The sequence below is a fragment of the Geobacillus sp. ZGt-1 genome, assembly GCF_001026865.1.
In the GTDB taxonomy this organism is placed as follows: Bacteria; Bacillota; Bacilli; order Bacillales; family Anoxybacillaceae; genus Geobacillus; species Geobacillus thermoleovorans.
On the sequence record NZ_LDPD01000004.1, the window covers coordinates 28,348 to 69,561 of the forward strand.

The following is a 41,214-nucleotide window of genomic DNA, read 5'->3' on the forward strand; positions in this document are numbered from 1 at the left end:
TACGGAAAAATACCGCGTCGGCAAGCGCGTCTATATTACAAACCGCTCGCCAATTATCGACGAGGGGAAGGTCGTTGGGGCGGTCGGGGTGTTTCAAGACATTTCCGAGATTGAATTTATCTCCAACGAACTTGAGACCGTCAAGCGCATCGTCAATGAATTGCAAACGGTGATGGAGGCATCCAGCGACGGCATCGCTATCACGGACCGCAGTGGAATGATCACGCGGCGAAACAAAAAATGGGATGCGCTGTTTCTAGGAACGGAGCAAGAGCGGGTGACCGCCCCGCTTGACCGGGTCGTTCGACAGGCGCTTGATGGACGTCAGCCCTGTTCGATGCTTCATCAGGGGATGGAAACAGGAAATATTTGGATCGTTTCCGCGGTGCCGATCATCGAGGAAGATGGGCGGGCAGAGCGGGTTGTTCTCTACGTCAAAGATATGACCGAGATGGAACAGCTGCGCTCGGAACTGGAGGAGACGAAACGGCTCCTTCATATGTTGGGCCGTCAGGAAGAAGATCATCTCATTTATCGCGCTCCAGCGATGGCGCATGTTGTCAATATCGCCCGCCAAGCGGCGGCTGTCGATGTGACGTTGTTGTTGACCGGAGAGTCGGGCACCGGGAAAGAGGAATTGGCGAACTACATTTGGAAACAAAGCGCCCGCCGCGCCCGACCGTTTGTGAAAGTGAATTGCGGGGCGATCCCCGAGACGTTGATGGAGTCTGAACTGTTCGGCTACGAGCCGGGGGCGTTCACCGGAGCGGCGAAGAAAGGGAAAAAAGGCTATTTCGAGCAGGCGGATGGCGGGACGATTTTTCTCGATGAAATCAGTGAAATTCCGCTTCACCTGCAAGTGAAGCTCCTTCGCGTGTTGCAGTCGATGGAAATCATGAGGTTGGGGGCGGAGGCGCCGAAGCGGATCGATGTGCGTGTCATCGCCGCGACGAACAAGCCGCTTGAGGAGCTTGTTGCCGCTGGGCAGTTTCGCGCTGATTTGTTTTACCGGCTGAACGTGATGCCGATTGCCATTCCGCCGCTGCGCGACCGGAAAGAAGATATTCCGCTCTTGGTTGACCATTACCGAAAGCGGTTTGCGGAAAAGTATCAAAAACCGCTTGTCTTTACCGACGGAGCGCTGGCGGCGATGATGGACTATCACTGGCCCGGCAACGTTCGAGAGCTCGTTAATGCTGTAGAACGTATGTTTGTGACCGCCGTTTCCCCAGTCATTGACGAACACCAAGTGGCGAAATGGCTCCACCTTGAACCGGAGCCAGCTGCGAGCCCGGTGGCGGTCGGAGAGATCATCCCGCTCAAACAGGCAACGGCTGAGGTCGAGCGCCAGCTGATCATCAAGGCGCTTCACAAGGCGAAGACGTATCGGCGGGCTGCGAAACTGCTTGGTGTCGATGCGTCGACACTCGTGCGCAAGGCGCAAAAATATGGAATTCAATCATGGGGAGGGGAAGAAGATGGATTTCACGCTGCCAGCCGAGATTGAATTTTTAAAAGAAAACGTCCGCAAGTTTGTGAGAGAAGTTGTCGAACCGGTGGCGATGGATATTGAGGAAAATGACCAGATTCCGCAAGATATCATTGAAAAGTCGAAAGAAATGGGGCTGTTTGGATTAAGCATTCCGGAAGAGTACGGAGGCCTCGGTTTGTCAATGGTCGGCAAATGCGCCATTTACGAAGAGCTCGGCAAAACGCATAACGGCTATACGACGTTAATCGGCGCCCATACCGGCATCGGCACCGTCGGCATCGTTGAGCTCGGCACGGAAGAACAAAAGCAGCGCTATTTGCCAAAGATGGCGACGGGCGAATGGATCGGCGCTTTTGCTCTCACTGAGCCCAGCGCCGGATCAAACGCCGCTGCGATCAAAACGACCGCCGTCCGCAAAGGCGACCGCTACATCATTAACGGCTCGAAACATTATATTACGAACGCTGTCGACGCCCATGTGTTTACCGTCATGGCAGTCACCGATCCGTCGAAAGGCCCGAAAGGCATCACGTCCTTTATCGTAGAAAAAGATTTTCCCGGCTTTATCGTCGGAAAAGTCGAGCGGAAAATGGGGCTGCGCGGATCGCATTCGGCTGAGCTGTTTTTTGACAACTTGGAAGTGCCGGCCGAAAACGTGCTCGGGAGAGAAGGCGAAGGGTATGTCAACGCCTTGAAGATTTTAGCGAACGGCCGTGCTGGTCTTGCCGCGCGCAACCTCGGCTCGTGCATCCGCCTCTTGGAATACTGCATGGAATACGCCGAACAGCGTGAACAGTTCGGCAAGCCGATTATCGAGCAGCAAGCGATCCAGCATATGCTGGCGGAAATGAGCATGTTGATCGAAGTGCTGCGTTCGACCGTCTACCGCGTCGCCTGGATGGTCGACCAAAAGATGCGCGTCGTCAAAGAAGCGGCCATCGCCAAGCTGTTCGGTTCGGAAGTGTACAACAAAATCGCTGACATGGCCGTGCAAATCCACGGCGGCCTCGGCTACATGAAAGACTACCCGATCGAACGTTACTTCCGCGATGCCCGCATTACGAAAATTTACGAAGGTACCTCGGAAATCCAGCGCAACATCATTGCGAGCGAACTGCGGAAAGAATACGGAAAAGTGCGGGCATGACCGGAGTAGGTGCTGTCCTAACGAGGTGCTGGCTTTCAAGAGGAGTGCGAGAGATTGAATAACAAATCAGCTCGATGCGGATATACGGCCGTGGCAGAGGAGGTCTCGATGCTGTTGTGACCCCCTCTGTTTTTTTAGCGTTATTGTCGGAAAATGTCATTCGCTTTTTGTTGACGAAAGAAAGGGAAGGTTGCTAGAATGAGGGAAAATGATTGACTATTCATAACATTTTGGTCATTTTTACAACCTGCCTTTTTGCCAGCAACCCGCCTATTGTCGCAACAGCCTATTTGTAAGCCTTTACATTGATTGGTTGTCCCCGCGTTCATCTATCCAGAAGTACAACACCAGCCGACATTTCAAGAAAAATGGAAAAGGAGTGGTGAGCGTGCGTCGTGCCGAGCCGTTGGTCACAACAGGCAGCCGCGGGCTGCAGGAGGATTCGTTCCCGTTTCGGCTTTACCAAAAGGCAAAGCGGTTGGAAGCAGCGGCCCACGATTCGATTTTCGGACCCGACCACCATGCCGATATCATGAATTTCACCGCTCGCCAACTGGCAGCGAGGATGGAAGTGTTGAAAAAAGCGCAGGAGAAACCGTTTGACGAGCTGTTCGGTCTTGAGGAAAGCGAAAACGTTGGCTAGAGGTTGAGAGTCGAAAACAAGGAAGGGAGAAATCGTCATGACCACTCATGTGCAAGTGCATCATTTTCCACTCTTCATTGACGGCCAATGGCAGCCGGCAACGAGCGGGGAAACGTTTCACGTATACAATCCGGCGACCGGAGAGGTGGTGGCGACTGTCGCGAAGGCGACAGCGGATGATGTTGACCGGGCGGTGAAGGCGGCGCGCAAGGCGTTTGACGAGACCGATTGGAAGGCGATGAAACCGAAAGAACGGGCGCGCGTGCTGAATGCGATCGCCCAAGCCATTGCCGCCAACGCTCAAGAGCTCGCCTATTTGGAAGCAATCTCAAGCGGAGGGACGATCCGGCGCATCAGCTCGATCGATATTTTGCAGACGGTCGATCTATTCCAAACGATGGCAAACATCGTCCAAGAGTACCCGTTTTCGGAAACACTGCCGATTCCGCCGTTTCCCGGACCGGCGCATAACTTTGTTTGGCGCGAGCCGATCGGGGTTTGCGCGGCGATCACACCATGGAACTTGCCGCTCATGATCGCGTCGTGGAAAATCGCCCCGGCGCTGGCAGCGGGCAATACGATCGTCGTGAAACCGGCGAGCTACACACCGCTGTCGACACTGAAGCTGGCGGAAATCATTTCGTCCTTCGTGCCGCCGGGGGTCATCAACGTGGTGGCTGGTCCCGGCGCCGATGTCGGGGAGGCGCTTGTCCGCCATCCGCAAGTTGACAAGGTGGCGTTCACCGGTTCGACGGAAGTCGGCCGCCGCATTATGGCGTTGGCGGCGGAAACGGTGAAAAACGTTACGCTTGAGCTTGGCGGCAAGTCGCCGAACATTTTGCTCGAAGATGCGGATTTGGACCTTGCCGTTCCCGGCAGTTTGTTTGGCGTCTTTTTGCACTCTGGTCAGTTGTGCGAATCGGGAACAAGGCTGTTTGTGCCTGAACGGCTCCATGATGAAGTGGTCGAGCGGCTTGTCGCCCTGACGAAGACGCTGCAAATCGGCCATCCGCTCGATCCGGCGACCGACGTCGGGCCGGTTATCTCCAAGCGGCAAAAAGAGACAGTGCTCTCCTATATTGAAGCCGGCAAGCAAGAAGGTGCGACCATTGTATGCGGAGGTCATGAAGTCGAAGTGCCCGGCTGTGAAGGCGGCCATTTTGTCGCGCCGACGATTTTTTCGAATGTCACGAATGACATGAAAATCGCTCAAGAAGAGATTTTCGGTCCAGTGTTGTCGATCATCCGCTATCATGACGTGGAAGAAGCGGTGGCGATGGCCAACGACACGATCTACGGGCTTGCGGCCGGCGTCTGGACGCGAGACGTCAACAAGGCGTACGCCATCGCCGGGCGCCTGCAGGCTGGCGTCGTCTGGATCAATGACTGGCATATGCTTCGCAATGACGCGCCGTTTGGCGGCTACAAACAAAGCGGCATCGGGCGCGAGATGGGCAAATATTCACTTGATGCTTACACGCAGCTGAAGCATGTGCACACATCAATGGTGCCGGAGCTTGGGAAACGGAAATGGTATCAAGTGCTGTTTTCTCGCCTGCACACCATGATGAAAAAGTAAAGGGGGATGAAGGAACATGACGACGTTAGCGAACTTTTGGCTGCGCACGGCAATTTACACCGGGTCGAACACCCGAGCGCTCGTGCCGGATTTGTTTCGCGGGCTGGGCGCTAAACGGGTGCTATTGCTTTCTGACCGTGGGCTCGAGCAAGCTGGGGTTGTCGAAAAAGTAGCGAGCCTCTTTGACTTGACGACGCATGGAGTCGGACCAGAGCTTGTCGGCATCTTTTTGGATATCCGCCAGGATGCGGAAAGTGAATGCGTCAATGAAGCGGTGCGCTATGCGCGCGCTGTCGGAGCTGACGCCTTGTTGGCGGTCGGCGGCGGCAGTGTGCTGGATACGGCCAAAGGGGTGAAATACGCCCTGTTTAAAGGGTTGCGTGATATTAAAGAGGCGATTCCAGGCGGGCTGCGGTACGAGTCGTTCCCGCAAGCGCAATTCATGCCGATCCCGCACATCGCCATCCCGACGACGGCCGGCACGGGGTCGGAAGTATCGCCGATCGCAGTCATTTATAATGAAGAGCTGCGCTTGAAAACGAACATCATCAATCCGTTTATCAACGCTGATGTGGCCGTTTTGGATCCGGATTTAACGGTAGGGCTTCCCCCGAAGGTGACGGCGTTTACCGGCATGGACGCGCTCACCCATGCCATTGAAGCGCTCGCCTCGCCGATGGCGACCGCGCTCACCGATGCATGCGCCTTGCAGGCGATCCGTTTGATTCGTGACTACTTGCCGGAGGCGGTTCGTGACGGCGGGGACATCCGCGCCCGCTTGGAGATGCTGCATGCGAGCTTGCTTGGCATCACCGCGTTCAGCTTTGCGTTAAACGCCATTCCGGTGCACAATTTCGCCCATGCGTACGGAGCGATGTTTCGCATTCCACATGGCTTGGCGAACGCCGTCTTTTTGCCAGTCGTGATGGAAGCGATTCCGGAATTGTATTTGCCGAAAGCGAAGCTGTTGGCTCAAGCGCTTGGCATTTATGATCACGGTCAAGGCAATGAAGCGCTGTTGGTAAAGTCCATTGAGCGAATTCGCCAATTGCGCGATGACATCGGGCTGCCGGCTGATTTTGCCGACTATCCGATGACGGAAGAACAATTCGCGGCGACGATTCCAGCGGTGGCATCTGACCCGGCTGCAGTCAGTTTCCCGATGCCGCCGGAGTTGATTCGGGCCATCGGCGAGCGCGTCGTCAAGCTGACAGTGGAAAAAGGATGAAGCAGCGTACCGACAAGCAAGGACAAGATTTGTCTAGTCTTATTCAGCCTTATTAAGCAAGAAAAAGGTGTCCCGCTGTGAGGGACACCCGTTTTTGTGCCTACTTAGCCCCGCGGCCGCCCGATAACCGTGTCTAACGACCAAAGCCGGCTGCCGTTCAGCCACAAATATACGGACATAGCGAGCAAGGCGAGATTGAATTCATAGCCCGTTTCCCGGCCGTTGCCGAGCAAGCCGGCGTCGACTTTCGCCGTGGCGATGGCCCCGACCATGATGACGGCAAATGCCGCGGCGATCGGGCGTGTGCCAAGGCCAAGCATCATCGCCCAGCCCCCAGCAAGCTCTATGATCGTCACGATGTAGGCGAGCCAGCCGGGAAGGCCCATAGCAACAAACGAATCCGCTGCCGCCTCAAGCCCCCGTTGCCATTTCACCCACCCATGGGCGAAAAAGATGAATCCGGTGACAATCCGCAATAGAAAGGCGCCTAGTTCGTGAGAATGCATCGGTTTTTGTCCTCCTTGTCCCAACAGCATGGTAGTACAATGTATGCGGGCGGGTCCGTCCCCATGCCTTTCGTTAGCCATTCGACCGGCAATGGGCTACAATGGAGGGGAAGCGCGTCAAAAGTAGAGGAGGATATGGCCGTGAAAATTGAAGTATGGTCCGATTTTGTCTGCCCGTTTTGCTATATCGGCAAACGTCGCTTGGAACAGGCGCTTGAACAGTTTCCGCACCGAGAAGATGTTGAGGTTGTATTTCGCAGCTTTGAATTGGATCCGAATGCGAAAAAAGAGACGCCATTGACGATTCACGAAATCATTGCTAACAAATACGGCATTTCAATCGAGGAAGCGAAGCGGGCCAATGCCGATATCGGCAGGCAGGCGGAAGCGGTCGGATTGACATTCCGCTTTGAGACGATGAAGCCGACGAATACGTTTGACGCCCACCGTTTGGCTCATTATGCCAAGGAAAAAGGGAAGCTGAATGAAATGGTGGAACGGCTGTTTTATGCGTATTTCACGGAGTCAAAGCGAATCAGCGACCGCGATGTGCTGCTTGCGATCGCCGAAGCAACCGGGCTTGACCGGGCGGAAGCCGAGGAGGTGTTGGCAAGTGGTCGTTATACGGAAGAGGTGCGCCGCGATGAGGAAGAAGCAGCGGCGTTGGGCGTCCGCGGCGTACCGTTTTTCGTGCTGAATGGGAAGTATGCGATTTCGGGGGCCCAGCCGGTTGACGTGTTCCGGCGGGCGCTAGAGAAAGTATGGGAGGAAGAACAACAAGCTTCCCCGTTGCGGTCGTTGGCGGGTGAAGGCGGAATGTGCGCAGACGGAAGCTGCTCGATTGACTAGATCGCCTCAACCAAAAAGGAAAAGCCGGCTAGGGGTTTCTTAGCCGGCTTTTTTTGTTATTTTCACGGAGAAGCTTCTCGTTTAGTTAGATGAAACAAAAATGGGGAAGATTAACCGCGTTTCACAAACAGCGGCAAGTCCGTATGCCCCATGCCGCGGACGTAGACGAACAGCTGGCCTTTATGGTGGATTTCATGGTCCATTGCCAATTGCAGGAACTGAACTGTGGACATTTGCGTGCCAAAGATGGCAGTTAAATCAAGCGTCCGGTCGAAGTCGTCATCGCTCATCGATTCGATGAGCTGCCTCGTCTTTTCCGTATACGTTTCCGCCAGCTTGGCCAAATTCGTCTCCGGTTCCTCGATTTTTTGCCGGAACAGCGATAGATCGCCGTGTTTTGCCGTGTTAGCGAAATTGTAGAAGCTGAACAGCATATGCGTCGCCAGCTGCTTCGCTGTCATCGAGGTCGGCGTCGGTTTGTAATCATAATGCGCTTCGTCGATTTTGTGGATCAGTTCCATCGTGACATGGCGGTGGGAAAGGAAATATTGCACCCATTTTTTTGCGCGGGACATGGCTCTTCCTCCTTCTAGTTATGGAATTCTGTTTTCCATTTTACCATAAACATCTTCTCTATCGTCAGCGGGGAAGCTTGACCCGAAAGGTGGTCCCTTGGCCAGGGGTGCTATGGACATCGATTGTTCCGCCGTGAGCCGATACGAATTCTTTGGCAATGGCAAGACCCAATCCGGTTCCCCCGCGATTTCGCGTTCTGGCTTCATCTGTGCGGTAAAATCGATCGAACAAAAAAGGCAAATGCTCCGGCGCGATGCCGATGCCTGTATCTGAAACCTCTTGCTTTGGCTCATTTCCCTTAATGGCAATGGAAGAAATCCCCCTTATTCATTACAATGAAAGTAAATCATGAAAATCATGCACGCGAGGTAGTGGACAGGCGTCATGATGAAAAGGGGTGGGTAAAGATGGAACATCACTCTTCGTCCCATGTTCCGCGCATAAAAGTGCTCATCGCCGATGACAATCCCTTTGTCCGCGAAGGGCTGCGGATCATCTTAAGCACGTATGACGAGTTTGATGTCGCCGCGACTGTAGGCGATGGGAAAGAGGCAGTGGACTATTGTCGACATCATGAAGTTGATGTCGCGTTATTGGATGTGCGCATGCCGAACATGAATGGAGTGGAAGCGACAAAGCTTCTATGCGAGCAGACGAAGACAAAGCCGCTCATCTTGACGACGTTTGATGATGATGAATACATTCTAGACGCCATTCAATACGGTGCAAAAGGATATTTTTTGAAAAATACCGATCCGGAACGAATCCGCGAAGCGATCAAAGCGGTTTATCACGGCCAAGTGGTGATGCAGGAGATTGTGATGGACAAAATTAAGTCCAACTTAAAAGAAGAAACAGAAGCAGCCCCGAAAATCGATAAAAGCCTGTTTACGGAACGAGAGTTGGACATTATGGCGCTCATTGCGAAGGGGCTTTCGAATAAAGAGATTGCCAAACAGCTATTTCTCTCCGAGGGAACGGTGGCCAATTACATCACATCGATTTTGGACAAAACCGGACTGCAACATCGAACGCAAATTGCCGTTTATTATCTGACGGGAAAAGTCGGCTGAGGGGATGTTATGGAATCGCTGCTGATCATTTACAAGCTGATTGTATGGGGCTATGCGGCATTCGATTACATTTCATCGAAACAGAGAACGGGAGCGGGCTTTGTTCTAGTCTCTCTGATCTATTTTTGTCTTCAGCTGTTTGCCCTGATCGTTCGCCATATGAGTTGGAAAAGGGGAGCGGCGTTTGGTTCCGTTGTTCTTCTCGTTCTAGCCGCCGCCTTTGTGGAGCCGCTGTGGGCGTTGTTGCTGCCTCTCAATGGGTATGAGCTGGCCTCCGTGTATATCCACCGAGTTTGGGGGATCGGGGCGGTGTTGTTGACGCCGATGATTTGGCTTGATCCATCGGCGGGGAAATTATACGGCTTTGTGGCATTGTTCAGTTTTGTCAGCGTGACGGCAGTCAAGCGGCACATCGAGCGGATGGAACAACAAGAAGATCGTTTGGATCAAATGCGCAACGATTTGCATCGGCTGACAACGATTTGCATCGGCTGACAAGAAGGATCAGCGAATATCATCAATACATCAAGCAGTCGGAATATACGTTGCAGTTGGAAGAACGGAACCGTCTGTCGCAGCGCATCCATGACCAAATCGGCCACTCGCTCGCTGGAGCGCTCATTCAGATGGAGGCGGCCAAACGGTTGATGGATGGGGACCGCGACAAGGCGAAACAACTGTTGGAAAACGCCATCCATATTTCCAAAGAAGGCATGGAACATCGGTGAAAAAGCTCAATGAGATGGGATGCACGATCATTTATACAAGCCACTATATGGAGGAAGTGGAGGAGATTTGCACACGGATCGCCATCATTGATCATGGAAAGATCATCGCAGAGGGGACAAAGGAGCAGCTGGAAGCGATTATCACCGATACAAAAGATATTTGGCTGGAAATCAGGGGAATGGATCGGCTCAACAAGCAGCATCTTCAAGACATTCCCGGGGTCAAGGCGGTGCAATGTGAAGAAAATATGATCAAAATCAGTTCGGATATCAGTGTCAATAATTTAAACGAAATTGTGCAATGCCTGATCAATGACGGTGTCGAAATCCGTTCGCTTGAAGACAAATCACCGAACTTGGAAACGGTCTTTCTGGCGCTGACGGGGAGAAATTTGCGGGATTAGCTGTTTGGAGTGCCATCATGCGAGGGAGGTGCTTCTTTTGAATATTTTTCGCATTGCAGCCAAGGAAATCAAAAGCGATTTTCGTGATGTCCGGACGCTATTTTTTATGCTGCTGTTTCCGATCGTACTGATGTTCATCTTAGGAACAGCCCTTTCCAACACGTTTCACTGGACGATTTCCGTCGGAAAATCAATTTTTTGTTATATTTTGGAACTCCGTTGGCGGCGATCCTTTTGTCTTTGTTTGCGGCCGGGGGCAACCCTGTCAAGGAAGTTCGCATTGGAATCGTCAATGAGGATCAAGGACGGATTACCGATGATACGATCCGTTTTCTGAAAAGCCTTGATCATCTCTCCGTGAAAAGCGTGAAGTTATCAGCGGTCGATGAGCAAATCACCTCGCAAAAGATGGATGGCGTGCTGATTTTTCGCCAAGGGTTTTCCGAAAGCGTCCAGCACGGCCAGCCCCGGCCGATCGAACTTGTCTCGCTCAAGGGAGCGGAAATCACGATGTTCATCAAGTCGTACTTGCATGAATACATCGATCATTTGGCGACATTGGGGCGATTGGCCAATGGGGATCGCGATCTCTTTTGGAAGATGTATGAACGGTATCAACAAGCGCCGTTCCGCCTGTCCGTTCACTCGCTGTCCGACACAGCCAAACAAAAAGGGGTCACGTATCAAACGATCGGTTATTTGGTCATGATTATGTTGATGTCAGCGGGAAATTTGACGGAGATCATCATCAAAGAAAAAGAAGAGCGCACCTATTCCCGCTTATTGACGACGCCGATTCAGGCGAGAACGTATGTGTTATCGAATATCGTGGTGAATTTGTTGATGATGGCGGCACAAATCATCGTGACAATCGCGGCCATGAAGAACATCTTTCATATTGATCCTAATATTCCGATGTGGCAAATGGCCCTGGTGCTCCTGCTTTTCTCTTTATCCGCGATCGGCTTGTCTTTGATTACCGTGATGTTTGCGAACAGCTCTGCTTCCGCCGGGGCGCTGCAGCCATTGATTACCGTGCCGACATGTATGCTGGCCGGCTGTTTTTGGCCGGTCGAGCTGATGCCGAAATTTTTGCAAAAAGCGGCGTATTTTATACCGCAGCGGTGGGCGCTCGATTGTTTGGTAAAGCTGCAGGAGGGGCGCTCTTTCGGAAGTTTGTATTGGCATCTGTTGATTCTTCTCGCCTTTGCGCTGACCTTTTTCCTTCTGGCTGTTTACAAGTTCAGTCGAAGCCAACAGAGTGGACAGTTTGTATAATGCCTAGCGGTCTATGTTTTCTTGTATGGCTGTGTGGGGGGCTTTCATCATATCGAACAAGTCGATCAGCGGGAATGTCAGGTGCAGTCGTTTTTTTGACTGCGCCTTATTTGTTGGCCTTGGGGAAGTATCTATGGCATTTTGGAGTGCCACGCTTATGCTAACAGTGCCATATTCCGAAACGACGAAGGATGTGAAAGGAGAAGAAAGATGGTTAAAATTTTTCTCGATCCAGGTCACGGTGGGAACGATGCCGGCGCGGTCGGCAACGGGTTGTTGGAAAAAGACATTACGTTGTTTATCGCTCTCGAAATCAATCGTCTGTTGCAAAATGAGTATGAAGGAGTTTCCGTGCAGCTAAGCCGAACAAAAGATGAAACGGTGTCACTTGATGAGCGGACGGACCGTGCCAATCAATGGGGGGCGGATGTATACGTCGCGATTCACGTGAATGCTGGCGGCGGCACGGGGTATGAAGATTATATTTATAATCGGCTCGATGACGATTCGGCAACAGCCCGCATTCGTGATGCCATTCATGAAGAAGTCGTCAAAGCTACGGGATTTCGCGATCGTGGGAAAAAGAAAGCGAATTTTCATGTGCTGCGGGAGACCGCGATGCCAGCCGTGCTCACGGAGAACGGGTTTATTGACCGGGAAGAGGATGCAGGAAAACTGAATGATACCCGTTTTTTGCGCATGGTCGCCCGCGGGCATGTGAACGGGTTGGAGCGGGCGCTTGGGCTGCGGAAGAAACCGAATGCTCCGAACGATCCTCCGCCAAGCAGGCCGGACGAAGGAGGGGGACAGGCGCCAAGTGGGAGTGATTTGACGCGCGTCATCGTGGATGGGACGCAAGTCGGGGCATTTGCGGAGAAGGAAAATGTGCTGCGCCAAGTGGAGCGTTATTTAGGAAAAGCAAAATACATTGTGTTGGAGCGGATTGGAATGTAAATAAGAAAGGCTTGCCTAGTTTTCGCTGGGCGAGCTTTTTGTTTGTTTGTCTTGGTGAGCTCGCCGCTTCTTTCGCGATCTTTCCCTCATATGAGTATAGCGAAACACGCAAGGAGGGGAAGAATGTGTTCACCTATTCGATCGTGCAGCTCGCTCGCCGCCATGCAGCGCGGCTTGACCGTCCGCTTCGTCATGCGCTTGTCAATATGTATAAGCCCATGATGCGCATGCCGTGCATTTTCCATCGTTGGGTGGAGCGATGGCTGAGGAAATGGCGGACGCTTTCCGTCTTGATTGAAGTCGAAAATGCTGAAGGGATGGAGGCAGTGGCCAAGGCGGAACGCGATCATTTCCGTATGAAAGTACGCCACCATTTTCGCCATGTTCCCTTCTACAGCGCACGGGTGACGCCGGCAGCGATTGAGCAGCTGCTCGAGCATCCGAAAGTGAAAAAAGTGTACCTCAATCGGCAGGTCAAGGCGCTGTTAAACAATGCAGTCCCATCGGCCAATGCCAAACATGTGGCTGTCAACGGAACGGAGTTAAGCGGAAAAGGAGTGACGATCGCCATTGTCGACACAGGCATTTACCCGCACCCGGATTTGGAGGGGAGGATTGCTGCCTTTGTCGATTTTGTCAATGGGCGCACAACCCCGTATGATGACAACGGCCACGGTACGCATTGCGCCGGCGATGCGGCCGGAAACGGGCGCATGTCGGACGGGCTGTATGCCGGACCGGCGTATGAGGCAAGCCTCATTGGTATCAAGGTGCTCGACCGTTCGGGAAGCGGGACGCTCGAGACGATCATACGCGGCATTGAGTGGTGCATTGATTACAATAAGAAAAACTCGGCCAAGCGAATCCATATTATTTCCTTATCGCTTGGAGGGGAGCCGCAGCCGTTTCCGATAGAAAATGATGATCCGCTCGTGCAAGTCGCGGAGCGGGCGTGGGAGCAGGGCATTGTCGTCTGTGCGGCGGCAGGGAATGAAGGGCCGAATTATGGGACGATTTCAAGCCCGGGCATTAGCGACCGCATCATTACCGTCGGTGCTCTTGACGATCATGATACGGCGGCAACGCGCGCCGACGATGAGGTGGCGTCGTTTTCGAGCCGAGGGCCGACCGAGTATGGGGTGACAAAACCGGATCTCGTCGTTCCCGGGGTCAACATTATATCGCTTCGCGCCCCGCGTTCATTTCTTGACAAGATGAATAAGCAAAGCCGGGTCGGTGACCATTATATATCGATGTCCGGTACATCGATGGCGACGCCGATTTGCGCCGGCATTGTCGCGTTGATGCTTCAGGCCAAACCAAATGCAACGCCGGATGAAATCAAGCAGGCGTTAAAAGACGGCGCCGATTTGTGGAAAGGGCGCGACCCGAACGTATATGGGGCGGGTTACGTGAATGCGAAGCGGGCCATTGAGCAACTGCTGCAGCGCTAGAAAAAAGAGGGAGGCGATCATTGATCGCTTCCCTCTTCACGGTTATTGTAATCATATTTTGACGGATCGACCGGCTTGAAGCCTTTCGGTGTATAGAACCGGAGCAAATCGCCGTAAACAACCTTATCCGACAGGTCGAGCTTCGTGCGGATGATTTGTTCGAGACGTTGAATCTCCGGCGTTTCTTCAAGCGGCTCGCCCGTTTTCGTATCATAGTACTTGCCGTTGACCGCTGTCACGGTTGGCGTTACGAAGTCACCGTTGCGGAACGGGATGATTTCTTGATGGTCCGGCGACAACAAGTCCGTTCCGAAGTGGACGTAATTTTTCGTGTCGATGCCAAGCAAATGCAGCAAAGTCGGCAACAAATCGATTTGGCCGCCAAACTCGTGAATGACGCCGCCTTTTATGCCCGGCACGTGGATGAACAGCGGCACCCGCTGCAATTGCGCATGTTCATACGGCGTAATTTCTTTTCCTAAAATTTGCGCCATGGCTTTGTTATGATTTTCCGAAATGCCGTAATGGTCGCCGTACAAAATGATGACCGAGCGGTCGTACAGACCGGATTTTTTCAAGTAATCAAAGAACTCTTTGACGGCCTCATCCAAGTAGCGGGCCGTTTGGAAGTAACGGTCGACCGAGTCGTCTCCCGTCGTTGCCGGCGGGATTGTGGCATCTTCCTCGCTGATCGGGTACGGGAAGTGGTTCGACAGTGTAATAAATTTCACATAGAACGGCTCTTTCAACGTTTCCAACAGCGGGATCGACTCCCGGAAGAACGGTTTGTCTTTCAACCCGTAGTTCAAGACGTCCTCGTCGTTCATATCATAGTAGCTGGCGTCAAAGAAATGATCGAACCCGAACGATTTGTAAATTTCATCGCGGTTCCAGAACGATTTGTAGTTGCCGTGGAAAACCGCGCTTGTGTAACCGTATTGGCGCAAAATGGCAGGAGCCGCATGGTACGTATTTTGCCCTTTCGTCGTGAAGACAGCCCCTTGCGGCAGGCCATAGAGCGAGTTTTCGAGCATAAACTCTGCGTCCGATGTTTTCCCTTGACCCGTTTGATGGAAGAAGTTATCGAAATAGAATGTGTTCGGATCGCGGGTGAGCGAGTTTAAGAACGGGGTGACTTCTTCACCGTTCAACTTATAGTTAATCACAAAGTTTTGCAGCGACTCTAAATGAATGTAAATGACGTTTTTCCCTTTCGCCACGCCGAAATATTTCGGGTTCGGTTTGGCATACGTCGCCTGCACATAGTTCAGCACGGTCGTGATGTCGCTTTTGTTTGCGAACGCCCGCTGCGTCGATGATTTCATGCTTTGGAACGCATCGTAAATCAAATAGTTGTACACGCCTAAATATTTGACGATATAGTTGCGGTCGAACGTTCTTGTCAAGAGCTGCGGGCGGTCGGTCTCAGCGAGCGCCAAGTTGATGCTGAACATAAGAATGGCCGAAGCGAAAATGGCGCCTTTTTTGAATCGGCCGGCCTGCACTTCCGGGAGCGAGAATCGCTTCGAGAAAACGATCACCGCCAAAATGATCGTATCCAAGAAATAGAACACGTCATACCAGCGGAGCAACTCCCAAATGCTTCTGCCGAGATCGCCGAAGTTTTTCGTTTGCGTCAACGTCGGGAATGTAATAAAATCGCTGAAAAAACGATAATAAACGATATTGGCGTATAGAATGAACGATAAGATGAAATTAATAATAATGATCCATTTGTACACACGCGTTTCCTTGGCCAACAGCGCCAACCCAAGGAAGAATACCGCCGAGCTGATCGGGTTGATGAACAATAAAAACTCCTGCATGGAGTTGCTGATGCCAAGGTTAAATTCCGCTAAATAGGCGGCGTACGTCTTCAACCAAAATAAGAGCACGGCAAAAATAAAAAAGCCAATGTATTGGTTAGGGAGAGAACGACATTTTTTCAACCATTTTTCCCAAATTGCCTTCACGTCCTCTTCTCCTCCTTTGCCTCGTATTCTTAACGATGCTTCTATGTTTATATCAACAGCCGTTGCCCACAGCAACAAACATTTTATTCTTACATGATTTTACATCGGAACGTCTCCATGTCAAGTAGCATAATACGTCTGTTGCCAAAAGTCAATGGAATGTTTTTATGGGACTGGTGCAAGCCCCCTTCCGCGCTTCAATGCCTGTGTGGTCCCAGTCGGACTGCCATTTGCCATTCATATAGACGAACGGAGACGGAAAAGGTTTCAATGCATCCACATTCTTGAAGTCGGTGGCCATGCCCTTTATCCATTTTATTATGCAGAAAGAATGTTATGATGAAAATGGTTTAGAGTACCCGAACAAGCTTGTTTTTGGTATATTTTTTCTATGCATCATCCACAACTATAAAGAGGCGATTATGTGAGCGAGGGGGAAGGGATGGGGCTTTGAATGCGAACCGTAAATTTTTCGATCCGCCGAAAGTATTAGTGTCCGGCTTTGCCTTGATTATTTTGGTTGGAGCTTTCTTGTTGATGCTGCCGACGGCGACCGTTGACGGAAAAGGACTTCCGTTTTTAGACGCCTTGTTTACGGCGACGTCTGCTACGTGCGTGACCGGACTTGTTGTGGTTGATACGGGGACGACGTTCACGTTGTTCGGCCAGCTGGTCATTTTAGCGCTGATCCAAGTGGGCGGGCTTGGATTTATGACATTTGCTACGTTGTTTGCCTTTTTGCTCGGCAAGCGGATTTCCTTGAAAGAGCGGTTGTTGCTGCAAGAGGCGCTCAATCAGCTGAGCATCGAAGGGATTGTTCGGCTCGTGAAACGCATTCTCGTTTTTACCGTCGTCATTGAGGGCATCGGCGGATTGCTGTTGGCGATTCGTTTCTCGTTCGATATGCCGTTTTGGAAAGCCGTGTACTTTGGGTTCTTTCATGCGATTTCCAACTTTAACAACGCCGGCTTTGACTTGATGGGCGAGTTTCGCAGTTTGACCGGCTATGTGGAAGATCCGGTCGTGAGCCTTGTCGTGCCGATTTTAATTATACTGGGCGGCATCGGATTTATTGTCATGAATGAAGTGTATGAGTACCGGCAAACACGGCGGCTGTCTCTTCATACGAAGGTGGTGGTCATCACGACCGCATGGCTGGTGTTTGCCAGCATGGCGCTGATATTGCTGCTGGAGTGGAACAATCCGAAGACGATGGGGCCGCTGTCGCTCTCAGGCAAGTTTTTGTCCGCGTTTTACCAAGCGGTCACTCCGAGAACGGCGGGCTCGAATACGCTTAACATCCCGGATTTGACGCAACCGACGCTGTTTTTGATCGTTTTTCTCATGTTTGTCGGCGCTTCCCCGGGTTCGACGGGCGGAGGAATCAAAACAACGACATTTACGACCTTGCTCGGCGCGGTTTGGTCGCAAATCCGCGGGAAGGAAGACGTCATTTTGTTCCGAAAACGAATCGTCTACGATACGGTATACAAGTCGCTGACCGTGACGATGAGCGGATTGTTTGTCGTCATGCTTGTGACGATGGTGTTGACGATTACCGAAAAGGGAAAAGACTTTTTCATGATTTTATTCGAAGCGACATCGGCGTTTGGGACTGTTGGACTATCGATGGGATTAACCCCTGAATTGTCTCCGCTTGGAAAAGCGATCATTATTTTCACGATGTTTGCCGGCCGCGTAGGCCCGTTGACGATCGCTTATGCGGTCACGCTGCGCCGTCAGCCCGATCCGTTCCGCTATCCGAAAGGGAAAATGATGATTGGATGAGTGAAAAACAGAAAAATGTCGGGAGCGTGAGCGAAGGGAAAATAATAAAGAAAAAATAAGCCCAAAAGCCCAGAAACTCGCTGTTTTCCTCCTTTTTCAAGGTTGGCGGAGGGACAAGCAAAGGGGTAAGATATGGAAGCAAGAATAACTTGATACGATGCGCTGAATCCGGCATGGAGCGGGGGACCCGATTTGGCAGCGTCTGCTGTCTTGGGGTGAATCCGATCAGGAAGGGCATCTCTCCAAGCCCGAACCCGACAGCTAACCTCGCAAGCGCTTTGGGGAGGGACGAGTATGGCCTTAGAACATTTGTAGCCGTTGAGTGCGTCCTCAGCGGTTTTTTCTTTTGAATCGATGAGTCAACTCTATATGCTGCTTTAGGGAGGAATGGAAGCATGGCTTCCTTAAAACGTTTGTTGATTGGGAAACCGATGGAAACGAAACAGTTGAAACATGAAAAATTGCCTAAGTGGAAGGCATTGGCCGTTTTTTCTTCCGATGCCCTGTCATCGGTGGCTTACGCGACGGAAGAAATTTTGCTTGTGCTTGCTTTATTAGGGACAAGCGTCTTTTTCTATTCGCTGCCGATCGCGGTGGCGATTTTAGTATTGCTCTTGTTAGTGACGTTGTCGTATCGGCAAATTATTTACGCGTTTCCGTCTGGAGGCGGGGCGTATGTTGTCGCCCGCGACCATTTGGGGACGAAAATCAGTTTGGTGGCTGGGGCGGCGCTTATGATCGATTATATCTTGACCGTCGCTGTCAGCATCAGCTCCGGCGTCGCCGCGTTGACATCGGCGTTTCCGGGGTTGCTGTCATGGAAAGTGGAGCTCTCTGTCGCTCTTGTCTTGCTTTTGATGGTGCTCAATTTGCGGGGCATTACCGAATCCGCGACGGTTTTCGCCTATCCGACGCATGTGTTCATTGGCTTCGTTCTTGTGATGATCGTGGTTGGAGGGTGGCAGTTGTGGCATGAAGGATGGCATGGGTTTACGATGCATGAGCATGCGTCAACCGCTCACATGTTTGCGTCCGGTTACAGCTTGTTTATTTTGCTGCGCGCCTTTTCGTCGGGATGTTCGGCGATGACCGGGGTCGAAGCGATCAGCAACGGCGTGCCGGCGTTCCGGCCGGACAGCTCGAAAAATGCCGCGATTACAATGGGGTGGATGTCCGTGCTGCTTGGCACGATGTTTTTAGGCATCACCGTGTTGGCGGCAGGGTTTGGTGTTACCCCGACTGAGCATCAGACGGTCATTTCGCAAATTGGGCGCCATGTGTTTGGGAATGGTCTTTTGTTTTACTTGTTTTAGCTGGCGACGATGCTCATTTTAGTGCTCGCAGCCAATACGAGTTTTGCCGGGTTTCCACAGCTGACATCGATTATGGCAAAGGACGGTTTTTTGCCGAGAAGCTTGGCGGCCCGAGGCGATCGCCTCGTGTTTTCCAATGGCATCATTTTATTGAGCGTGTTGGCGATCTTGTTGATCATTGTTTTTCATGCGGAGACTCATTCACTTATCCCGCTTTACGCGGTCGGCGTATTTCTTTCCTTTACCATCGGTCAGAGCGGGTTGATTAAAAAATTATGGAAACGGGAAGAAGGACGGAAGATCGGCGTGCTGCTTACCGTTGGAACGGGAGCGGCTGTCACCGGGATGGTCACGCTCGTCACGATGGTCGCCAAATTTACGCAAGGAGCCTGGATCGTTATCGTGGCGATTCCGTTGTTTGTCTGGATGTTCAGCCGAATTCATGAACATTACAAAAAACTTGGCGAGCAGCTGCGGCTTGACGAACGGGAGTGGCAACAGCGCGAGAAAATGTTGAAACCAAAAGTCATTATTCCCATTTCCGGCGTCAGCAAAGTTGTCGCCCAATCCGTTCAGTACGCTCGCAGCATTTCCGACGACATTACGGCACTGTCGATTATTTTCGACGAAAAAGACGAACAAAAGCTGCGGCAAAAGTGGGAGAAGTTTTATCCGGACATTCCGTTGAAAGTCATCTATTCACCGTACCGAACCATTTTGTCGCCATTGTTAGAATACATCACGAAAGCGGAAAAAGAAGCAGACCGCGCGCCGGTGACAGTACTCTTGCCACAATTTATTGTGAAAAAATGGTGGCATACATTTTTGCATAACCAAACAGCCATCATCTTGCGCTTTTTCTTGATCATGAAAAAAGATGTTGTCATTGCGACATTGCCGTATCATTTGCGGGAATAATGTCGAGAAAAGGGGAAACATTTCCCCGGAAATCGATGCGTGTCGAATGGCAAGAAAGTCCCCTCTCCGTACGGAATTGCATATCGTACGGCAGGGGGGATTCCTATGTGGTTATGGGTGTCCATGATTTTGCTCGCTTTCAGCGTGAGCATGGACAGCTTGAGCGTAGGCATTACGTATGGAATGGGTGGTGTCCGTTTTTCCTGCTTTTCGTTGGCGCTTATTGCATGCATGTCTGGAATGATGGTGTTTGTGTCTATGAACATCGGCCGTCTGTTGGCGCTTGTTTTGCCATTGCAAGTTGAGAGAGGGCTTGCTTCGGTCATTCTCATGGCGCTTGGCGGTTGGGCGATTTATAACGTCTATAAGCCAAAGGGAGACGGAAGCGATTCCTCTATGGAATGTGATGGAACAGGGGAGGCTAACCGATTCAGCGGCGCTGTTCAAGTATTGAAACGGCCTGAACTTGGGGATCTTGATCGTTCAGGCACGATCAGCCAAAAAGAAGCGTTGTTGATCGGGATCGCTTTGTCGATGGATTCATTTGGCGCCGGGATCAGTTCGTCGCTTTTGCATTTCCCGCCGCTTTCGTTTTCCCTGTTGGTTGGCGTATTTACTCTCATGTTCATCCGAGTCGGCTTATCGTTGGGGTACATGGTGTCGAAAACGGGAATCATGAAAAAGGCGACAATGCTGCCTGGGGTTGTGTTGATTGTCCTAGGGTTGATCAAATTATTTCGGTGACACCATTTTGGCGGCTCGTTCGTAATTCAAATGTGAAAATAGGTTGATGAAAAAGGAGAGAGGTCCGATGTGGAAAAAGTTTTTATCGAAATTCGGCATTGGCGCTGCCAAAGTGGATCTCGTGCTGCATCGCCCTCATGTGCGCCTTGGTGAAACGTTGGAAGGGGAATTTTTGCTGGAAGGTGGTTCGGTCGCCCAACACATTCGGAACCTAGATGTCGTATTGCAATTGGAGGTGCACGCGGAAGGAAAGGCATATCGCCGAACCGCAGCGGTGATCCCGGTCGCTTCCTCGTTTACGATTCAGCCCGGTGAGCGGAAAGTGCTCCCGTTTTCGTACGCACTGCCGCTCCATTTGCCGATCAGCCGCCCAACGGTCCGTTATACGTTCGTCACCCGGCTCGATATTGCCGATGGGGCGGATGCATATGACCAAGACGCCATTCACATTTTGCCGCCGACGGCCTTGGAGCAAGTGTTTTCCGCTTTGGCCGCCCTGGGATTCCGGGAGAAAGCGACATCCGGAAGCATTACGCCGCATGGCCAGGAATTTGCGTTCTTCCCGACGAGCGAATTTCAAGGGATCGTCCAAGAAGTCGAGTTTTTTGCCCTCGTCGAGGGAGAAGGGGTGCGTTTGTATATGGAGATCGACGTCCGCCACGGCTTTGGCGGGGAACGCGAAATGAAACGGGAGCTGTTGATCACTCATGAACAGCTTCGCGATTCGGCGACGGCAGCCCGTCTGCTTCGAGAAGCCATTGAAGAGGCGGTGCGGGCGGCCGGGGCGTTCGGCCAGCTGAGCGGGCATCCATTGGCAACGCCGCATTCGCCAATCTATAGCCATCCAGTAGGCCATTATCCACCCGTCCATCATTCGCATCATGGCGGACACGGGTGGGCTGGTGCCATTGGTGGGTTTGCGGCCGGGATGCTGGCGGGAATGGTGGCGGAAGAGTTGCTTGACGATGTGATCGATGATGTCGCTGACGGGTTGGACGTGGATGATTGGTTTGATGGCGGCGATGGATTTGATGGGGGAGATTGGCTGTAATGATGATATGGAAGGTGCTTCGCATTTCGCGAAGCGCTTTTTTGCTGATGCGGATGTCTTGTACAACGGTGACCGTTTCTCCTTAGTGGGCATATACAATAAATGGAAAAATAAAACAAGGAGGAAACAAAATGAATGATACGTACGGTCATCGCCATTTGGCTTGGCATGAAACGTTGGAGCTGCATGAATTGATCGCTTTTCAGGCCAACGCGTTAATGAAAATGAAAAGGGCTGTCGGCAAGATCGACTGTCCTGAGTTGAAAGGGCTTTATACGGAAACGATTCAAGGATTGGAAACGAACTTGCGCGAGCTGCTTGCCTTCATTCCGGCGGCACCTATGATGGAAGAAAGCCGCGACCATGATGATGGCGACCGCGCCTTGCACGCTGGCGACTTGCTTGGCTTTTCAAAAACGGCAGTGCGCAATTATGCTGCTGCCATTACCGAGGCGGCGACGCCGGTGCTGCGCAAAACGTTTGTCAAACATCTGCTCAAAGCCATTGACACGCACGAAAAAGCGTTCAACTATATGTATGAACGCAGTTATTATCCAGCGTACGATCTTGTCCAGCTCCTTCACAACGACGTCCGCAACGCGCAAAAAGCGTTGTCGATGGGATATGAACGATAACAGAAACGAGCCGCTCCCGCCAAGTGGAGCGGCTTCTTTCATTGCGGCGGGGAGGAGCGGATGGACCGACGGCGAATACATAAAAGCGGAGAAACAGCTAAGCCTAATGGAGCTAGAAGAGAGGAAAGATCATAAACGAAGGAGGCGTCATCGGTGCGTTACTATATCGTTTTTGATATTGGCGGCACATATGTCAAACATGCCGTCATGAACGAGCATGGCGACTTTTTCGAAAAGGGGCGTTACCGTTCGGAGCGGCATGACTTTCATCAATTTCGCGATGACTTGCTTAACGCCGTCCGCCAGGCGCAGGCGAACTATGAACTTTCCGGCATCGCGATCAGTTCCGCAGGAAGCGTTGACAGCGATCTTGGCATCATCGGCGGAAGCAGCGCATTGCCGTGCATTCACGGCCCAAACTTTAAAGAAGTATTCGGCGGAGCGACGGGCCTGCCGGTGGAGCTGGAAAATGATGCGAACTGTGCGGCGCTCGGCGAATTATGGAAGGGAGCGGGCCGGGGCTGCCGCGACATCGCCTTTGTCATCGTCGGCACCGGCATCGGCGGAGCAATTGTGAAAGACGGACGCATCCATAAAGGGGCGCATTTGCACGGCGGGGAATTTGGCTATATGTTGATGGATGTCCGTTATGCAAACGGAACCCTTGAATGCAAAACATGGAGTGAACTGGCGGCGACGAGTGCGCTGATCCGGATGGCGGCTGAGGAAAAGGGGATGCCGGAGAGGGAGCTGGACGGAGAAAAAGTATTTGCGTTGGCCGAGAGAGGCGATGAAGCCGCGCAAAAGGCCATTGACCGGTTTTATTTTTCATTGGCCCAAGGGATTTTTAACTTGCAGTACGCATACGACCCGGAAAAAATCATTTTGGGCGGGGCCATTAGCAGCCGCCCCGATTTCGTCGACGAAATCAACAAGCGGCTTTCGGTGTTATTGTCGCTCGTTCCAATTGCCAAAGTCCAGCCGGTGGTGGAGACGTGCCAATTCAAAAACGATGCGAACTTGCTCGGCGCTTTGTATCATTACTTAGAGCGGCGCGGGGAGCTGGGGGCAGGCCTATTTCCGCCCGCTGACTGATGACTGACGCTCTTCCCGGCATCACACCCATCCAAAAACGTGCGGGTAGTAGAAACGAATGATTTGTAGTACAATAGAGCAGGCACGGCCGAAGCAGGGTGTTATTTCGCCCGCCCGGCCCATATGTATAGAAAGGACGACCCCGCGCAGAAAGGATGGAAGGACATGCACTGGATGGAATTATGGAAGGCGATCATTTTAGGAATGGTCGAAGGGCTGACCGAGTTTGCCCCGGTTTCCTCGACCGGCCATATGATTATGGTCGACGATCTTTGGCTGAAATCCACAGAGTTTTTAGGCAAGTACGCGGCGAATACGTTTAAAGTCGTCATCCAGCTCGGCTCGATTCTAGCCGCTGTGGTCGTGTTTAAAGACCGATTTCTCGACTTGCTTGGCGTTCGCGGCCGCCATCCGGGCGGACATCCGCGCCTTAACCTCATTCACGTCATCATTGGCCTGCTGCCGGCTGGGGTGCTCGGCGTCTTGTTTGAAGATTACATCGATGAACATTTGTTTTCGACCAAAACGGTGCTGATCGGCCTTGTGCTCGGCGCGTTGCTCATGATTGCCGCCGACCAATTCGCCAAAAAAGCCGCGCGGACGCAGACGGTCGACCAAATTACGTACAAGCAGGCGTTTTTTGTTGGTTTGATGCAATGTTTATCCTTGTGGCCCGGCTTTTCCCGCTCCGGCTCGACGATTTCTGGCGGGGTGCTTGTCGGCATGAGCCATCGCGCCGCCGCCGATTTCACGTTCATTATGGCTGTTCCGATCATGGCTGGGGCGAGCGGGCTGTCGCTGTTGAAAAACTGGCAATACGTCACCACCGCCGATATTCCGTTTTTCATCGCCGGTTTTTTGAGCGCCTTTGTCTTCGCCTTGCTCGCGATTCGCTTTTTCCTTGAGCTCATCAACCGCATCCGCCTCGTGCCGTTTGCCGTGTATCGGATCGTGCTGGCCATTGTCATTTATTTCTTATACTTCTAGTCGTGCCGCCTGGCGGGGTTGTTCCGCCGGGCGGTTTTCTGGTTGGGGGAAGGAAATGGAAAGAGAAAAAATTTGAATAAAAATAACCCGTAGTGCTAGCTGAGTGCTAAGACTGAGCCAGCATCACAATTCCAGTACAACATCAAGAAGATATCGATCTCTTGTGCGACCATGTGTTCCGTATCAACCGTTATCGGCTTGAGCCGGTGTAAAGGAGAGAAGGCTCGTTGTGTGGTGATGAAAACAAAACGAGGCGATGCCGAAAAACGGCCGTGGTTGGCCGCATCGGGCATCGCCTGTTTTTACCGGCGGGCGGGGGCTTGAATGATTGCAAGCAGCGTTTGCAGCGGATCGCTCGCGCCGGCTTTCTCCATGTTTTTTTGGTAGCGGTCTTTGTTTTCGTATAGGCGGTGAATGGCGGCTTGCAGCGATTCGTTCGTCAAGTCCTCTTCCATCAGCACTTCCGCATAGCCTGCTTTTTCAAACGAACGGGCGTTAAGGATTTGGTCGCCGCGGCTTGCCGCTTTCGAGAGCGGGATGAGCAGCATCGGCTTGCGCAAGGAGAGCAGTTCGAAAATGGCGTTCGCCCCGGCGCGGGAGACGACGATGTCGGCCAAGGCGAGTAAGTGGGGCAGCTCTTCGTTGACGTATTCGAACTGTTTGTATCCTTTTTGGCCTGCGAGGCTCGGGTCGATGTTTCCTTTGCCGCAAATGTGGATGATGTCAAATTCGGCAAGAAGCGTCGATAGGTTGGCGCGCAAGGCGTCGTTAATTTTTTTCGAGCCTAAGCTGCCGCCCATCGCCAGCAAGACCGGTTTTTTTCCGTCGAACTGGCACATCTTCCTCCCTTGTTCGGCGTTGCCATCCTTCAACTCTTCGCGGACGACGGCGCCGACGTAGACGGCTTTATCGGCATTGACGTATTGCTTCGTTTCCGGGAAGGTGAGGCAGATTTTTGTCGCAAACGGCATAGCGATTTTGTTCGCAAGCCCCGGGGTTAAGTCAGATTCATGGATCACCGACGGCACACCGTTCAGCCAAGCGCCGAGAATGACGGGAACGGAGACGAATCCGCCTTTTGAGAAGACGACGTCCGGTTTTTCTTTTTGGATCAGGCGGTACGCCTGCCAAACGCCTTTCAGCACGTTGAATGGATCTTTAAAGTTTTTCCAGTCAAAATAGCGGCGCAGTTTTCCGGTCGAAACCGAATAGTACGGGACGCCGTCGATGCGGCCGATAATCTCCCGTTCAATCCCTTGATGAGATCCGATGTAAACGATATCCCATCCCAGCTCTTTCAATTTCGGGATGAGGGCGACGTTGACCATCACGTGGCCGGCTGTGCCGCCGCCGGTTAAGATGATTTTTTTTCGCAATGCGGATCACCTGTCTTTTTTTAATCGCTCGTGTATCGTTATGTATTATAGCAGATTCCACTTAGCTTCGGGAGGAAACCAAGCGGTGGCGTTTTTCGTATAGTAAGAAAACTGGACGGTCTGCATGAAATTTTCATGATTTTCTTTTCGATTTCTCATTTGTTTGTTATATGATAAAACATCTGCAGCGTGATGATCTCGAATATAGAAAGTTCATTTTTCTATTTTCAGAGAGAAGAAATATTGGTAAAGTACAATCAAGAGGTGAATGCCATGTGGGTTTGGCTGTTCGTTTGTTTCATTGTGGGAATTGCCATTTATGGCATTGTACCGACGATCATCATTCGCAAAAAGCGGGTGCGTTTGTTTCGGGAGGGGACGGCATCCGATTGTCTGGCGCTGACGTTTGATGACGGCCCCGACCCGTATTATACGCCAAAGTTGCTTGATTTATTAAAGAAATATGGCGTGAAGGCGACGTTTTTCGTTGTCGGCCGCAAAGTCGAGCGCTATCCGGATATTGTGCGGCGGATGGCCGAAGAAGGCCATGAAATTGGGATTCATAATTACCGCCACATCAGCAATTGGCTGTTGCCGCCGCTTTGGTTGGATTGGGGGGTGCGCCGCGCCGCCGCGGCGATTGAGCGGGCGACGGGCCAACGCCCGGTGTATTACCGCCCGCCGTGGGGGCATTTTAACGCTTGGACGCCGATCGTGCAAAAGCGGTATACAACGGTGTTATGGTCGCATATTCTTGGCGATTGGAATGAAAGAATTGGTACAATGGAATTGTTCCGCCGCTTGCGTTCGTCCATACGCGGCGGGGCGGTGATTGTGCTTCATGACAATGGGGATGCGTTAGGTGCTGACAAACGCGCGCCAGAGCAAATGTTGTCAGCGCTCGAGCTGCTGTTTAAGGATGAAGCAGCGAAAAAGATGCGTTGGGTGACGATTACGGAACTGAGAAATGTGCAAACTAATACACAAATCTCGGCGATGTAGCGGGGGAGCTATGGATACAAGCGTATGGTTGCCGTATGTCCAGTCATATGGATATGTGATGCTGTTTTTATTTTTGTTTTGCGGCATTGTCGGCATTCCGGCGCCGGAGGAAAGCTTGCTCTTTTTGGTCGGCGTGATGGTTGCCAAGGAGCAGTTGCTGCTTGGACCGTCGCTCGCTTCATGCTGGGGCGGGGCGATGGCCGGCATGGTGACGGCATACGGCGCCGGCCGGTGGTGGGGGGCGCCGTTTGTGCAAAAGTACGGCAAGTGCGTCGGAATTACGGCTGAACGTTGGGAGCGGGCTCGCCGCTGGTTTGGCCGCTATGGCAAATGGGGGATTTTGTTCGGCTGCTATGCTCCCGGGGTGCGGCAAATTTGCCCGTATATGGCGGGAGTGAGCCGGTTTCCGTTCGGGCCGTTTTTGTTGCTGTCGGCGCTTGGAACGGCAGGTTGGGCAGTTCCGTTGACCGCGGCGGGGCTTTGGCTCGGCCAGCGCATCCATATCCCCCTGATTTCTTTTCCGCTTGCCGGTTTGGCGTTGTTTTTGCTTTTTTTGCTTGCGGCATGGGTTGGGCAGCGGAGGCGCAAAAAATCTTTCGAAAGCTAAAGGGTGCGATCGATGATGAAAGTATTGTTTTTGCCGCTGTTTCAAATGAATACGGGACACCATAAAGTAGCCGATACGTTGATGGATTTTTTGCGCCGCCAGTTTCCGNCGGTCGAAAGCAAAAAGATCGATTTTTTGAGCTATTGCAATGAACTGATGGAAAAAATGGTGTCAGAGGCCTACTTGCGCTGGATTCGCTCGCATCCTGCTTCGTACCACCGTGTGTACAAAACGCTGATGTACCAAGAGCCGCCCCGGTTTGAGTTCATTTCGTTTGAGCCATGGCTGCCTTATTTTGAAAGCAAAATGAAAAAGATGGTGGAAGAAGAACGGCCGGATTTAATCGTCTGCACCCATTCGTTTCCGTCGCGCATTTTGCAGCGGCTGAAGCGAAAACGGGTGCTGACGGTTCCAGTTGTCAATGTCTACACCGACTTTTTTATGAACAGCATCTGGGGGAAACGGTTTATTGACTATCATTTTGTTCCCCATCAAGAGGCGAAATGGGAGCTGATCACGAAGTACGGGGTTGACAAAGGACGCATCATCGTCACTGGTATCCCAGTGCACGATGTGTTTATGAATCGGTCGGAAGCGAGACGCAAGCGGCAGCCTGCTCATGTGCTTGTCGCCGGTGGAAACCAAGGGCTTGGCAATATGCTGGCGTTTTTGCGGGCGGCCCGCACGTCAACGTTGTTCCGCTATTCGGTGCTGTGCGGCGCCAATCGCCAGCTGTACGAGGAAATCGCCAGCTGGCAGCTGCCTCATATCCGGCCGCTTCCATACATCGCTGACCCGGAAGAGATGAATCGGCTGTATGAAGAGGCGGATGCCGTCATTACGAAACCAGGCGGGGTGACGGTCAGCGAGTTGCTTCATAAGCGCATTCCGATTTTTACGATCGATTGCTTGCCTGGGCAGGAGCGCATCAATTTGCAATATTTACAGCAAAATGGTCTCATTTATCATTTGGTCGGGCCAGAAAGCGGCGAGCAGCACATGCTTCGCCTGTTGATGGATGACGTGGAGAAAAACCGGCTTTTCCGCCGTGTGTCCGATTATTTTGCCGGCGTGGAAAAAACGGGGCAAGAAGCGCTCGCCGAAGTGGTAGCGGCCATGCCGCAACGCATGGCTTGGCGCGTGTTGCATCCGTAGCGACAGAAGGTGTCCCAAAACGGTCGGGGCACCTTTTCTTATTCCTGTATATACGTGTAAAACAAATGCTGGAAAACGATATGTTGTGCTTTGTTGAAAGAAGAATCACCTTTTTAGACACCCTCACTTTTTTGTTCCTAATCGCTTATGGGGGGTGGCGAAACAACCTGCATCGTACATATAAAATATCAGACCGTTGGGCGCGAAACGTGTTACAATAGGAACGATGGCCAAGGAAAGAGGAGGAACGATGATGAAAACGAAAGTTGGCGTGTTATACGGCGGCAAATCACCGGAGCACCAAGTATCGTTGTCGACGGCGATGGCGGTGATGAACGCCATTGATCCTCATAAATTCGATGTCATTCCGATTTATATTACACCGGAAGGTCAATGGATCAAGGGCGAACAGTTGACCGGACCGATCGAGGAAATCAAGCAGCTGCAATTCACTTCGGCGGCGACCGCCTTGATTCCGGTTTCCTTGAACCAAGTTCCGGCTGCCGATTCGGCTGCGGGAGGAAACGAGGAAACGATCGATGTCATTTTCCCGCTTTTGCATGGGCCGAACGGCGAAGACGGAACGGTGCAAGGGTTGCTTGAGATATTGAACATTCCGTATGTCGGCAACGGGGTGCTTGCTTCCGCGGTCGGCATGGATAAGGTGATGATGAAAAACTTGTTTGCGCAGGCCGGGTTGCGCCAAGCAAAATATATCGCCGTGACGAAGTACGATTGGCAAAAAAGCGGCGAGACGGTGTATGACCGGATCGAACGAGAGCTTGGCTACCCGTGCTTTGTCAAGCCAGCCAACGCCGGTTCGAGCGTCGGCATTTCCAAATGCAAGCAGCGCGGCGATTTAAAAGCCGCATTTATCGAGGCATTTCAGTATGACCGAAAAATTATTATTGAAGAGGCGATTGTCGGCCGCGAAATTGAAATCGGCGTGATCGGAAATGATGAGCCGATTTGTTCGGTCGTTGGCGAAATTGTTCCCAAAAAGGAATTTTACGACTATGAAGCGAAATACGAAGACGGGCAAACCGAATTGATCATCCCAGCGGACGTAACGAAAGAACAGTATGAGACGATCAAACAAATGGCCATTACGGCGTTTCAGGTGCTGGATTTGTCTGGACTTGCGCGCGTCGATTTTTTCCTCGCCGAAGATGGCGCTGTTTATATCAACGAAGTAAACACGATGCCAGGCTTTACGCCATACAGCATGTTCCCGCTTCTTTGGCAGCACAGCGGTGTGCCGTACCCGGAGCTGATTGAACGGCTTATCGCGCTCGCATTGGAACGACATCAAGAAAAGCAGACGATCACGTACACGTTCAAAAAAGAAAAGAGGTGAGAGCCGATGATCAAACGGACAGTGCGGCAAATCGCCGAAATGGCTGACGGACAGTGTTTAAAGCCGGAATGGGAGAATATGGTCGTAAGCGGTGTGTCAACCGACACAAGGACGATCCAAGCCGGCAACTTGTACGTTCCGTTGCGCGGTGCGACCTTTAACGGCCACGATTTCGTGCAAGAAGCGGTGCAAAAAGGAGCCGCCGCCGTACTGTGGGCGGAAAGGGAAGGAACGCCGCCGGAAGGTGTGCCAGTGGTCGTTGTGGATGATACGCTTTTGGCATTGCAGCGGCTCGCCGCCCGCTACCGCGAGCAGCTTGGAATGAAGGTGATCGGCGTCACTGGCAGCAACGGCAAAACGACGACGAAAGATATGATTGCCGCGCTGCTTTCAACCCACTATCGAGTGCAAAAGACCGAAGGGAACTTGAACAATCACATCGGCGTGCCGCTGACGCTTCTTTCGCTTGACGAAGGGACGGAGATGGCCGTTGTCGAAATGGGGATGAGCGGGTTTGGCGAAATCGAGCGGCTGACCATGATCGCCCGTCCGGACGCAGCGGTCATCACGAATATCGGAGAAGCACACTTGCAGGAGCTCGGGTCGCGGGAAGGCATCGCCAAGGCGAAGTTGGAAATTTTGGCGGGTTTGCACCATGATGGTTTATTCGTCTACCACGGCGATGAGCCGCTCTTGACGGAGCGCGTGCCGAAGTTGCCGCTTCCCCGCCATGTCGTGACGTTCGGGGCGGGCGAACAGAACGATTACTATCCGACCGATGTGCGCATTGAAGCGGGAGGAACATCGTTTGTCATCAATGCGCTCCCCGGCCGGACGCTGTTTATGCCGGTATTAGGCAAGCATCATGTGTACAACGCACTCGCCGCCGTCGCGGTTGCTCGTTTTTTCGGCATCGGTTGGGAAGACATTGATGCGGCCCTCTCCCGCCTGCAAGTGACGCGCATGCGCACGGAAGTCGTCAAGACGAAATATGGCTTTACCGTCATTAATGACGCCTACAATGCTAGCCCGACATCGATGCGCGCCGCCTTGACGCTGCTTGGGGAATTAGGCGGCTACCGGCAAAAAATCGCCGTATTGGGCGATATGTTGGAGCTTGGTGACGAAGAAGTGGCGTTTCATCGAGAGATCGGGGAGGTGTTGCGGCCGGGAATGGTGGACTATGTGTTCACTTACGGGCCGCTGGCGCACCATATCGCCGCGGCGGCTGCCCCATTTTTTGATGATGGGCGGGTGAGGGAGTTCGACGATAAAGCAGCGTTGGCCGAGGCCGTGCGTTCCGTCGCGACTTCGGATGACATTGTTTTATTGAAAGCATCGCGCGGCATGAAATTGGAAGAGTTGCTTCGATATTGGGTGTAACATCAAGCAACCCGAGAGAAACTAAAAGCGGCGTCACAGGCGCCGCTTTTCATTCGGGCGGGGGTGGAAATGATGATCGGCTGTTTATGTATTCACGGGTTTACGGGAAGTCCAGAAGAAGTGGCGCCGCTGGCCGATTATTTGCGAGAGCGGACCGATTGGATGATCGAAACGCCGACCTTGCCGGGCCACGGAAGCGAACTGCGGTTGAAAGGAATTACATACGACCAATGGATCGCAGCGGCGGAACAAGCGTTTTTAGCGCTCCATCACCGTTGCAGTGTGGTGTATGTCATTGGGTTTTCAATGGGTGGAGTGATCGCCGTCTACTTGGCGGAAAAATACCCGGTCGCCAAACTCGTGCTGCTAAGCGCTGCGTTTTACTATGTCAACCCGCGCCAATTATGGCGCGACATCCGCGAGATGTTTGCCAATGGATGGAAAGGAGCGCGGGAGCACCCACTGTTTCTCCGCTATCGAAACAAAATGATGGCGACGCCGTTTTCAGCTGTCAGGGAGTTTCGCAAACTCGTTCGCGATGTGCGTCCCCGACTTCCGCGCGTCGCGGCACCCGCGCTCATTGTGCAAGGAGAAAAAGATGGGATCGTGCCGTTAAAAAGCGCCTGCTATTTATATGAACGCATGGGGTCTTCAGAAAAAAAGCTGTTGCTTTTGCCCAATTCGTTCCATCATGTTTGTCATAGCATCGATCGGCACGTTCTGTTTGCTGAGGTGGAAACATTTTTGCGCGCTGCCCATGCCCATCATTGCAAATCACCGCATAACATGGTATGATAACTGTCAAACCTTTCTCTCGGATAAAGGGACGATTTTTTATAAGGAGTTTGGATAACATTGACGACATTTCAAGAATTAGGATTAAGCCAAGAAGTGATGAAAGCGATCGAGCGGATGGGGTTTGAAGAGACGACTCCGATTCAAGCGAAGACGATTCCGCTCAGTCTGCAAAATAAAGACGTAATCGGTCAAGCGCAAACCGGAACGGGGAAAACGGCGGCGTTTGGCATTCCGATCGTTGAGAAAGTGAATGTGAAAAACAGCGCTGTTCAAGCGCTCGTTGTCGCGCCGACGCGTGAGCTCGCCATCCAAGTATCAGAAGAGCTGTACAAAATCGGCGCCGTCAAGCGCGTGCGCGTCTTGCCGATTTACGGCGGTCAAGATATCGACCGGCAAATCCGCGCTTTGAAAAAACATCCGCACGTGATCGTCGGGACGCCGGGCCGTATTATCGACCATATCAACCGCGGGACGCTCCGCCTTGAGCATGTGCATACGGTCGTTCTCGATGAGGCGGATGAAATGCTCAATATGGGCTTTATCGAAGATATTGAGGCGATTTTAAGCCATGTGCCGGCCGAGCGGCAGACGTTGCTGTTCTCGGCGACGATGCCGGATCCGATTCGCCGCATTGCCGAGCGCTTCATGAACGAGCCGGAACTTGTCAAAGTGAAGGCAAAGGAAATGACCGTGCCGAACATTCAACAGTACTACTTAGAAGTGCACGAGAAAAAGAAATTTGACATTTTGACGCGGCTTCTTGATATTCAGGCGCCGGAGCTCGCGATCGTGTTCGGCCGCACGAAGCGTCGTGTCGATGAGCTGGCAGAGGCGCTCAACTTGCGAGGCTATGCAGCGGAAGGCATTCATGGCGATTTAAGCCAAGCGAAACGGCTGTCGGTGCTGCGCAAGTTTAAGGAAGGTGCGATTGAAATTTTAGTGGCGACGGATGTTGCGGCGCGCGGCTTGGATATTTCCGGCGTAACGCACGTGTACAACTTTGATATTCCGCAAGACCCGGAAAGCTATGTCCACCGGATTGGGCGCACCGGGCGCGCCGGCAAGACAGGGGTGGCGATGACGTTTGTCACTCCAAGGGAGATCGGCCAGCTTCACCATATTGAGCGGACGACGAAGCGGAAAATGGAGCGGATGAAGCCGCCGACACTTGATGAGGCGCTCGAAGGCCAACAGCGTATCGCTATCGAAAAGCTTCTCAACGTCGTGGAGACCGAAAACCTGTCATTTTACAAACGGGCAGCGGAAGAATTGCTTGAAGAGCACGATTCGGTAACGATTGTCGCTGCCTGCTTGAAAATGTTGACGCGCGAGCCGGATACGACGCCGGTGCAATTGACGGAAGAGCCGCCTTTAGCGGTCAAGCGGGAGAAAAAACGGGGCGGCCGCCCGGACGGCTCAGCCCGCAGCCGGACGAAGAAACGGCGGATTACGGCGCATTAAGCGCCGTTTTTTCATAGCCGAGGCATGTAAAACGACGGCCGCTTGGGGCGGATGGACAAAAAGGGGGCAAGCAGGCCGCCGACGGCGAAGCCAAATAGATGGGCCAATAAATTCCCATGTGGTGTCATGATGCCAATCAGCAAATGAACCGCCATGACCGAAAGCAGCAGCTGGGCGTGGCGGGGGGCGACTAAGTCGCGGCGGAATAGGGCGAGGTAGCTGTACATGCCAAACAAGGCGAAAATGGCGCCCGACGCCCCGACATGGGTGTACAGCGGCGGCAGAAGGAATAAAGTGGCGACATTGGCGCCGATTCCGCCTCCGATATACAGAAACAAAAACTTTCTTTTCCCAAGTGCGCGCTCCAGCCAGGGGCCAAACAGCCATAAGGACAAACTGTTGGCGGCCATATGGTGGAAATCGCGATGCAGCACGATTGGGCTGACAAGCCGCCAGCACTCTCCATGGCGGATCGCGCCGTTCGTCCCGACGGCGTATTGCCAAATGGGTTCAAGCGCTGTCAAGGGAAGAGAAAACAACAGCCATGCGGCGATATGGACCAATAATAAGGCGGCAACGACGGGATAAAGGCGGACAAATGAGCGGACATCGCTTGCATGTTGAAACACGGGTTGGTCTCCCTTCTTCGCGGAAATGGGGCGTTTTTTATAAGCCATCTTATGCGGGTCTCTCATAAAAAATTTGTCCGACCATCAGGGCGGATAGGATAGGTGAGGAAGCAGTGATCGTCGGCATTGGCATTGATATTGTAGAGTTGGAACGGATCCGCTCCCTTCTTGAGCGGAGCCGCAAATTTCCAGAGCGAATTTTGACGCCGCGTGAAAAAGCGCAGTTTGGCGAGTTGCCGCCCGCAAGACAGGCAGAGTTTCTCGCCGGGCGATTTGCGGCTAAAGAAGCGTACGCCAAAGCGCTCGGAACGGGGATCGGGCGGCATCTATCGTTTCAAGACATCGAGATCGTTTCCGATGAGCACGGAAAGCCGAGCATTGCTGCCCGCCGCGATGGCGAGACGGTTCATCTGTCCATTTCCCATAGCCGCGATTACGCCGTCGCCCAAGTCGTCATTGAGCGCCTTGGACCGATGACGCCGGCTGATGCTTGCCATGGCTAGTCTGCATATTCCCGAAAGTTGTCTCATATATTGTAGTGCATGGGTAGAAATCGATATATGAGGCAAAGGGGTTGAAGCGATGGGCAGAAACGTGCTGATGGCGTTGGTCGGCATCATTTTTCTGTTTGCTTTGGCTGGCTGCGGGTCGAAATCGCAGGAAGAGGTGCTGAAGGCGCTTGATGAAAAGGTCGATGAGATGACGGGTTATCAGGCTGAGGCGAAAATGACGTTCCGCACCGGTGAGAAGCCGCAAGTGTATCATGTTGAAGTGTGGCACAAGCAGCCGTCCTACTACCGCGTCAGCTTGAAAAACGCCGACAAAGGACAAAGCCAAATGATTTTGCGCAATGACGAAGGGGTGTTCGTCTTCACGCCGGCGCTCAACAAAACCTTCAAGTTTGTGAGCGATTGGCCGAAAAACAGCAGCCAAGCGTATTTGTACGAATCGCTCGTCAAAGACATTTTGAGCGATTCGAAGGCGAAGTTTAAGGCGACGGACGATTACTATGTGTTTGAGACGAAAACGAACTACCCGAACAGCGAAGTCATTCCAACCCAAGAGATTACACTGCGCAAAAAAGATTTGGCGCCCGTCTCGGTCAAAGTGATGGATACGGACCGGAAAGCGCTGTTGACGGTCGAGTTTTCCAACGTCGAGTTTAACAAAAAGTTTGATGATGACGCGTTTGATACAAAGAAAAACATGACTGGCGCCCGTCTTGAGGTGCCAACGATGGCCGAAGGAAAAGAGCAAGTGATGGCCGTCATGTACCCGAGTCAGCTTCCGAAAGGGGTTCAAGCGCTCGAGGAAAAAGAAGTGAAAGGTGAAAACGGCACGCGCGTCATTATGACATTCGGCGGCAAAAAATCGTTTACGCTCGTGCAAGAAAAAGCGGATGTGCTTCCGGCGACAAGCATGCCAGTTCTTGTCAACGGCGACCCGGTTGATTTAGGATTCACCATTGGCGCCCTCACCGACCGAACGTTGACATGGTGGTACAATGGGGCGGAGTTTACGCTCGCCTCGGACGATTTGACGCCGGAAGAAATGGTGATGGTCGCCAGCTCAGTGCAAGAAAAAGCGGCAAAATGACAGTGCGGTTTTGCAAACAGGCGGCTTTCCGCGTTGAAGCGGAGAAGCTGCTTTTTGTTTTTGTGCAGAAGCAGTGAAGGCAGGACAGTGGACGAATCGTTGCGATCTCCAATGTTTTCCGCCGTTTTTCTCATTTTTCCGCCGCTCATCCTATTCCTTCTTCCCTAGGAACATGGTAAACTAAAAAAGGAATCCAATCGATTCAAGCGCTTTCAAACTGGCTATGACTAGAAAGGCAGCGAGAGAGGATGGACGAGTTTCACCGCGATACGTGGGTGGAAATTGATTTGGACGCCATTTACGACAACGTCGCGAATTTGCGCCGCTTTTTGCCGGAGGGTACGCAAATTATGGCCGTTGTCAAGGCGAACGCCTACGGGCACGGCGATGCCCAAGTGGCGGCAACGGCGCTCGAAGCGGGCGCTTCCCGCTTGGCCGTCGCCTTTTTGGACGAGGCGCTTGCCTTACGAAAAAAAGGCATCGATGCCCCGATTTTAGTGCTTGGGGCGTCTCGTCCCGAGGATGTGGCGTTGGCCGCCGAACACCGCATCGCCTTAACCGTGTTTCGCTCTGATTGGCTCGAGAAGGCGTCATCGCTGTATAACGGTTCGACCCCGATTCATTTCCATTTAAAGATGGACACGGGAATGGGACGGCTTGGGGTTAAAGACGAAGAGGAGACAAAGCGAATAGCGGCCTTGATCGATCGCCATCCGCCCTTTGTGCTTGAAGGGGTGTATACGCATTTTGCGACCGCTGATGAAGTGAATACGGATTACTTTTCTTATCAATACGCCCGCTTTTTGCATATGCTTGACTGGCTGCCGTCGCGGCCGCCGCTCGTTCATTGCGCCAACAGCGCGGCGGCCCTTCGTTTTTCCGATCGAGCGTTCAACATGGTTCGCTTTGGCATTTCGATGTACGGGCTCGCCCCATCGCCGGACATCAAGCCGCTCCTCCCATACGAATTGAAAGAGGCGTTTTCGCTCCATAGCCGCCTTGTACACGTCAAAAAACTGCAACCAGGCGAAAAGGTGAGCTACGGTGCGACGTACACCGCGCAGACGGAAGAGTGGATCGGCACGATTCCAATCGGTTATGCGGACGGCTGGCTGCGCCGCCTGCAGCACTTTCATGTGCTTGTTGGCGGGCAGCGGGCGCCGATCGTCGGCCGTATCTGCATGGATCAATGCATGATCCGCCTGCCGGAGCCGCTGCCTGTCGGGACGAAGGTGACATTAATTGGCCGCCAAGGGGACGAAGTCATTTCCATCGATGATGTCGCCCGCCATTTGGGCACAATCAATTATGAAGTGCCGTGCACGATCGGCTACCGGGTGCCCCGTATTTTTTTCCGAAATAAGCGTATAATGGAAGTGAGAAACGCCGTTGGTCGCGGATGAAGCGATGCATAATCTGCTTCGGAAGACAAAGGATAGAAAATGGAGAAATGACTTTGCAGCGCCGTTGTTTAATGGTATCATGAAGTGGAAGCAATCAATGGCTGCAGTTCGTGGAGGTGTATATTTGTGTCGGAATCTGGCGCAACAGCGGAAATCGTCGTTCGTTTGCCGCAGTCGCTGCTGACAGAACTGGACGTGCTCGTAAAGCAGGAAAACGGCAACCGCAATGAACTCATTTATCAAGCGACGAAAATGTACATTCGCGAGCGGAAGAAACGGCAAATTCGCGAGGCGATGAGACGAGGCTACATGGAAATGGCGAAAATCAATTTATCTATCGCTTCTGAAGCGTTTCATGCTGAATACGAGGCCGACCACACCGTTGAACGCTTAGTTAGCGGGGGGTAATGCTTTGATTGTCAAACGTGGCGACGTGTATTTTGCGGACCTTTCCCCGGTTGTTGGCTCGGAGCAGGGCGGCGTGCGCCCCGTGTTGGTGATCCAAAACGATATCGGCAATCGTTTTAGCCCGACGGTGATTGTCGCGGCGATTACGGCGCAAATCCAAAAAGCGAAGCTGCCGACGCATGTCGAGATTGACGCGAAACGCTACGGGTTTGAACGCGATTCGGTCATTTTGCTTGAGCAAATTCGCACGATCGACAAGCAACGGCTGACCGATAAAATCACTCATTTGGACGATGAAATGATGGATAAAGTCGATGAGGCGCTGCAAATTAGCTTAGGGCTGATCGACTTTTGATAGAGCGAAAAACCTTTGCTTTTGGCATAACAGCGAACAGGAGAAACGGCGTTTTCGGTTGCCAACGGGCGGCCGAGCGGATGGGGAAAGCGGCGTTGACGTGCGGCATCGGTCTTGATTATCGAGTGTTCACGTTGGTGAGACGGGCAGATCGGTCTTCCCGGAACGATCTGTCCTTCCATTTTCATCTATGTATACTGTTTCACAAAGCAGCTGCGTACAGGTAGCGCTTTTTTATTTTCCATGTCATTAAGGAGGGAATCGCTTGGCTAACGAACAGCGGCTCATTGAAGTCATTGCCGTCGAGCAGCAGCTGGCAGCGAAGCAAGTCGAAAACGTCATTGCGCTCCATCGAGAAGGAAACACGATCCCGTTTATCGCCCGCTACCGGAAAGAAATGACTGGGGCGCTCGATGAAGTGCAAATTCGTGAAGTACTGGAGAGATGGGAGTATTTGCAGCATTTAGAACAACGGAAAGAGGAAGTGCTCCGCCTCATTGACGAGCAAGGGAAGTTGACGGAAGAGTTAAAGCGCGACATTCTTGAGGCCACGAAGTTGCAACAAGTCGAAGATTTATACCGCCCGTATCGGCAAAAGCGGCGCACGAAAGCAACCATCGCAAAAGAGAGAGGGCTTGAACCCCTTGCCGAATGGCTCCTTTCGTGTCCACCGGCCCCAACTCCGGAACAACAGGCCGAAATGTTCGTCAACGAAGATAAAGGAGTCGCAACCGTTGAAGAGGCGCTTCAAGGTGCGAAAGATATCATCGCCGAAAAAGTGGCAGATGACGCTGCTCTTCGTCAATGGGTGCGCGACGAGACGCGGCGGAAAGGAACGATTGCTTCGGTTGCCAAAGCGCCGGAAAAGGACGAAAAGAGTGTGTACGAAATGTACTACGACTACGAGGAACCCCTCGCTAAAATCGTTCCGCACCGCGTGTTGGCGTTAAACCGCGGTGAAAAGGAAGAGGTGCTGCGCGTCTCGATCAAGGCGCCTGTTGAGGACATCATTCGCTATTTGCGGCGAAAAACAGTCGCTGATGAATCGTCCCCGGCCGCTCCCATCGTGGCAGAAGCGATGGAGGACGGATACAAGCGGCTGATGGAGCCTGCCATTGAACGCGACATCCGCAACGAGTTGACGGAGAAAGCGGAGGAGCGGGCCATCCATATTTTCGCTGAAAACTTGCGCAAACTGCTTCTCCAGCCGCCGCTCAAAGGAAAAACGGTGCTCGGCATCGACCCAGCCTATCGGACTGGGTGCAAGCTCGCCGTTGTCGACGAAACGGGGAAACTGCTTCGCATTGATGTGATCTATCCGCATCCGCCGCAAGAGCGAAAAGAAGAGGCGCGCGCGAAACTTCTTCGCCTGCTTGATGACTATCACGTTGATATGATCGCGATTGGCAACGGAACAGCATCTCGGGAAACCGAACAGTTTGTCGCCGACACGCTGAAGCATGTGCAACGCGATATCTTTTATTTGATTGTCAATGAAGCAGGAGCGAGCGTCTACTCTGCTTCCGACCTTGCACGCGCTGAGTTTCCCGACCTGCAAGTCGAAGAGCGGAGCGCCGTCTCGATCGCCCGCCGCGTCCAAGACCCGCTCGCCGAGCTTGTCAAAATCGATCCAAAATCGGTCGGCGTCGGCCAATACCAGCACGATGTGTCGCAAAAAAAGCTTGCCGAGTCGCTTCGTTTCGTCGTCGAGACGGTCGTCAATCAAGTCGGTGTCAACGTCAACACTGCCTCCGTCTCCCTGCTTCAGTACGTGTCCGGGCTCACGAAAACCGTTGCAGAAAACATCGTCAAGCGTCGCGAAGAGCAAGGGAAATTCCGCAACCGCGAAGAGCTGAAAACGATTCCTCGGCTCGGAGCGAAAACGTACGAGCAGTGCATCGGTTTTTTGCGCATCGTTGATGGCGACGAACCGCTTGACCGCACGCCGATTCACCCCGAGCGGTACGCGGAAGTGAAGCAACTGTTGCGTAAGTTAGGATTTACGACCGCCGCCATTGGCAGTGATGAACTGCGCCAGGCGCTGCAAGCCATCGAAGTCGAGATGGTGGCTGCCGAGCTCGGCATCGGAGAACTGACGTTGCGCGACATCATTGACGCGTTGTGCCGCCCAGAGCGCGATCCGCGCGACGAGCTGCCCAAGCCGCTATTACGCAAAGATGTGTTGAAGATGGAAGATTTGAAGCCAGGCATGGAGCTGGAAGGAACCGTGCGCAACGTCGTTGACTTCGGCGCCTTTGTCGACATTGGGGTCAAACAGGACGGGCTCGTGCACATTTCCAAACTAAGCAAACAATACGTGCGCCATCCACTCGATGTCGTTTCGGTCGGCGACGTCGTCAAAGTATGGGTCGAGCATGTCGATGTGGCGAAGGGAAGAATATCGCTGTCGATGGTGCCGCCGAAAGAGTGAAATGGAGAAAGCACTGCCTTAGGAGCAGTGTTTTCTCCGATAAAAAAACCAGCATTGGTTCAACAGTTTAATTTGCTCACGGTTTTTCTCATAGTAGGCTCGTCTCATCTGATTTTTCAGCCATGTAGGCAAAATCAGTCACCTCCCTGACAGTGGAAAGGTAATATATATGTATGTAATGGTGAATTGTCCTGTGCCAAAAGATGAAGGAGAGACCCGCCATGGACCAAAAGCAGCTGCAAGCCCTTGTCGAACAAATTTCCATTCGCGTGTTCGGCAAGCCGTTTCGCCATACCGCTTTCTTCAACCCTCGTTTGCGCACCACCGGCGGGCGCTACATGTTGCAAACGCACAACATTGAGCTCAATAAAAAACATTACGAGCAGTTCGGCGAGGAAGAATTGATCGCCATCATCAAACACGAGCTTTGCCATTACCACTTGCACCTTGAGGGAAAAGGCTACCGCCACCGCGACCGCGACTTCCGCGAACTGCTGCAAAAAGTGGGGGCGCCTCGCTATTGTCGTCCGCTTGCTCGAAATACAAAAGCGCCGAAAACGATCTACACATACATTTGCACGTCATGCGGCCTCACCTACCGCCGCAAAAGACGGATCAACATAGACCGTTATGTTTGCGGCCGCTGCCGAAGCAAGCTCAAACTATCCTAGACTTCCATGACAAAAAAATTTGGTTGCCATCGGAAGGATGAAAATATCTCTATGTCGAATATTACAGTTTTACACATTTTGAAGCTCAGGTATTTTCAGAGTAGATGCAATTTGAAACTTTAACATTTGCAGCTTTTCCATAGCCTCGGCATTTGATCGACTGTCGG

The 41,214-nt window shown here is 52.4% G+C and carries 39 protein-coding genes, 5 pseudogenes and 1 riboswitch; of the genes and pseudogenes, 37 read left to right on the plus strand and 7 right to left on the minus strand.

Features of this window, described 5'->3' with window-relative positions:
• The 5 genes from VU18_RS00855 to VU18_RS00875 form a co-directional block, all read left to right on the plus strand.
• On the plus strand, positions 1 to 1,507 hold a 1,507-nt coding region (locus VU18_RS00855), incomplete at its 5' end, for a sigma-54-dependent Fis family transcriptional regulator (RefSeq protein ID WP_047757493.1).
• Positions 1,479 to 2,639 (plus strand): acyl-CoA dehydrogenase family protein, encoded by a 1,161-nt coding sequence (locus tag VU18_RS00860; protein ID WP_011229707.1) that lies wholly within the window; start codon positions 1,479 to 1,481, stop codon positions 2,637 to 2,639. The genes VU18_RS00855 and VU18_RS00860, both read left to right, overlap by 29 nt.
• A 388-nt stretch (positions 2,640 to 3,027) precedes the next feature.
• Entirely contained in the window at positions 3,028 to 3,282 is a 255-nt protein-coding gene (locus VU18_RS00865; RefSeq protein WP_021322043.1) for a hypothetical protein, read from the plus strand.
• 37 nt (positions 3,283 to 3,319) lie between these two features.
• Positions 3,320 to 4,861 (plus strand): aldehyde dehydrogenase, encoded by a 1,542-nt coding sequence (locus VU18_RS00870; RefSeq protein ID WP_021322042.1) that lies wholly within the window; start codon positions 3,320 to 3,322, stop codon positions 4,859 to 4,861.
• A 16-nt stretch (positions 4,862 to 4,877) separates the two neighbouring features.
• Positions 4,878 to 6,089 (plus strand): iron-containing alcohol dehydrogenase, encoded by a 1,212-nt coding sequence (locus VU18_RS00875; RefSeq protein WP_021322041.1) that lies wholly within the window; start codon positions 4,878 to 4,880, stop codon positions 6,087 to 6,089.
• 104 nt (positions 6,090 to 6,193) lie between these two features.
• Here the strand turns inward: VU18_RS00875 and VU18_RS00880 are convergent, their stop codons facing one another.
• Positions 6,194 to 6,595 carry a DoxX family protein gene (locus VU18_RS00880; protein WP_011229711.1) on the minus strand — a complete coding sequence of 134 codons (402 nt, stop codon included), beginning with the start codon at positions 6,593 to 6,595 and terminating at the stop codon, positions 6,194 to 6,196.
• Positions 6,596 to 6,736: 141 nt separating this feature from the next.
• Between VU18_RS00880 and VU18_RS00885 the strand changes: the two genes are divergently transcribed.
• On the plus strand, positions 6,737 to 7,444 hold the full coding sequence (locus VU18_RS00885) for a DsbA family oxidoreductase (protein WP_031206260.1): 708 nt from the start codon (positions 6,737 to 6,739) through the stop codon (positions 7,442 to 7,444).
• A gap of 110 nt (positions 7,445 to 7,554) precedes the next feature.
• Here the strand turns inward: VU18_RS00885 and VU18_RS00890 are convergent, their stop codons facing one another.
• Entirely contained in the window at positions 7,555 to 8,019 is a 465-nt protein-coding gene (locus VU18_RS00890) for a DinB family protein (protein ID WP_020278921.1), read from the minus strand.
• A gap of 64 nt (positions 8,020 to 8,083) precedes the next feature.
• A pseudogene (locus VU18_RS00895) lies at positions 8,084 to 8,296 on the minus strand (sensor histidine kinase); the annotation flags it as partial.
• Between the two features lie 131 nt (positions 8,297 to 8,427).
• On the opposite strand from VU18_RS00895, the gene VU18_RS00900 reads away from it, so the two are divergent.
• The 8 genes and pseudogenes from VU18_RS00900 (at position 8,428) to VU18_RS00925 (ending at position 13,911) form a co-directional block, all read left to right on the plus strand.
• Positions 8,428 to 9,093 carry a response regulator transcription factor gene (locus VU18_RS00900; RefSeq protein WP_021322039.1) on the plus strand — a complete coding sequence of 222 codons (666 nt, stop codon included), beginning with the start codon at positions 8,428 to 8,430 and terminating at the stop codon, positions 9,091 to 9,093.
• A gap of 9 nt (positions 9,094 to 9,102) precedes the next feature.
• Complete coding sequence (locus VU18_RS00905; protein WP_236687228.1) at positions 9,103 to 9,588, plus strand: hypothetical protein; 486 nt, start codon at positions 9,103 to 9,105, stop codon at positions 9,586 to 9,588.
• A gap of 56 nt (positions 9,589 to 9,644) precedes the next feature.
• Complete coding sequence (locus VU18_RS18625) at positions 9,645 to 9,821, plus strand: histidine kinase (RefSeq protein ID WP_236687231.1); 177 nt, start codon at positions 9,645 to 9,647, stop codon at positions 9,819 to 9,821.
• Positions 9,815 to 10,225, plus strand: a pseudogene (locus VU18_RS00910) (export ABC transporter ATP-binding protein); the annotation flags it as partial. The gene VU18_RS18625 and the pseudogene VU18_RS00910, both read left to right, overlap by 7 nt.
• A 37-nt stretch (positions 10,226 to 10,262) precedes the next feature.
• A pseudogene (locus VU18_RS17775) lies at positions 10,263 to 10,394 on the plus strand (ABC transporter permease); the annotation flags it as partial.
• Positions 10,395 to 10,414: 20 nt separating this feature from the next.
• Positions 10,415 to 11,503, plus strand: coding sequence for an ABC transporter permease (locus tag VU18_RS00915; RefSeq protein ID WP_278248260.1), 1,089 nt, complete (start codon positions 10,415 to 10,417; stop codon positions 11,501 to 11,503).
• 210 nt (positions 11,504 to 11,713) lie between these two features.
• Positions 11,714 to 12,457: an N-acetylmuramoyl-L-alanine amidase gene (locus VU18_RS00920; protein ID WP_033024524.1), complete on the plus strand. Its 744-nt coding sequence runs from the start codon at positions 11,714 to 11,716 to the stop codon at positions 12,455 to 12,457.
• 125 nt (positions 12,458 to 12,582) lie between these two features.
• Positions 12,583 to 13,911 carry a S8 family serine peptidase gene (locus tag VU18_RS00925; RefSeq protein WP_047757494.1) on the plus strand — a complete coding sequence of 443 codons (1,329 nt, stop codon included), beginning with the start codon at positions 12,583 to 12,585 and terminating at the stop codon, positions 13,909 to 13,911.
• Positions 13,912 to 13,928: 17 nt separating this feature from the next.
• Here VU18_RS00925 and VU18_RS00930 read toward each other — a convergent pair whose 3' ends face one another.
• Positions 13,929 to 15,884 (minus strand): LTA synthase family protein, encoded by a 1,956-nt coding sequence (locus VU18_RS00930; RefSeq protein ID WP_047757495.1) that lies wholly within the window; start codon positions 15,882 to 15,884, stop codon positions 13,929 to 13,931.
• A 450-nt stretch (positions 15,885 to 16,334) separates the two neighbouring features.
• Here VU18_RS00930 and VU18_RS00935 point away from each other — a divergent pair, with 450 nt between their 5' ends.
• From VU18_RS00935 to VU18_RS00965, 8 genes and pseudogenes are all read left to right on the plus strand, one after another.
• Complete coding sequence (locus tag VU18_RS00935; protein WP_013522785.1) at positions 16,335 to 17,672, plus strand: TrkH family potassium uptake protein; 1,338 nt, start codon at positions 16,335 to 16,337, stop codon at positions 17,670 to 17,672.
• 150 nt (positions 17,673 to 17,822) lie between these two features.
• A riboswitch (cyclic di-AMP (ydaO/yuaA leader) is annotated at positions 17,823 to 17,963 on the plus strand.
• Positions 17,964 to 18,067: 104 nt separating this feature from the next.
• A pseudogene (locus VU18_RS00940) lies at positions 18,068 to 19,903 on the plus strand (APC family permease).
• A 105-nt stretch (positions 19,904 to 20,008) separates the two neighbouring features.
• A complete protein-coding gene (ytaF, locus tag VU18_RS00945; protein WP_011229724.1) occupies positions 20,009 to 20,647 on the plus strand; it encodes a sporulation membrane protein YtaF in 639 nt (212 codons plus the stop codon).
• A 67-nt stretch (positions 20,648 to 20,714) separates the two neighbouring features.
• Positions 20,715 to 21,698, plus strand: a complete 984-nt coding sequence (locus VU18_RS00950; protein WP_011229725.1) for a sporulation protein — start codon at positions 20,715 to 20,717, stop codon at positions 21,696 to 21,698.
• Entirely contained in the window at positions 21,661 to 21,837 is a 177-nt protein-coding gene (locus VU18_RS18230; RefSeq protein WP_156100176.1) for a hypothetical protein, read from the plus strand. Before VU18_RS00950 ends, VU18_RS18230 begins: the two co-directional genes overlap by 38 nt.
• Positions 21,830 to 22,333: a spore coat protein gene (locus VU18_RS00955; protein ID WP_047757496.1), complete on the plus strand. Its 504-nt coding sequence runs from the start codon at positions 21,830 to 21,832 to the stop codon at positions 22,331 to 22,333. The genes VU18_RS18230 and VU18_RS00955 overlap by 8 nt, the downstream gene beginning before the upstream one ends.
• Before the next feature lie 153 nt (positions 22,334 to 22,486).
• The gene (locus VU18_RS00960) at positions 22,487 to 23,428 is read left to right on the plus strand and encodes an ROK family protein (protein ID WP_047757497.1); all 942 of its coding nucleotides are present in this window, start codon (positions 22,487 to 22,489) and stop codon (positions 23,426 to 23,428) included.
• A gap of 165 nt (positions 23,429 to 23,593) precedes the next feature.
• The gene (locus VU18_RS00965) at positions 23,594 to 24,415 is read left to right on the plus strand and encodes an undecaprenyl-diphosphate phosphatase (protein ID WP_015373784.1); all 822 of its coding nucleotides are present in this window, start codon (positions 23,594 to 23,596) and stop codon (positions 24,413 to 24,415) included.
• 302 nt (positions 24,416 to 24,717) lie between these two features.
• Here the strand turns inward: VU18_RS00965 and VU18_RS00970 are convergent, their stop codons facing one another.
• On the minus strand, positions 24,718 to 25,791 hold the full coding sequence (locus VU18_RS00970) for an undecaprenyldiphospho-muramoylpentapeptide beta-N-acetylglucosaminyltransferase (RefSeq protein ID WP_047757498.1): 1,074 nt from the start codon (positions 25,789 to 25,791) through the stop codon (positions 24,718 to 24,720).
• A gap of 273 nt (positions 25,792 to 26,064) precedes the next feature.
• On the opposite strand from VU18_RS00970, the gene VU18_RS00975 reads away from it, so the two are divergent.
• The 8 genes and pseudogenes from VU18_RS00975 to VU18_RS01005 all read left to right on the plus strand — a co-directional run bounded on the left by VU18_RS00975 (position 26,065) and on the right by VU18_RS01005 (position 33,554).
• A complete protein-coding gene (locus tag VU18_RS00975) occupies positions 26,065 to 26,793 on the plus strand; it encodes a polysaccharide deacetylase family protein (protein WP_047757499.1) in 729 nt (242 codons plus the stop codon).
• 10 nt (positions 26,794 to 26,803) lie between these two features.
• Positions 26,804 to 27,400: a DedA family protein gene (locus VU18_RS00980; RefSeq protein WP_013522795.1), complete on the plus strand. Its 597-nt coding sequence runs from the start codon at positions 26,804 to 26,806 to the stop codon at positions 27,398 to 27,400.
• Positions 27,401 to 27,412: 12 nt separating this feature from the next.
• Positions 27,413 to 27,508: hypothetical protein (locus VU18_RS20990; RefSeq protein ID WP_255351062.1), on the plus strand; the 96-nt coding region annotated here is incomplete at its 3' end.
• A 1-nt stretch (position 27,509) separates the two neighbouring features.
• Positions 27,510 to 28,555, plus strand: a pseudogene (locus tag VU18_RS00985) (UDP-N-acetylglucosamine--LPS N-acetylglucosamine transferase); the annotation flags it as partial.
• A 253-nt stretch (positions 28,556 to 28,808) separates the two neighbouring features.
• Positions 28,809 to 29,912, plus strand: a complete 1,104-nt coding sequence (locus VU18_RS00990; RefSeq protein WP_047757501.1) for a D-alanine--D-alanine ligase — start codon at positions 28,809 to 28,811, stop codon at positions 29,910 to 29,912.
• Between the two features lie 6 nt (positions 29,913 to 29,918).
• Positions 29,919 to 31,295, plus strand: coding sequence for a UDP-N-acetylmuramoyl-tripeptide--D-alanyl-D-alanine ligase (gene murF / locus VU18_RS00995; protein ID WP_047757502.1), 1,377 nt, complete (start codon positions 29,919 to 29,921; stop codon positions 31,293 to 31,295).
• Between the two features lie 72 nt (positions 31,296 to 31,367).
• Positions 31,368 to 32,090: a carboxylesterase gene (locus tag VU18_RS01000; RefSeq protein ID WP_021322022.1), complete on the plus strand. Its 723-nt coding sequence runs from the start codon at positions 31,368 to 31,370 to the stop codon at positions 32,088 to 32,090.
• A 60-nt stretch (positions 32,091 to 32,150) separates the two neighbouring features.
• Positions 32,151 to 33,554 carry a DEAD/DEAH box helicase gene (locus VU18_RS01005; protein WP_014194681.1) on the plus strand — a complete coding sequence of 468 codons (1,404 nt, stop codon included), beginning with the start codon at positions 32,151 to 32,153 and terminating at the stop codon, positions 33,552 to 33,554.
• An 11-nt stretch (positions 33,555 to 33,565) separates the two neighbouring features.
• Here the strand turns inward: VU18_RS01005 and VU18_RS01010 are convergent, their stop codons facing one another.
• Entirely contained in the window at positions 33,566 to 34,183 is a 618-nt protein-coding gene (locus VU18_RS01010) for a rhomboid family intramembrane serine protease (RefSeq protein WP_014194682.1), read from the minus strand.
• Between the two features lie 113 nt (positions 34,184 to 34,296).
• On the opposite strand from VU18_RS01010, the gene acpS reads away from it, so the two are divergent.
• From acpS to VU18_RS01040, 6 genes are all read left to right on the plus strand, one after another.
• Positions 34,297 to 34,686 (plus strand): holo-ACP synthase, encoded by a 390-nt coding sequence (gene acpS, locus VU18_RS01015; protein WP_011229738.1) that lies wholly within the window; start codon positions 34,297 to 34,299, stop codon positions 34,684 to 34,686.
• A 79-nt stretch (positions 34,687 to 34,765) separates the two neighbouring features.
• Positions 34,766 to 35,779, plus strand: coding sequence for an outer membrane lipoprotein carrier protein LolA (locus tag VU18_RS01020; RefSeq protein ID WP_014194683.1), 1,014 nt, complete (start codon positions 34,766 to 34,768; stop codon positions 35,777 to 35,779).
• Between the two features lie 248 nt (positions 35,780 to 36,027).
• Entirely contained in the window at positions 36,028 to 37,182 is a 1,155-nt protein-coding gene (alr, locus tag VU18_RS01025) for an alanine racemase (protein WP_011229741.1), read from the plus strand.
• A 126-nt stretch (positions 37,183 to 37,308) separates the two neighbouring features.
• On the plus strand, positions 37,309 to 37,590 hold the full coding sequence (locus VU18_RS01030; protein ID WP_011229742.1) for a CopG family ribbon-helix-helix protein: 282 nt from the start codon (positions 37,309 to 37,311) through the stop codon (positions 37,588 to 37,590).
• Positions 37,591 to 37,594: 4 nt separating this feature from the next.
• Positions 37,595 to 37,945: a type II toxin-antitoxin system endoribonuclease NdoA gene (ndoA, locus tag VU18_RS01035; RefSeq protein ID WP_003253417.1), complete on the plus strand. Its 351-nt coding sequence runs from the start codon at positions 37,595 to 37,597 to the stop codon at positions 37,943 to 37,945.
• A gap of 265 nt (positions 37,946 to 38,210) precedes the next feature.
• The gene (locus tag VU18_RS01040; protein ID WP_021322019.1) at positions 38,211 to 40,376 is read left to right on the plus strand and encodes a Tex family protein; all 2,166 of its coding nucleotides are present in this window, start codon (positions 38,211 to 38,213) and stop codon (positions 40,374 to 40,376) included.
• Positions 40,377 to 40,394: 18 nt separating this feature from the next.
• Here the strand turns inward: VU18_RS01040 and cmpA are convergent, their stop codons facing one another.
• Positions 40,395 to 40,508 carry a cortex morphogenetic protein CmpA gene (gene cmpA / locus VU18_RS17780; RefSeq protein WP_013144046.1) on the minus strand — a complete coding sequence of 38 codons (114 nt, stop codon included), beginning with the start codon at positions 40,506 to 40,508 and terminating at the stop codon, positions 40,395 to 40,397.
• A gap of 89 nt (positions 40,509 to 40,597) precedes the next feature.
• Here cmpA and VU18_RS01045 point away from each other — a divergent pair, with 89 nt between their 5' ends.
• Positions 40,598 to 41,047: a SprT family protein gene (locus VU18_RS01045; RefSeq protein ID WP_011229744.1), complete on the plus strand. Its 450-nt coding sequence runs from the start codon at positions 40,598 to 40,600 to the stop codon at positions 41,045 to 41,047.
• The last annotated feature ends 167 nt before the right edge of the window (positions 41,048 to 41,214 follow it).

What these genes read in the sequence shown, in the direction of transcription:
- VU18_RS00860 (WP_011229707.1), top strand. Translation starts at nt 1,479, where the DNA reads ATGGATTTCACGCTGCCAGCCGAGATTGAATTTTTAAAAGAAAACGTC.
- VU18_RS00870 (WP_021322042.1), top strand. Translation starts at nt 3,320, where the DNA reads ATGACCACTCATGTGCAAGTGCATCATTTTCCACTCTTCATTGACGGC.
- VU18_RS00875 (WP_021322041.1), top strand. Translation starts at nt 4,878, where the DNA reads ATGACGACGTTAGCGAACTTTTGGCTGCGCACGGCAATTTACACCGGG.
- VU18_RS00880 (WP_011229711.1), bottom strand. Translation starts at nt 6,595, where the DNA reads ATGCATTCTCACGAACTAGGCGCCTTTCTATTGCGGATTGTCACCGGA.
- VU18_RS00890 (WP_020278921.1), bottom strand. Translation starts at nt 8,019, where the DNA reads ATGTCCCGCGCAAAAAAATGGGTGCAATATTTCCTTTCCCACCGCCAT.
- VU18_RS00900 (WP_021322039.1), top strand. Translation starts at nt 8,428, where the DNA reads ATGGAACATCACTCTTCGTCCCATGTTCCGCGCATAAAAGTGCTCATC.
- VU18_RS00905 (WP_236687228.1), top strand. Translation starts at nt 9,103, where the DNA reads ATGGAATCGCTGCTGATCATTTACAAGCTGATTGTATGGGGCTATGCG.
- VU18_RS00920 (WP_033024524.1), top strand. Translation starts at nt 11,714, where the DNA reads ATGGTTAAAATTTTTCTCGATCCAGGTCACGGTGGGAACGATGCCGGC.
- ytaF (WP_011229724.1), top strand. Translation starts at nt 20,009, where the DNA reads ATGTGGTTATGGGTGTCCATGATTTTGCTCGCTTTCAGCGTGAGCATG.
- VU18_RS00950 (WP_011229725.1), top strand. Translation starts at nt 20,715, where the DNA reads ATGTGGAAAAAGTTTTTATCGAAATTCGGCATTGGCGCTGCCAAAGTG.
- VU18_RS18230 (WP_156100176.1), top strand. Translation starts at nt 21,661, where the DNA reads ATGGCGGCGATGGATTTGATGGGGGAGATTGGCTGTAATGATGATATG.
- VU18_RS00955 (WP_047757496.1), top strand. Translation starts at nt 21,830, where the DNA reads ATGAATGATACGTACGGTCATCGCCATTTGGCTTGGCATGAAACGTTG.
- VU18_RS00965 (WP_015373784.1), top strand. Translation starts at nt 23,594, where the DNA reads ATGCACTGGATGGAATTATGGAAGGCGATCATTTTAGGAATGGTCGAA.
- VU18_RS00975 (WP_047757499.1), top strand. Translation starts at nt 26,065, where the DNA reads ATGTGGGTTTGGCTGTTCGTTTGTTTCATTGTGGGAATTGCCATTTAT.
- VU18_RS00980 (WP_013522795.1), top strand. Translation starts at nt 26,804, where the DNA reads ATGGATACAAGCGTATGGTTGCCGTATGTCCAGTCATATGGATATGTG.
- VU18_RS00990 (WP_047757501.1), top strand. Translation starts at nt 28,809, where the DNA reads ATGAAAACGAAAGTTGGCGTGTTATACGGCGGCAAATCACCGGAGCAC.
- murF (WP_047757502.1), top strand. Translation starts at nt 29,919, where the DNA reads ATGATCAAACGGACAGTGCGGCAAATCGCCGAAATGGCTGACGGACAG.
- VU18_RS01000 (WP_021322022.1), top strand. Translation starts at nt 31,368, where the DNA reads ATGATCGGCTGTTTATGTATTCACGGGTTTACGGGAAGTCCAGAAGAA.
- VU18_RS01020 (WP_014194683.1), top strand. Translation starts at nt 34,766, where the DNA reads ATGGGCAGAAACGTGCTGATGGCGTTGGTCGGCATCATTTTTCTGTTT.
- alr (WP_011229741.1), top strand. Translation starts at nt 36,028, where the DNA reads ATGGACGAGTTTCACCGCGATACGTGGGTGGAAATTGATTTGGACGCC.
- VU18_RS01045 (WP_011229744.1), top strand. Translation starts at nt 40,598, where the DNA reads ATGGACCAAAAGCAGCTGCAAGCCCTTGTCGAACAAATTTCCATTCGC.